Genomic DNA, 56,435 nt, shown 5'->3' with positions numbered 1-56,435 from the left:
GACCTATGCCGACGGTCGCAAGGCCTACGCCGACGGGGATCTCTCCAAGGAAGCGGGCAAGATGTTCAGCCATGTCACCGCCACCGGTTGCGGGGATGTAGTGCTGGCCCACGAGCTGGGCCACAACATGGGGCTCAACCACTCCCGTCTGCAGGATGGCACGGGCGGCACCTATCACTATGCGCTGGGCCACGGGGTAACAGGATCGTTCGTCACCGTGATGGCCTATCCCTCCAGCTTCGGGGTCTTCAGCCACGAGTACAAGTTCTCCAGCCCCGACCTGGTCTGCAAGGGCCAGCCCTGTGGCGTGGATCACCTTGATGCGGCCAATGGCGCCGACGCGGTGCGTGCCCTGAAGGTCACTACGCCGCAGATTGCCGCCTTCTATCCCACTATGGTGACGGAGGAAGTGCCGGATCTGGGCGAGCTGGAGCGCACCCTCGAGCAGCGTCGTCAGGAGCTGGAGACGGCACGGACCCACTACAGTGAGCAGCTGGCGGCCCAGACCGCCCTGAAGGAGCGGCAGGAGACGCTGCTGGCCAACTTCGAGCGTTACCAGCGCGAGCAGGCGGATCTCAACCAGCGCAGCAACAAGGCGATCAAGGAGAGCAACCGGCTGGTGCAGCAGTACAACAGCTACAACGGCCGTTACAGCCTCGCCGAGTACCAGAAGATCCGCGTCATCCAGAACGACCTGCTGGCGCAGATCAACCAGCTGCGCAGCGAGAGCAACGAGCTGATCCGCCAGTACAACGGGATCAGCCAGCGCTATAACGACGAGGTGAAGGAGTACAACGGCAGTTGGGATCGTTACAACCAGCTGATTGCGGCGGTAAAGAGTGCCGATGGCAAGGTGGAGGAAGCCCGCCGCGAGGTGGAGCTGGCCGAGCACAGATACCAGTTGGCACTGCTGCGCCAGCCGGCCGAGGTGCTGCCAGCCTGACAAGGCCTACCCGGGCTTGCCGGCCCGGGCGTGGTGATTGACACCGGGAGATCGAACCGCCCCGTGGGCAGTTCGATCTCTGGGGGAAGGGGCCTGCGGGCCCCTTCGTTGTCTGTGCTTGTCACACATTGCCACAAACTTTCCCCCTGCTGGCAAAGTCTTGTGACCTGATGGGTCTGTAATGAAACCATGGACAGGGAGACGAGGCCCTGTGGTATGCAAACCAAGGAGCATGTGATGACGGGCAAACAGATGCTGTGGGGATGGCCACTGCTGGCGGTGGCCATCTGGTGGCTTGGCTATGGGGGGGATGCCGGCAATTTCTGGCCCTGGCGCCATGAGATGTTGCTGCTGACCGGCCTGCTGGGGATGGGATACATGGCGATCTCGCTGGTGCTGGCGCTGCGCCTGCCGCAGCTGGAAGCCTGGTGTGGCGGGCTGGATCGGATGCTGCGGCTGCATCGTCACAGCGCCATTGCGGCGGCCCTGACCCTGACCGGCCACTGGTTGCTGGTGGAGGCCCCCAAGTGGGCGGTCTCGGCCGGCTGGTTGACGCGCCCCGCACGCCGTGGCGCGGGTGGTGGCAACGGTGGGGGCGTTTCCCTCCATGCGCTGGGCAATGAACTGGGAGAGTGGGGTTTTTATCTGCTGATCGCCCTGGTGGTAGTGAGCCTGCTGGCGCTGGTGAGCTACGGGCGTTTTCGCCTGATCCATCGGCTGGCGCCCCTCATCTATCTGGCGGGCTGGATCCACGGGCTCTGTCTGCTGCCCAACATTGGCTGGCTGAGCCCGCTCGGCATCGCCATCTGGCTGCCCGGCGGGGTGGCGGCCCTCGGTGCGTTTTACTCCCTGCTGGGACGGGTGGGGGCCAGCGATCGACATGCCGGCCGCCTGGTGGCCGTGCGGGAGCTGGCGGATCAGACCAGCGAGCTGACCATGGCCCTTGAGACACCACTCGCCCACTATCGCCCCGGCCAGTTCGCCTTCTTCGAATTCGATGCCAAAGAGGGGCCGCACCCCTTCACCCTGGTGCGGGTCTCGCCGGAGCGGCGCGAACTGGTGATCGCGGTGCGGGCGCTCGGGGATCATACCCGCGAGCTGTTAGCGGCGGCTCGGGTCGGGGATCCGGTACGGGTGACCGGCCCTTACGGCGCCTTCGTCGCCCCCCTTGGCCGCGGGCGGTCACTCTGGTTGGGGGCCGGGATCGGCATCACCCCCTTCGTCGCCTGGCTGGAGGCGATGGCGGCCCGTGGTGAGCGCGGCGAGGGGATCACCCTGATCCAGTGTGCCCCCGACAAGGCCGGCGCCGTCTATCGGGCGCGGATCGCCGAGCTGTGCCAGCGCACCGGGGTGCGTTATCAGTTGCATCTGGACAAGGAGGCGGGACGGCTGGATCTGGCGCGGGTCGCCGAAGGGGCGCCCGGCCAGGTCTGGTTCTGCGGCCCAGAGGGGATGGCAGACGCCCTGACCCGGCTGCTGCCGGACGGGCGTCTGCACCGCGAGTTATTTCGCTTTCGCTGACAACTGCTCGAGGGCAGCCTGTACCGCGGCCTCCAGCTGGGGGTCGCGCCCCGCCAGCATGTCGGTCGGGGTGAGGGGAACCTGGCGATCCGGGATCAGCTCCTGATTTTCGTAGAAACTGCCGTCGGGTTTGCGCAGCCCCAGGCTCGGGATGCCGTAACCGAGCCCCGGGATCAGGCGGGACTCATGGGCATAGACGGTGGTGCCGGTGCCGGGAACCGGCTCACCTATGATGGGGCCAATCTTGAGGGCGCGGTAATACTCGGGAAAGGCGGAACCTTCCGAGTAGCTGCCGGCATTGGCCAGCACCACCGAGGGTTTGGTCCACTGGCGGGTAGCGGCATCCGTCGCCCCCTTGCCAAGACGTGGCCAGTTGACCGCCATCCCCTTGGCGCGGCCGTTGCCGGTGAGAAACTCCACCAGGGTATTGGCAAGATAACCCCCCTTGTTGAAACGCACGTCGACGATCAGGGCCTCGCTGCCGCGCAGCCGCCCGAGCGCCTGTGCCACCAGCTCCTCGTAGACGGCGTTGCTCATCTCCGGCAGATAGACGTAGCCGACGCGCCCCTTGCTCAGGGTCGCCACCCGATCGCGCCGCTTGGCGACCCAGGCATCGAGTTGCAGGGCATACTCTTGCTGCAGATCGATGGCTGTCACCTCCACCTCGTCAGGCTCCTTCTGGCCCGCCTGCTGGAAGGTGAGGGCAAGCCGGGTCCCGGCCTGGTGGTTGAGCGCCTGATCGAGGGCGGCCAGATCCGGGATGGGGGTGTCGTTGATGGCGAGCAGGCGCGCACCGGCCCGGATATCGCTCTCCTGATCCAGCGGGCCGCCGGCCAGCAGGCTGGCCAGCATCACCCCCTGTTTACTCTCCTGCCAGTAGCCCCCCAGGCTGGCAGTGTCATCCGCCAGACGCGGGAAGGGGGCCGGGCCATAGCCCCAGGTGTGGGAGACGTTCAGCTCGCCGGCCAGCTCGGCCAGCAGATTGCCGAAGTCGCGGCCATTGCTGATGCCGGGCAGCAGGGCACGGTAGCTGGCGACATAGCCGTCCCAGTCCACCCCGTTCATGTCGTCGCGATAGAACTCCTCCCGAGTGAGCCGGGTGATCTGGTCGAAGGCGGCATTCATGCGGGCCTGCCAGCCGCTGTCCGATGGCAGGGCAAAGGGGGCGCTGATGGCTTCGCCAGATTCGAGCGCTACCTGGGTGACCTCTCCCTCCCGTACCAGGGTGGCGAGGGTGGCCTCCTTGTTGAGGCTGGCCAGGGCGGGACCGGGCTGTTCGGCAAACAGCTGGCGAGTCTCTCCCTTGCGCAGATCCAGGGTGTAGCCCTTGATCTCGCTCTGTTCGTCGGTGCCTGGCTCTTCCACCAGATAGGTCAGCTGATCATTGACCAGACGGCTGGCGAGCAAAGTGCCGGCGGGCAGCAGTTGCAGCGCCTCCCGATGGGCCAGGCGATCGGTCTCGAAGCCATAGCCCTCCTTGGGCGGATCCTGTTCGGCCAGGAAGTCGGCCTTGGCGGCGCGACTGCTGTAGATGCCGAGCAGGTTGTTGCCAAGAGGCTCGCCATCGGCCCCCAGGGCGCCGTACTTGGTCGATTGCCAGTAGAGGATGCCACCATCCTCGCTCCAGGCGGGGGCACTTTCCTGATAGCCGCTCAGGCTCACATTGACCGGCTTGGCCTTGGCATCGCCGGTGTCGATGACGGCGATCTCCTGCTGGGCCGAGTCGGGGCGCAGGGTGAGCGCCAGATGGCGGGAGTCGGGGGCGAAGGCGAGATCCACCTCGTGACGGGCGGGGTTGAAGCTGGCGGGCACCAGTTCGCGCTGCTTGTTGCTCGCCAGATCCAGCAGGTGGATGGCCTGGCCGTCCACCACGAAGGCGAGCTGCTTGCCATCGGGAGAGAGTACGGGCCGGCTGATCCCCTTGCCGGGAATGGCCAGCAGCAGGCTCTCTTGCAGGCTGCCCGGATCGCTGAAGAGGCGTTCCGGATCCGCCTTGCGCAGGCGATAGAGGGCGGCGGGCCCCTGCTGTTCGGAGAGATAGATAAGCGAGCGCTCCTTCTCGGCGTAGAGGGGGCTCGACTGCTCGCCGGGATCCCGGGTCAGCCGGCGTACCCGCTCCCGCTCCGGATCGACGGCAAACAGGTTGCCCTCGCTCACCAGGATCAGCTCCTTGCCCTCCTCGTTGACCAGCGCCTCGTCGGCATGAGTCAGGGACTGGCTCTGTTCATCCGGCGCCGTCGCCACCTGAGGCGCGATGGCCAGCTTGCGCGGCTGGGTGCTGCCGGCGTCGAGCCGGTAGAGCTCTCCCAGCCAGGACCAGACCAGATCGCCCCCGCGGGAAGCGCTGAGCCCCCGCACCGGATGGCCCTGGTAGTGGGTGAGCTGCTGCTCCTTGCCGCTGGCGAGATCCCGTTGCCAGACGTTGAAGTCCCCGCTGCGCTCGCTGAGATAGAAAAGGGTGTTCCCGTCGTCGCGCCAGACCGGATCGCTGGCGGCGATCCTGTCTTCGGTCAGCTGCCGGTGCTGCTTGCCGTCAAACAGCCAGAGGCGGGAGACGGCGAAGGATTGCTGGTGTTTGCGAAAGGGTTGATCCATGGTCGGCATCTGGTAGGCCAGTCGTTCCCCGTTGGGGCGGGCCAGGGTGGCCGGCAGCGGCAGATCGGCCTGCAGCTTGCCGCCAGTCACCTGCGTCCAGTAGAGGGCGCTACCCTGCATCCCTTCGGCCACGAAGTGGTCGGCCTTGGGATCCCAGGGGCGCTGGCTGCTCAGCAGCAGGCGCTTGCCATCCGGGCTGAAGGCCTGGGGCAGATCGGCGCGCGAGTCGCGGGTGAGGCGCACCATCTCCCCGCCGTTGACAGGCACCACAAAGACGTCTTCGTTGCCGTAGAGGTTGGCGGCAAAGGCGATCAGCTTGCCATCCGGCGACCAGATCGGTCGCTGGCTCAGGTAGTCACTGCCGGTCAGCGCAGTGGCAGGCCCCCCGTCAGCGCTGCCGACGAAGATGCGCCCCTGCCAGGTGAAGGCGAGTTGTTTGCCATCGGGGGAGAGGGCGGGCTCGCGTAGCCAGAGTGCCTCGGCGGCGAAGCTGGCCGGCAGCCAGAGCAGCAGGGGAGAGAGCAGCAGGGGGATGAAACGGTACGAAGAGCGCATGGCGGGGTCCTGTCGAAGAGTCCAGTCGCTATCTTCGCCGATCACCAGTGTGGGGGCTAGCTGGAATTGCACTCGTATCTTGTTGTTTTAATTATTAATTAATAAAAAATAAACAGGCAGCTCAAGGAAAGGCACAGCGGGGACGCAAGATATGTTTATCTGACATATTGAGTATTGATGGCGATCCAATATCATGGCGCTCGCTTGCCAGTTGGCTGGCGAGATTCAGATGATGAGATCAAACGCAAAAGCCCGCACCAGAGGCTTGCCGAGGGATGGAATGAGAGCCGTATTGCTGTGTCTGTTGGGGCTTTGGCCCGCATTGAGTTTTGCCACCCTGTCTGCCGACATGGTGGTAGTGAAGAAATCCACCTATAGCTTGACCCTGATGAAGGATGGCAAGGAGGTGAAACGCTACTGGATCGCCCTGGGGCCGGCCCCCATGGGACACAAGCAGCGGGAAGGGGATCAGCGCACACCGGAAGGGCGCTACACCCTGGACTACAAGAAGACCAACTCCGGCTTCTACAAGGCCATTCATATCAACTACCCGAACCTGCAGGACATCCAGCGCGCCAACGAGCTGGGGGTCAATCCGGGTGGTATGATCATGATCCACGGTCAGCGCAACAACGTGGGCAACGTGCGGGTGCAGCCCTCCAACTGGACCAATGGCTGCATCGCCATGCTGAACCACGATCTGGATGAGATCTGGGATGCCATCGAACCCGGTACGCCCATCGTCATCGAGCCCTGATTCGGGTAGAGACAGATAAAAATACAAAAACGGCAGACCCTGGGTCTGCCGTTTTTTATTGCCATTTTTTATTGAAAAACAGCCTTACTTCAACCGGTTGGCGTTGTTGAGCTGGGTCTTGATCAGCGCTTGCAGCACGGCCATCAGGGCGGCCCCCGTCATGCCGAACATCAGCACGCCATTGGCCGCCTCCAGCGGTCCCAGCATCTTCCACTGCTGCTGCATCACTATGTCGCCATAGCCGAGTGAGGTGAAGTTGACCCCGGAGTGGTAGACAGCCTCATAGATCTGCTCGAACTGACCGAGGCCGAGAAACAGCAGGCCCCAGATCATGATCTGGATGAAATTCCCCAGCATCAGCAGGACCATCACCACCAGCAGGGGGCCGACGCCACGGCCCAGCCAGCCCGGGGTGGGGTTGTTGTGGACCTGGTTGATATAAAAACGCACCGCCCGAAAGGTCAGGCTGGCTTGCAGGACAAGGCAGATCAGCATGGTAGGCAATCCCACCAGCAGGTTCATCAGCATCATGGGTGGCCCTCATGGTTGGTTGGATCAAACGGGATGGCGGTCCCGGGGATCGGGCCCGCCAGTAGTGACATCATCGTCATGGGTGAGGCTCCCTGGGGATCATCGCGATCCCGTTTCTGCGCCCCGCCCGCCAGCGCTCCAGCACCCAGATGGCGCCCCAGGCGTAACAGGAGACCAGGATGAACAGGGCGAGCCGGAACAGGGAGGCCTGCATCACGTCCTTGCCGTTGGCGCTGTCCTGGATTGCCGGCCCCAGCAGGATGATCACCGTCATCAGGGCGTTGCTCCAGAAGGAAGCGGGCAGACGGCTCGGCACTATCCGGAACAACCGGCGGCCGAGCCAGAGGCAGATCAGCATGACCCATAGCATCAGCATCCAGAGGCTGGGCAGCAGGGCCAGGCCGAACCATGCGAGAGCCGCGATCAGGGCGCCCATCAGGGTCGAGCCCACCAGCTCCTTGCCGGCGTTGCGCGCCTGGGTGGTGCAGGCCTGCTGGCTCAGCGCCACCGTCTTCATGATGGCGGCCAGATAGTGGGCCGGATCCTGCAGCGCCATCACCAGCACGGGCAGCACTATGATGACGGCGCGTAGCGCCACCCAGCCAGCATTGTCCGGACTGAGGTGTTCGGGTTTGGGGAGGGGGGCCCCCTCATCCGGAAACAGGTTGTGGGAGACCGAGCTGATGAAGGCGCCCAGTATGATGCCGATCGCCAGCGCCTGGATCACCACGAAGGCGAGGGCCTGGCTTGCCGTGCCTGCCACCGGGATCAGGGTGAGGGTGGCCACGAGCAGCAACAGCAGCGGGTTGCCGTTTTTCAGCCCCAGATAGAAGAGGCCGAACAGCAGCAGGGCGATCAGCAGCATGGCGCTGGTGCCATAGTGCTGGAGCAGGGGCACCATCAGCACGCCGGTGCCCATCAGCACCATGAGTGCGCCCCCTATCATCAACCCCTTCATGGTGGAGAGTGGCGGGCCCGGTTTGCACAGCAGCATGATCACCACCAGGCTGCTGAGGTGGGGCAGGGGCAGCGCCAGGCCATAGGTGATGAGGATGCACAGCCCCATGCCCAGGGTCAGCCTGAGGATTGCCTTGTCGGCCCTGTGCATCAGCCTCTTCCTCGCTGGTTCATGACGGGCACGCTCAATAGAGATAGGAGAGCAGGCTCATCAGCCTGATGAAGAGGGCTCCCAGGCCGTTCATCAGCCAGTTGTCGCCACTGTAGACCAGTACTTCGGCCTGGCCGCCGACCCGGATCCCCTGCAACCGTGACAGCTCTTCCTTGTCGAACTCGATGGCCACCGGGAAGCGCTGGGCCTGGCGCAGCCAGTCGCGGTTGTTCTGCACTGTGGGCAGGCTGCCCGCCGCCGTCTGGTTGCCGGCACTGACCCCGTTGCCCAGGCTGCGGATCCGCCCCTTGAACACCTGACCCGGCATCACATCCAGCACGATGGCGACCTCGTCGCCCGGGGCCAGATTGCCCAGGTTGTTCTCCGTCATGTCAGCGCTGATCCAGACGTCGTGGATGGCGATCAGGGTCATGGCGGGAGCCCCTGCCGAGACAAACTGGCCGACGTCGGTACGCAGATCCGTCACCAGCCCGCGAGAGGGGGCGAGTACTTTGGTGTGGGCGAGATCCAGCTCGGCCTTCTCGATGGCGGAGCGGGCACTCATCAGCTGGGAGTTCTTGTCACCGCTGTTGCCAGCGGCCTCCTTGGCCTGGATCAGGCTGGCCTCGGCCGCCTTGACCTGGCTCTGGGCCTGAACCCTGGTGGCGCGGGCGACTTCGAGGCGGCGCACCGAGATGGCGCCCGGATCCTCGGCATAGAGCCGCTCCTGGCGATTGGCATCCTGCTCGGCCTTGAGGCGGTTGGCCTTGGCGGCCTGGAGCGAGGCCTCGGCGGCGGTGACACCGGCCGAGGCGGCGTTGACCGAACGCAGCACCGAGTCGTAATCGGATCTGGCCCGTTGCAGCGCTATCTGGTACTGGCTCGGATCGATCTCGAACAGGGGCTGGCCCTGGGCCACGTCGTCATTGTTCTTCACCAGCACCTGTTGTACCTGGCCGGAGACCTGGGCGGCGATGGGGACCACGAAGGCCTGCACCCTGGCCTGTGAGCTGTAGGGAGTCAGGCGATCGGCGGCAAAATACCAGAGCAGGCTCAGGCCGATGAGGACGAGCAGCAGCTGGGTCGCGACGCGGCTCCCCTTGCCCGCAGGGGCTGGGGGAGCAGACGGAGTAGGTTGGGAAGGCTGGGGATCTTGGCTCATGGTCTTCTCGTCATCACATTAGGGGGCACGGGCGGCGGGCAGGGGATCGGTCAGCATGGGGCCCCAGTCGCTGCGTGATTGCATCTCCTGGCGGCTCTGCTCGTCGAGCAGGGGACGAGTGCGTCCTTGTTGCCAACCGCCTCCCATCGCCTTGTAGAGGGAGATAAGGCTGAGCATCACGTTGCCGCGGCTGCTGACCAGTCGCTCCTGCTGACTGAACAGGGCGCGTTGGGAATCGAGCACCCGCTGGAAGTCGGCCATGCCCTCACGGTAGCGGATATTGGCTATCTCGAGGGAGCGGCGGGCGGCCTGCTCCGTCTGCTCCAGCAGTACTATCTGCTCTTCGTTTTTGGCAAGGCCGATGGCGGCGTCGTCGATCTCGCGGGCCGCAGTCAGCAGGGTGTTCTGGTAGCTCTCCTTGAGCTGCTGGAAGCGCGCATCCTGCACCAGCACGGCATTGCTGAGCAGGCCATGGTCAAACACATTCCATTTGAAGCTTGGCCCTATTCCCCAATCCAGGGTGGTGCTGCTGCCGGAGAGTGAGGTGGCCGAGAGGCCGAGGGATCCCAGCAAGGTCAGGGAGGGGTAGAGCTCGGCCTCGCTGACGCCGATCAGGGCCGACTGGGCCGCCATCAGCCGCTCGGCACTGCGCACATCCGGGCGACGGCGGATCAGATCTGCCGGCAGCTCGCTGGCCAGCTGCAGGCTGGCGTGCGGGATTTTGCCAGTGTTGTCGCTCATCTCGGGCAGGGGGCCGGGGGCGCGAGCCAGCAGGGTGCTCAGGGCATTCTGGCTCTGCCGCAGACTGGCCTCCAGCGCCGGGATCCCGGAGAGGGTGCTCAGGTACTGGGTCTTGGCCTGCTGCACGTCCAGCTCGTCGCTGTTGCCGCTGCGAAACTGCTTCTGGGTGATCTCCAGACTGCGTTGTTGCAGGCGGGCGTTCTCCCGGGAGATCTGCAGCCGCGCCTCCAGGGTGCGGATGTTGACGTAGAGAGTGGCGACCTGGGCGGCCATCAGGACCTGGATATCGTCGTACTGGGCCAGGGTTGCAAAGTAGCTGGCATCGGCCGCTTCAATGCTGCGCTGGAATTTGCCCCAGAAATCGATCTCCCAGCCGAGGTTGGCCCCAAGGCTATAGCTCACGAAATCGGTGTTGGGGCCATCCCGCACCTGGCCGACCGGCATGGCGCTGCCGCTGACCTGCTGCAACTGGGGATAGCGACTGGCATCGGCGATGCCGAGCTGGGCCCTGGCCTCCAGGATGCGCAGGCCGGTGGCGCGTACGCTGTGGTTCTTGCTGAGCGCTTCCTGCACCAGGGCGTCGAGCACGGGATCCTGGAACTGGGTCCACCACTGGTCGTTGGTGTCGGCAAACGAGTTTCCCTTGACCTGGCCGAGGGAGCCCCCCTGCCAGGTGTCGGCGGCGCCTCCCTCGGGTTTGACATAGTCCGGCCCCAGGGTGGTACAGGCGCTCAGCAGCAGGCTGCCGAACAGGGCGACCCCGAGGGGCGCCCTGTGATGAAGGTGACGACTTGGCTTAGGGGGCATCTTGCGGCTCTGCGGCTTGGTTGTCGCCGCCCTGGGGGGCGAGATGGTGCCCGGCCACCCAGGACATGAAGACCTGATAGCCGATGGCGAGCAGGGTGGCACCGACAAACATGCCGAGGATGCCGCTCGATACCATGCCGCCCAGGGCGCCCAGCAAAATGATCGGCATGGGGGCGTCGACACCGCGTCCCAGCAGTATGGGCTTGAGCACGTTGTCAGCCAGGCCGGAGGCAACCAGCATCACGGTGTAGATGATGGCCGGCACGGTGGCGTAGTCGCCGCTGCTCCAGATGTAGATGACGGCGGGGATGAAGATCACTGCGGCCGGGATCTGGGCGATACCGAGGATCAGGGCAACCAGGGCGATGAGGCCGGGTGCCGGGATGCCGGCGATGGCGACCGAGAGACCCAGCAGGATGGCCTGGATAAAGGCGACCCCGATCACCCCCATGGCCACGGCGCGGATGGTCGCGGTGCAGAGGGTGGCGAACTCGTCACCCCGGGCATCGCCCATGACACGGGTGGAGATGGCCTTGGCACTCTGATGGCCCGGCATGCCGTAAGCCATGATGATGCCGGCGATGGCGAAGGAGAGGATGAACTGCAGTATGCCGGTCCCCATGCTGGCGACCATGCCGAGCGCCGTCTTGGCGATGTTGCCAATCTTGGGCTGCATGCTCTGGATAAAGGCGGGCAGATCGGTCGCCGCCATATGCCAGGCGGCATAGAGCTTGTCACCTATGACAGGCCAGCCCGCCACCGACTCCTTGGGCAGGGGGAGTTGCAGGGTGTTGTTCCTCATGTCGTGGATGAGGCTTGTGATGGTGTCGGCCAGCGAGCTGGTCAATATCGCCGTGGGCACCACGATCAGGGCTATGCCTCCCAGCACCAGCAGGGTCGCCGCCCGGCCCTGGCGATTGCCCAGTCGTGCCGCCAGACGCTGGTGAGCGGGATAGAGGGTCACTGCCAGGATCAGGGCCCACAGCATCAGGGTCAGGAAGGGAGAGAAGATCCCGTAGCAGATGATAACCAGGGCCAGGATCAGTCCCGCCTTGATAAGTACATCCAGCAACTTGTTAAACAAGCGGCGTTCCAGTTCCGGGTTGGTATCGTATTGCATAGCGGGCTCTCACGGTGAAAGTGAAGTCGGATTTATCTCATAGGGGGTTATTTTCAGCGGGGCATTTTTAAATTCACTAGCTGTCCCCAAGCTTAACCAGCTAACTATTTATAAAAACAAGGCAATTAAATGACATTGTGTATCAATGCATTACATGGCTGCTTTGGAGTGTCTCACATTTTGATGAATATCAAATATCCTCCTTTTATATACGCTAGTCATTATTTGAATATAGAGCCTGATGATTAATTAGAAAGTTTAATAAGTGGTGTTATTTATATTTTTCAGAATAAAGCTTTGCTCATTTATGGTTGTTAGCTGAGTTATCAGTATCTATTTCTGCGGCGCGTCTTGAAGGGCGTGGAAAATATTTTTTGCATCCTCCATGACAGAAATCATACCGGTTATGGGCAGGGGGCGCCGAGCAAGCACGACGTGCTGGCACTGACAGAGTCATCACTTGCGACAGAAGTTAGCGTTTCTGCGCGGCTATGGTAGCTTGCTGGTTTTGTTCGGTTGTGGAAAACAGATATGGACGTCAATCCTGCAGCGCTGTCTGGCGGTGCTTCTCGCCTGTCCCGAGTGCGCTGGTGGCAGGCGACACTCGATATTTTGCCCCTCTCCATCTCGGTCATCCCCTGGGGGATATTGTGCGGCGCCTTGGCGCTGCAGGTCGGGTTGAGCCCGCTGCAGGCCCAATGCATGTCGCTGCTGGTCTATGCCGGCGCGGCCCAGCTTTCGGCCACCACTTTGTTCGGGGCGGGCACGCCGCTGCTGCCCATCATGGGGTCAACGATTGTCATCACCTCCCAGCATCTGCTGTACGGCTTTACCTTTCGCCGTGACGTGCTGCCGCTCTCCCTGCGCTGGCGCGCGAGTCTCGCCTTCTTTCTGACCGACGAGATGTTCGCGGTGGCGCTCAAGGACAGGGAGCACAACGGGCGCTTCGACCCCGCCTATGCCCTGATCGCGGGTTTCGTCTTCTATCTGTTCTGGAATCTGGCGACCCTGCTCGGCATCGCCGCCGGCCAGTACATCGACGGTCTGGATCAGATGGGACTGGATTTCGCCATCGCGGCCACCTTTATCGCCATGACCATTCCCGCCATGAAGAACCTGCCCATGGTGGCGGCGACCCTGGTGAGCGGATCCATGGCGCTGCTCACCAAGCCGTTGTTGGCGGAGGTCTACATCATCGTCTCGGCCCTCTCCGGCATGGTGGTGGGATACGTGCTGCACCGGATGAGGAGATAAGCATGACCTGGCTGATGATAGGCCTGCTGGCCCTGATCACCTTCTGCAACCGCTTCGCCTTCTTCTCGCGCCTGACCCGCTATCAGCCCGGTGCCGAGATGGGGGCCTTCCTCAGCTTCTCGGCCCAGTCGGTGCTGACCGCCATCTGGCTGCCCATCGTCTTCAGTTACGAGCCGGGGCAGGGGATCTCCTGGGATCCCGACTATCTGGCCGCCACCCTGCTGGTGACGGTTCTGACCCTGCTACGGCTGCCGACCCTGGTGGTGGTCGTGGTCGGCATGGGGGGCTTCTTCCTGCTGCGCTGGCTGGGGGGCGTGGCAGTGCTGTTGTCCTGATGGCGAACGGGGCGTGATCCCGCATGGCGGATGTCATTTATTGACATCCGCCATGTTGCCAATGTCACTTCAAAAAAGGCCTTCAAAGGGTAAGGATATGGTGTCATCTGTATAGGAGCGCCCCATGTCTTTCACCCAAGCCTGCCAGCGTATCGTTCGCGATCCCCTGCTGTCACCGGCCCAGAAGAGCCACGCCCTGGCGCTGGCCGCCGAAAATGCCCTGCCCTATCCCGACCTGCCCGAGGCGGTAAGCGAGGCGATGGCGCAGGGGTTTATCTGCGACATGTTCGAAGGGCATGCTCCCTACAAACCGCGCTATGTGTTGCCCGATTATGAACGTTTCCTCCGTCAGGGTTCCGCCTGGCTGGAACTGGCACCGCCGCAGGATTTCGACGAGGCGCTTGATGCCCTGCGCATCCTTTATCACCATGTCCCCTCCGTCACCGGCATGCCGGTCTGGCTGGGGCGGCTCGATCACCTGCTGCTGCCTTTCGTCGGCGGGCTGGATGACGATGCGCTCTATCGCAAGCTGAAAGCATTCTGGATCTACCTGGATCGGGTGCTGCCGGATGCCTTCATGCACGTCAACATTGGCCCTGATGGCAACCGTCTCTGCCGCCTGATCCTGCGCATCGACGGCGAGCTCAAGCAGGTGGCGCCGAATCTGACCCTGTTCCACGATCCTGCCGTGACGCCGGATGCGCTGCTGTTGCAGGGGGTGAAGAATATCGCCAGTTGCAGCAAGCCCCACATCGCCAACTACCCGATCCACAGCGCGACCTTTGACGAGCGCGGCTTTGGCATCGTCAGTTGCTACAACGCCCTGCCGCTGGCCGGTGGCGCCAACACCCTGGTGCGCATTTCCCTCAAGCGGGTGGCCGAACAGGCGCAGGGGATCGACGATTTTCTCGGTTGCCTGCTACCCCACTACTGTCGCCTAGCCTCCCAGTTGATCACGGCGCGCGCCGCGTTTCTGCACCGTGAGTCCGGCTTCTTCGACAGCTTCCTGATCAAGGAGGGACTGCTGGAAGAGGCGCGCTTCGTCCCCATGTTTGGCATCTATGGCATGGCGGAGGCGGTCAATATCCTGATGGACAAGGAGAATCTGCCGGATCGCTACGGCCGTGAGGAGGAGGCGAACCAGCTCGGCTATCGCATCTCTGCCCAGCTCGCCCGTTACGTGCAGGAGGCGCCTCAGCCCCACGCCTGGCGCGGTCATGCGCTGCTTCACTCCCAGGGCGGTCTCAGCGTGGATGTGGGCGTGACCCCGGGAGTGCGCATTCCCTATGGTCAGGAGCCGGATCCCGCCAGCCATGTGCTGGCCCTGGCGCCCCATCACGGCTTCTACCACTCGGGGATCAGCGAGATCCTCACCCTGGAGCCCACCATTCGCCAGAATCCGCAGGCGTTGCTGCAGCTGTGCAAGGGGGCACTCGCCATCGGTATGCGGGAGTTCACCGCCAACGTGGCGGACAGCGATCTGGTGCGGGTGACCGGCTACATGATCCGCAAAAGCGATGTGGCCCGTTTTGCCGAAGAGGGCTCGCGGCTGCAGACCACCTGTCTCGGTGCCGAGGCGAGCGAGGTGACCGCCATCCGCCAGCGGGCGCCGCGGGTCATCGCCCATGAGGCGCTCGTCAGCGAACTGTGAATGGCGGCGACATGAAAGATAGCGCCAGGCAGTGCAGCGCCCGGGTCAGCCGGATGTTGCCCTTCTCCTGTGTCGACGGGCCGGGCAACCGCCTGGTGCTGTTTCTGCAGGGGTGCAATTTCAACTGCCCAAGTTGCCACAACCCCCACACCATAGGCTTGTGCGATCACTGCGGTGACTGCGTGCCAGGTTGCCCAAGCGGGGCCCTGACCCTGGATGAGGGCAGGGTGAGCTGGCAGGCGGCGCTTTGTACCGATTGCGATGCCTGTCTGGATATCTGCCCCCGTAGCGCCAGCCCCAAGACCAGCATCATGACGGTGGCCGAGGTGCTGTCCCTGCTGCGCCGCTACGGCCCATTGCTTACCGGCATTACCGTCTCCGGCGGCGAGGCGACGACCCAGCTCCCCTTCGTGATCGCCCTGTTCACCGCCATCAAGCAGGCGCAGGATCTGGCGCACCTGACCTGCCTGCTCGACAGCAATGGCTCCCTGGCGGAAACCGGCTGGCGGCGGCTGTTGCCCGTGCTCGATGGCGCCATGATCGATCTGAAGGGGTGGCGAGAGTCGGTACATCTATCCTTGACCGGCTATGGCCGCGAGCGGGTGCTGGCCTCGCTGCAACTGCTGGCGGAGGAGGGCAAGCTGGCCGAGCTGCGCCTGCTCCATGTGCCGGGGTGCAGCGATTTTCTCGATGGGCAGGGGGAGCTGGCGCCTGACCTGATCGCCTTCTTGCGGCGATTGGGATCTGTGCCCATCCGCCTCAACGGTTTTCGTCACCACGGGGTGCGCGGCGAGGCACGAAACTGGCCGCAGGCATCCCGCAGCGAACTGGTCTTGCTGGCCAATCGGCTAACCGGGATTGGTTTGGGGCCAGTCTCGTTGCCAGCCCTGATGAGTGAGTAGTTATCCGGTTCTGCCGGGCAGGATAAAGGCTGCAACTGTGATTTCTGTCTATTGGTCGGGGAGCCGGACGGCGGCTAGAATATCGGCCATTCTCCCTCAATGACAGATAATCATGAGTGAAAGCAAGGCGTTATATCGGGTTCAGTTCATTTGCCACAGCGAGCGCTATGAGGTGTATGTGCGCGAGGTCAATCAGGGGCAGCTGTTCGGCTTTATCGACATTGCGGATTTTGTCTGGGACACCCACTCGGCTCTCATCGTCGACCCCAGCCACGAGAAGCTCAAGAGCGAATTTGCCGATGTGCGCCACACCCTGATCCCCATGCACCAGGTGCTGCGCATCGATGAGGTGCAAAAACAGGGGGCTGCCCGCATCACCGAGCTTGGCAACAACGTCTCTCCCTTCCCCGGCCCCATCTATACCAAGCGTCCCTGATAGCCGGGGTCATGTTTCGCCCAGCCTGAATATGACTTGCCGCCCGCTCAGGGCGGCGAGAGATCCCGCCCCAGCGCCAGGATCCGTTGCCGGAACCAGTTGCGTGCCGAACTCTCTCCGGTCGGGCCGTACCACACCAGGCTGTGGCTCACCTTGCCGTAATCGAACGGGGCGGGACGCAGCGCCAGATCTGCCTGCTTTGCCATGTGGGCGGCCCAGCCGCCGACGGCGGTGAGGATCAGATCCGTCCCGGGCAGCAGGGCTGCCGCGCTGGAAAAATCCGGCATGGTGGCGCCAATTTGGCGCCTTACCTGCTGCTGGGCCAGGCTCTGCTCGAAGAAGGGATTGGCCAGTTCGCTGTCGCGAATGGCGATATGGCGCCAGCTCAGGTAGGCGTCGAGGTCCCAGTGTCGCGCCAGGGCCGGGTGATTTCGGCGCAGCAGGCAGACGAGCTTCTCTTCCCGCAGGGTTTCCCATACCAGCCCGGATTGGCGGGGCGGGGGCTGGCTCTGATCATGGGGCAGGATCACGAAATCGAGCTTGCCCGCGACCAGCGCCTCCAGCCCCTGTTCATCCTTGTTCCAGATCTCGGGAACCAGCCCGGGCACCTCCTGCATCAGCAGCCCCAGAATGGGGCCGACCGGCCAGGTCATCATGCTTTCCCGCATCCCCAGGCGCAGGGTGCCCTGCCACTGCAGAGGGTCGAAGGCGTTTTGCTGGGTCAGGCCGCTCAGCTCGCTCAGCAGCCGGTGCAGGGTAGGCGCCAGCCGTTCGGCGAAGGGGGTGAGCAGCAACTGGTTGCCCTGGCGGTAGAGCAGCTGGTCACCGAGCAATTCCCGCAACTGGTTGAGGGTTTTGCTGACGGTGGAAGGGGTGGTGCAGAGTCGCTCGGCGCAGCGGGTGACGCTCTGGCAGTCGAGCAGCAGGTGCAGGGTGACCAGATGGCGTCCTCCCAATCGGGACAGGGCGATCAGATCCATAAAGGCTCCTGAAAGAGGATGAAAGCGAAAAGAATCGACCAGCTGCCTACGGTACTGGCGAGCGCCAAGGTTGGGAAGTCAATTCGGGGTGACTGGATGGCGTACTCATGTTTGGGCGGGAGAGTGCAATCAGGTATCTGATGACTTCTGAAGTTGCATAAAGCGGGCAGGGGACAAGAAAAAGCCCCGCCAAAGCGGGGCTGACGGGATTAGCCCTTGAGCACGGCGGCCATGGCATCGGCCACGTAGTCGACGTTGCGGCTGTTGAGGCCGGCCACGCACATGCGACCGGAGCGCACCAGGTAGACGGCGAACTCCTCGCGCAGGTGGTCGACCTGCTCCGGCGTGAAGCCGGTGTAGCTGAACATGCCGCGCTGGTTGATGAAATAGCTGAAATCGCGGCCTGGCACCTTGGCGCTCAGCACTTCGTAGAGCTTCTGGCGCATCCCCTTGATGCGGGTGCGCATCTCGGTCACCTCATCCACCCACATGGCGTGCAGCTCGGGCTGGCTCATCACGGCCGCGGTGATCTGGCCGCCGTGGGTGGGTGGGCTGGAGTAGTTGCGGCGCACGGTGGCCTTCATCTGGCCCAGCACCCGGCTTGCCTCTTCGGCGTTCTGGCAGATGACCGACAGGCCGCCGCAGCGCTCGCCGTAGAAGGAGAGGTTCTTGGAAAACGAGTTGCTGACGAAGAAGCTGACACCGGCGGCGACCATGGCGCGAATGGCGTAGGCATCCTCCTCCAGGCCGTCGCCGAAGCCCTGATAGGCGATATCCATAAAGGGGATTAGCTTCTTCTCGACCACAAGGGTGATGACCCGATCCCACTGGGCGCGGGAGAGATCCACCCCGGTCGGGTTGTGGCAGCAGGGGTGCAGCAGCACGATGCTTTGCGGCGGCAGCTGGTTCAGACAGTCGATCATGGCGTCGAAACGGACGCCGCCGGTGGCCGCATCATAGTAGGGGTAGTCGTGCACCTTGATGCCGGCCCCCTCGAACATCGCCTTGTGGTTATCCCAGGTGGGGTCGCTCACCCACACCTCGGAGGTCGGGAAGTAGCGCTTGAGCAGATCGGCGCCGATCTTGAGGGCGCCAGAGCCACCTATGGTCTGGATGGTGGCGATCCGCCCCGCCTTGACCGCTTCATGATCGGCACCAAACAGCAGGTGCTGCACCGCGGTGCGGTAGTTGGCGGCACCCTCCATCGGCTGGTAGGGACGCGGCGCCGGTGCGGCGGCGCGCTGGGCCTCGGCCTGCTGCACCGACGGCAGCAGCGGGATGCGCCCCTGCTCGTCGTAATAGAGACCGATCCCGAGGTTCACCTTCTGCTCACGGGTGTCTTTGTGAAAGGTCTCGACCAGGGTCAGGATGGGGTCGCCAGCGTAGGCGTCGACGTGTTCAAACATGGGGGGTCCTTGCGAAATAAAATCCAGATGATGGCGATCAATGATCGGCGGTCATCATGGCGTAAAGCGGGCAAGGGCTCAAGCCCGGCGCACGTGGGGATGGCGGCTTCGGGCGATCATTTGCGGGCCGGTGGCTTCCCGATTACTTCAGGTAGGATCGCAGGACGCTGACTACCTGGTCGAGATCTTCCATGCGCTCGGCCGGAGTGGCTTCTGCGGCGCCAAGGTGCTCGCGCATATGGCCCTCCAGCACCTCCAGCATCAGGCCGTTGACGGCGCCGCGAATGGCCGCGATCTGCTGCAGGATGGCGGCGCAGTCGCTCTCCTGCTCCAGGGCATGTTCCAGTGCGCTGGCCTGGCCCTTGATGCGGCGAACCCGCGCCAGCAGCTTCTTCTTGCCGTGAATGGTGTGTGACATCAGGATCCCCTCGATCGATAAAACTATACTGGGGTATAGTATATGGCATGTCCCGCATCAGGAGAAATCCATGTCATCTCTCGCCTCGTCCCACTGCCATCAACCCGTCATTCACGAGGGGAATCCGCTCGCCGAACGCAAGACCCGCTGGGCCGTGCTGCTCACCGTCATCATGATGGTGGCCGAAATCGGTGGCGGCTGGTGGTTCAACTCCATGGCCCTGCTGGCCGACGGTTGGCACATGAGCTCCCACGCCCTGGCACTGGGGCTGTCGGTGTTGGCCTATCGGGCGGCGCGTCACTTCGCGCGGGATCACCGCTTCTGCTTCGGCACCTGGAAAATTGAGGTGCTGGGGGGCTTCACCAGCGCCCTGATGCTGGTGGGGGTGGCCCTGCTGATGTTGGTGGAGTCGGGGGAGCGGCTGCTCCACCCGAGCGAGATCCACTACCAGCAGGCGATCGCCATCGCCCTGCTGGGCCTGCTGGTCAACCTGGCCTGCGCCTGGCTGCTCAAGGACGACCACGGCCATCACCATCACGGCCATGATCACCACGGTCACGCCCATCATGGCCACGATCACCATGAACATCACGGTCATAGTGATCTGAACCTGCGCGCCGCCTATATCCATGTGCTGGCGGACGCTGCCACCTCGGTGCTGGCCATTCTGGCCCTGGTGGGGGGCATGTTGTGGGGAGCCGACTGGCTGGATCCCGTGATGGGCATAGTGGGGGCCGGTCTGGTGGGGGTTTGGGCGGTCGGGCTGCTGCGCCAGACCGGGCGGGTGCTGCTGGACGCCGAGATGGACGACCCCGTGGTGGCGGAGATCCGCGAAGTGATCGCAGAGCTGCCCGATACCGAGATCCGCGATCTCCACGTGTGGCGGGTGGGGCAGGCGCAGTATGCCTGTGTACTCTCCCTGCTGATGGCGGTGCCTCTGCCAGCCGGGCAGATCCGCGAGCGGCTCGCCATCCACGAAGAGCTGGTGCATGTGACCATAGAGGTCAACGGCCATTGAGCCTCAAGGGGGTCATCGACCCCCGCATCCCAACCGCGACCACTAGGTTGCGGGACTGGGGACGCGAGTGCGCCACCTCTTCCTCTCTCCTGATTTGTTGCTGGAAAGCCTCCTGTGGACGGAGGCTTGTTCGCCGCAGAGTGCTTCGCCCGCATTATTCATCCTGATTTAAATATGTGACTCCACACATCTGGTCGGCCTTGATTCCAGGGTGGGTAATATGCAGAATGCAAACGGCAATAGTTCTCACTCTAACTACCTCAAGGAATGGATGATGAAAATGAAGATGTTGGCACTGGCTTTTTCTGCGTTGGCGGCTCAATCGGCGTTTGCAGCAGGGGAAGTGAATGTCTACTCCAACCGCCAGGATGAGCTGATCAAGCCCATCATCCAGCAATTCGAGAAAGAGTCGGGCATCAAGGTCAATGTGGTGTTCGCCAAAGAGGGTCTGAACGAGCGTCTGGAGCGGGAAGGCAAGCTCTCCCCCGCGGATCTGATGCTGACCGTCGACATCAGCCGGCTGACCGATCTGGTGGACAAGGGCCTGGTGCAGCCGGTAGACAGCAAGATCCTGCAGGAGAACATCCCCTCCATCTATCGTGATCCGGAGAACCGCTGGTTCGCCCTGACCACTCGCGTGCGCGCCATCTATTCCAGCAAGGAGCGCCTCGGCAAGCTGGACACCATCAGCTACGAAGATCTGGCAAAACCTGAATTCAAAGGGAAAATTTGTACTCGCAGCGGCAAGCATGAGTACAATGTGGCCCTGGTCTCCTCCATGATCGCCCATCACGGCATGGCGGATGCAAAAACCTGGCTGGAAGGGGTCAAGGGCAACCTGGCTCGCAAGCCGCAGGGCAACGACCGGGATCAGGTCAAGGCGATCAAGGATGGCATCTGTGATGTCTCCCTGGGCAACAGCTACTACCTGGGCGCCATGCTGAAGGATCCGGCGCAGAAGTCCTGGGCCGATGCCGTCTATATCAACTTCCCTAACCAGGGGGATCGCGGTGCCCACGTCAACGTGAGCGGCGTGGCCATGACCAAGTATGCCAAGAACAAAGATGCTGCCCAGAAGCTGATGGAGTTCCTGGCCAGCGATACCGCCCAGCACATGTATGCTGACGTGAATGCCGAGTATCCGGTCAAGGCCGGGGTCGAGCCTTCCGCCATGGTCAAGTCCTGGGGTAGTTTCAAGTCTGACCCTATGCCGGTCAGCGATTACGCCAAGCACCGCAAGGACGCCTTGCAACTGCTGGATGAAGTGAAATTCGACTTGTAATCAGATGGGGCCAACGGCCCCATCAACATCTGTGGACACATGAAAAATTTTGGATGGATTACCGGCAGCTGGGCCACCGCCCTGCTGCTGGCTTTGCCGGTGCTTGCCCTCGTCTTCTCCGCCTTCTCGGCTGACGGAGATCTGTTTCGCCATCTCGCCGATACGGTGCTTCCCGCTTATCTTGGCAATACCCTGGGGCTGGTTATCGGGGTGGTGCTGCTCAGTCTGCTATTCGGCGTGCCCACCGCCTGGCTGGTGGCCATGTGTCAGGTGCCGGGGCGCCGTGCCCTGCAGTGGGCCTTGATGCTGCCCATGGCCATGCCCTCCTACATAGTGGCTTATGTCTACACGGATCTGCTCGACTACTCGGGCCCGTTGCAGGCGGGGCTGCGCACCCTGTTTGACTGGCAATCCCCCGCCGATTACTGGTTTCCGGCCATCCGCTCCCTCGGCGGCGCCGCCTGGGTGCTGGCGCTGGTGCTGTTTCCCTACGTTTATCTACTGACCCGCGCCTCCTTTCTGGAGCAGTCAGTCAGCCTCATTCACTCCAGCCGTCTGCTGGGCTGCACCCCCTGGCAGAGTTTTCGCCGCCTCAGCCTGCCGCTGGCGCGCCCGGCCATCATGGTGGCCGTATCGCTGGTGGCGATGGAGACCCTGGCCGATTTTGCCACCGTCCACTTCTTTGCCATCAACACCCTGACGACCGCTGTTTATGACACCTGGCTCGGCTACGGCAGTTTGGCCACCGCCGCCAAGCTCTCCTGCCTGATGCTGCTGGCGGTAGTGCTGCTGATCGCGATGGAACGTCGCTCTCGCCAGCGCCAGCAGGTGTTCCAGAAGTCCATGGGTCACGAACAGCCGTTGCGCTACCCGCTCAAGGGGGCGCGACGCTGGTTGGCTGCGCTCTGGTGCTGGGGGCTGGTGCTGGCCGGCTTCGGCCTGCCATTCGTCATCCTGCTGGATTATGGGGTGCGTTATTTCGAACTCTCCTGGACGCCGGAGTTTGTCCGCTTCGCCGGCAACAGCCTGCTTATCTCGGCGCTGACTGCCCTGCTTGCCATGGGGATCGCCCTGTTGCTCGGTTTCTTCCGTCGCCTCGACGGTGGAGTCAAAAGCCTGCTGCCCCTGCGCATCGCTGCCATGGGCTATGCCATGCCGGGCACAGTGCTCGCCATCGGCGTGCTGGTGCCGCTGACGGCCCTCGATTTTGGTATCAACGATCTGGCCGAGTGGCTCGGCCGTCAGGGCCCGGGCCTGCTGCTGACCGGTACCCTCACCGCCATCGTGTTCGGTTATCTGGTGCGCTTCGTGGCCATCGCCATCGGCTCGGTGGAGAGCAGCATGGGCAAGATCTCCCCCAGCCTCGACATGGCGGCCCGCTCCCTGGGACAGGGAGATGGCGGCATGCTGCGGCGGGTGCATCTGCCGCTGGTGCGTCGCGGCCTGTTTGCCGGTGCCATGCTGGTGTTCATCGAATCCATGAAGGAGCTGCCCGCCGCCCTGCTGCTGCGGCCGTTCAACTTCGATACCCTGGCGACCCATGTTTACCAGTTCGTGTCGGACGAGATGCTGGAACGAGGGGCACTCGGCGCCATCGTCATCGTGCTGGTGGGCCTGTTGCCGCTCATCTGGGTCAACCGCAGCCTGGATGGCCCGGGCCACTGACCCCGAAAACATGTTATAAACAGCGCCACCCCGCACTGGCGCGGATTGTCGACCGGCCACGGCCGGTTTGAGTCAAAAGCATATGAGGATGTAAGTCGTGTCTTGCCTGCAGGTTGAGAATGTCAGCTGCCGTTACAACGGTCGCAATGTGCTGGAACAGCTGTCCCTGACGGTGGCCGACAACGAGATCGTCTGCCTGCTGGGGGCGAGCGGTTGTGGCAAGACCACCTTGCTCAAGGCCATCGCCGGTCTGATGCCACTGGCAGAGGGGGCGATCCGCCTGGGCGACACCCTGCTGGACGGGCCGAGTGCGAGCGTGCCGCCCGAGGCGCGCAACATCGGCATGATCTTCCAGGATTACGCCCTCTTCCCCCATCTGACGGTGGCGGACAACGTTGGCTTCGGGCTGACCCGGCTCGATCGTTCGGCTCGCCAGCAGCAGGTGGAAGAGGCGCTGGCGCTGGTCAACCTGCAGGGGCTGGGGGATCGCTATCCGCACCAGCTTTCCGGTGGCCAGCAGCAGCGGGTCGCCATCGCCCGCGCCCTGGTGTGCAAACCCAGGCTGATGCTGCTGGATGAACCCTTCTCCAACATCGACACCCAGGTGAGGATGAAGCTGATCCTCGAGATCCGCGCCCTGCTCAAGCAGCAGGGGATCGGCGCCATCTTCGTCAGTCACAGCAAGGAGGAGGCGTTCGCCTTCGCCGATCGACTGGCGCTGTTCCGGGCCGGTCATATCGAGCAGGTGGGCCAGCCGGAGCAGCTCTACCGCCGCCCGCAGAACCGCTTCGTGGCGGAGTTTCTCGGTGGGGTCAACTATCTGGCCGCCGAAGTGGTGGACAGCCACTGCGTGCAGACCGCGCTCGGCGTGGTGTGCGGCACCGAGCCCCACGGTCGGGCGGTGGGCGAGCGGGTGCAGCTGATGCTCAGGCCCCAGCAACTGTCGCTGGAGGCTGCGGTCGGTGGCGAGCTGAAAGTGCTGGAACAGCAATTCCTCGGCCACCACTGCCGGGTGATATTGGACATCCAGGGGCAGCGGCTGGAGGCGAGCATAGGCGAACCCCTCGCCGGTGAGCGGGCGCGGGTCAACGTTGCCCCCCATGCGCTGGTGCTGTTTGATCCATTGCCGTGACAGACCTGATATCGTTGTGAAATCAAGGAACTGACCCGATAGCGGTTTATAATCGCGCCATGCCCATTGCCCATACAGGGGAGAGATACATGAAAGCCCAAGCCGGGATCTGTGCAGAGCCGAATCTGCATGCCCTCTATCTGATGTTCAATCGTACCGGTGATGCAGCCGAGCTGGTTGCCCGTCTGGCCAAGATGCCTGCCCTGTGGGAGGCCGTCGCCGCCGATTTTCCCGATGCCGGTTTCAGCGGTCTGGTCGCCATCGGCTCCGATGCCTGGGATGACCTCTATCCCGCTGCCCGTCCTCCCCAGTTCCGCGGCTTCATGGCCCAGTCCGCCAATGGTCAGGAGGCGCCCAATACCCCATTCGATCTCTTCGTCCAGCTGCGTGCCGATCGGGTCGATGTGCTGCATCACGCCGGTCAGCGCGTGATGGCGCTGCTGGCCGGGCTGGTGGAGCTTGCCGAAGAGGTGCGCGGTTTCCGCAATCTGGATTGTCGCGATCTGACCGGTTTCGTCGACGGCACCGAGAACCCGCAGGATGACCACCGCGCCGAAGTGGCGCTGATCGACGGTGGCGAATTTGCCGGTGGCTCCTACGTTCACGTTCAGCGCTGGGTACACGCCATGAGCGACTGGGAGAAGCTGGCCCTGAAGGATCAGGAAGACATCATCGGTCGCACCAAGGCCGACAACATCGAATACGAGTCGGCCGACAAGCCGCTGACCTCCCACATCAAGCGGGTCAACCTCAAGACTCCGAAGGGGGAGTCCATGGAGATCCTGCGCCAGAGCATGCCCTGGGGCACCATGACCGAGCAGGGGCTCTACTTCATCTCCTGCTGCCGCACACCGCTGCACTTCAACGCCATGCTGGCCAGCATGTACAAGGGGGAGGGCAGCCACTTCGACCATCTGCTGCGCTTCACCAGGGCGGTGACAGGGGCGGCCTTCTTCGCGCCATCGGTCGACTTTTTGCTGGCCCGGGGCCGTTAAGTCCGAGCTGGCAACAAACCCGAATCAGCAGAGAGTGCAGATAACAAAAATCCCGGCCTTGGCCGGGATTTTTCGTTCAGGTCGGGTCGTCAGGCCTGATTAAGGGGTCTGTTCGAACAGCTCGAGGGCGGAGAGATAGAGCTCTTCGATGTCGGTATCGCTGGTGGGGGTGATGAAGATGGTGTCATCACCGGCGATGGTGCCGAGGATCCCTTCTGCCTTGCCGAGGGAGTCGAGCAGACGAGCGATCAGCTGGGCCGCACCCGGACTGGTGTGGATCACCACCAGGGCGCCGTTGTGGTCGACGTCCAGCACCAGGTTCTTGAGCGGGCTGGAGGTGGTGGGCACGCCCAGTTCCACCGGCAGGCAGTAGACCATCTCCATCTTGGCATTGCGGGTGCGAACGGCGCCGAAGCGGCTTAGCATGCGCGATACCTTGGACTGGTTGATGTTCTCGAAGCCCAGCTCTTGCAGGGCGGTAACGATTTCTGCCTGGGAGCCGAATCGCTCTTCTTTCAGCAAGGCTTTAAAGGCCTTGGCCAGTTTTTCTTGCTTGTCGTTGTGTTTCATCTTGGTCTCACGAATGAGGAGGTGTAGCGGCCTGCGAGAGGGCAGGCGGCAGATACGAACAGCGCGGCCATTTTGCATTCATATGCCGATTTTTGCAAGGAAGCGGCGCTTGTTCTGCATATTGATTCAAAAATGGCTTGCGTGAGCCTTGATAAGGGGTAGAATTAGGACGAAATTTTGCAAATTTATTCAATTTGGTTGTATGGGTATTGAATTAGTCGGTATCGAAAAATCCTGGCACAAGGTGCCGGTGTTGCAACAGGTCAGTTTCCGGACCGCTCCCGGCGAGACCCTGGTATTACTGGGGCCGAGCGGCGCGGGCAAGAGTTCCCTGTTGCGTATGATGAATCTGCTGGATACGCCGGATGCCGGTGTGCTGCGCATTGGCGAGAGTGAATTTTCTTTCCCGAGCACTCTGTCTGCCGCCGACTTCAATCGCCAGTCACAACTGTTGCGGCGCAAGGTGGGCATGGTGTTCCAGCAGTACAATCTGTGGCCCCACCTCACGGTCATGGAGAATCTCATTGAGGCTCCGGTCAAGGTGCTCGGCATGAGCAAGGCGGCGGCCATCGAGAAGGGGGCCTATCTGCTGGCCCAGCTGCAACTGGCCGACAAGCGCGATGCCTGGCCGGCCCGTCTCTCCGGTGGTCAGCAGCAGCGGGTGGCCATCGCCCGCACCCTGATGATGGATCCGGAAGTCCTGCTGTTTGACGAGCCGACGGCGGCGCTCGATCCCGAGATCACCAAGGAGGTGGCCGAGATCATCCGCAACCTGAGCCAGACCGGCATTACCCAGGTGGTGGTGACCCACGAGGTGGAATTCGCTCGCAAGGTGGCCAGCCAGGTGATCTATCTGGAGAAGGGGCGCATCATAGAGTCAGGTAGCGCCGCCATTTTCCAATCTCCGCAAACCAGCCGGTTTGCCGAATTCTTGATGCATTGATATTGAGTCGATAAGGAAGCTGTCATGAAAAAGAGTCTGTTGCTGGTTGCCGCCATGGGGCTGTTGAGCACCCAGGTGCTGGCGCAAGAGATCAAGTTCGCTACCGAGGCCACCTATGCGCCGTTCGAATATCTGGACGAGAAGAACGAGTTCCAGGGGTTTGACATCGATCTGGCCCGCGCCATCTGTGCCCAGGCCAAGCTGGAGTGCAGCTTCCACAACCAGGCCTTCGACAGCCTGATCCCCAGCCTCAAGTTCCGCCGCTATGATGCCGCCATCGCCGCCATGGACGTGACCCCGGAGCGGGCCGCTCAGGTCGACTTCTCCGACATCTATTACGAGAACTCGGCGGTATTCGTGGCCAAGAAGGATGCCTTCAAGCAGCCGGAAGAGATGGTGGACAAGACGATCGGCGTGCAGAATGGCACCTCCCACCAGTCTTATCTGGTGGACAACTGGGTCGGCAAGGGGTTGCTCACCGTGCCTTACGCCAGCTATCAGAGCGCCTTCCTCGACATGATGAATGGCCGCACCGACGGGGTCTTTGCCGATACCGCAGTCGCTGCCGACTGGCTCAAGCAGCACAAGGACTACGCCGTGGTCGGTGAGCCTGTGACCGATGCCAAGTACTTCGGTACCGGCTTTGGCATCGCGGTGGCCAAGGGCAACCAGGAGCTGCTGACCAAGCTGAACAAGGGGCTGGCCGACATCAAGGCCAACGGCACCTATCAGAAGATCTTCGACAAGTACTTCGCCCAGTAAGCCATGTTGAGCCTGTTGTTGGACGCAGCCTGGATGACCCTCGGGCTGGCCTTGGCATCACTGGTCGGGGGTATGGTGCTGGCGCTGGCGTTCAGCGCCGCCGAGCTCAGCAAGCTCCGTTGGCTGGTGTGGCCGGTGGCCACGCTCACCACCCTGATACGCGGTCTGCCCGAGCTGCTGGTGGTGCTCTTCATCTACTTCGGCTCGACCCAGGTGCTGTTTCTCATCACAGGTGAGTATGTGGAGTTCAGCCCGTTCGCCTGTGGCGTGCTGGCGCTCTCTCTGCTGTTCGCCAGCTACGCGACCCAGACCCTGCGGGCGGCACTCAATGCGGTGCCCGCCGGGCAGCGGCTGGCGGCGCTGGCGCTGGGCCTTGGCAAGGGCCACATCTTCTTTCGCATCGTGCTGCCCCAGGCCTGGCGCCACGCCCTGCCGGGGCTGGGCAACCAGTGGCTGGTGCTGCTGAAAGACACGGCCCTGGTCTCCCTCATCGGGGTCAACGAGATGATGCGCCAAGCCCAGATGGCGTCGGCCAGCACCTATCAACCCTTCACCTGGTATGCTGCCGCCGCACTCATCTACCTGGCCATCAGCCTGGTGAGCGAATACGGCCTTGGCCTCGCGGCCCGTTATACCCGCCGCTACGGAGGCTAATCGATGCAAGAGTATCTCGTCACCCTGCTGGGGGGGCTGCTGACCACCCTGGAGCTGACCCTGTTCAGCCTGCTGCTCGGTATCACGCTGGCGCTGCTGATGACCTGGGTGCTGGAGCGGCGCATCCCGCTTGCGACCCAGTTGGTGCAGTTGTGGGTGCTGATCTTCACCGGCACGCCGTTGCTCATCCAGATCTTCCTCATCTACTACGGGCCCGGCCAGTTCGAGTGGCTTAAACAGAGTCCGCTCTGGCCATTGCTCAAGCAGCCCTGGTTTTGTGCCGTGCTGGCACTCGGCCTGAACACGGCTGCCTATTCGACCCGCTTGTTCAAGGGGGCACTCGACGCCATTCCGGCTGGTGAGGTGGAGGCGTGCCGCGCGCTGGGGTTTTCGGCGGGGCAGACCCTGTGGATGAAGGTGCGTCATGCGGCGCGGCGACTGGTGCCCGCCTACTCCAACGAGGTGATCCTGGTGCTCAAGGGCAGTTCGCTGGCCAGTACCATCACCATCATGGACATCATGGGGCTGGCCCAGCGTCTCAATGCCCAGACCTATGACACCCTGGCGGTGTTCGGCGTCGCGGGTGCCCTCTACCTGACCATGAACGGATTGTTAACAATTGGTTTTCGCTGGTGTGAACGGCGAGCCCTCGCCTTCCAGAGCTGAAACCAGTCAATCTACCTCTTTGTGGTGAGGGGTGATGCAGGAAATCTGTGCTTCCCCTCCAATTTTTCGCATTTTTCCCCATTTTTATTCGCCGCCTGTCTTCTGGTTCACATAACCCGTTATTGCAACTGTTATCAGATTGTTTTTTATGGGGGGATCCATTAAGGTTGGGCGCACAACAACAAACAACCTTAAACCTACGCTTAAACATGGAGTTGATCATGAAAGTTGCCGTTCTGGGTGCCGCTGGTGGCATCGGTCAAGCCCTCGCTCTGCTGTTGAAAAATCGTCTGCCTGCCGGTTCCGAACTGAGCCTGTATGACATCGCTCCCGTGACCCCGGGTGTTGCCGTTGATCTGAGCCACATCCCCACCGACGTGGCCATCAAGGGCTTCTGCGGTGAAGACCCGACTCCCGCCCTGGCCGGTGCCGACGTGGTGCTGATCTCTGCCGGTGTGGCGCGCAAGCCGGGGATGGATCGCTCCGATCTGTTCAACATCAACGCCGGTATCGTCAAGAATCTGGTAGAGAAGTGTGCGGCGACCTGCCCGAAAGCCCTGATCGGCATCATCACCAACCCGGTCAACACTACCGTCGCCATCGCCGCCGAAGTGCTGAAAAAAGCCGGTGTCTATGACAAGCGTCGCCTGTTCGGTGTCACCACTCTGGACGTGATCCGTGCCGAGACCTTCGTGGCCGCCGCCAAGGGCCTGAATGTCGACAACGTGCGTGTCAACGTGATCGGTGGCCACAGTGGTGTGACCATTCTGCCGCTGCTTTCCCAGGTTGAAGGGGCTTCCTTCACTGCCGAGGAAGTGGCTGCCATGACCAAGCGTATCCAGAATGCCGGTACCGAAGTGGTAGAAGCCAAGGCGGGTGGCGGCTCCGCAACCCTCTCCATGGGCCAGGCTGCCTGCCGTTTCGGTCTGTCGCTCATCAAGGGTCTGAAGGGCGAAGCCAACGTCATCGAGTGCGCCTATGTAGAAGGCAACGGCGAGCACGCTACCTTCTTCGCCCAGCCGGTGCTGCTCGGCAAGAACGGTGTCGAGACTGTGCTGGACTACGGCAAGCTGAGTGCCTTCGAGCAGGAAGCGATGGAAGGCATGCTGGCTACCCTGAAAGCCGATATCCAGCTGGGTGTCGACTTCGTCAAATAAGCGGTTCATCCTCGCGCAAAGGGAGCTTCGGCTCCCTTTTGTTTTATTGGGCAAGGTGACAGGCTAAGGGGAGCGGGATTTTGGCCGATAACAGAGAGCAGCAGGAGATCCCTATGATGAAACCCCTTACGCTTCTTGTTCTGAGCATTCTGTTTACCTCGCCCTTGTACGGCGCCGAGGCGGTGTCGGCTGCTGCGCCAAGCGAGACGCCTGCTGTTGCTGCCGTGGCCCCTGCTGCGAGTGCCGCCGCGCCTGTTCCCTCCGCCGCGACCCCGAGTGCTCCCGTGTTGTTGCCGGCAGAACCCCTGCCGCCTGCGCCAACAAGCAGTGCTGCACCTACTTCAGCGGCCGCCCCCTTGCCACAGGCGACGCCGGCTCCGGCTCCTGTCGTGACGCCACTGTTGGTTGGCGAGTTGCAGGCGGTACCTCTCTATCGCCAGGACGAGCTGCTCAACTGGATTGAACAGGGGCGCCATCTCAAACAGGTCAAACAGGACCGCTGTCAGTTGACCCAGGATATCGAGGCGCGGGCCTCGGTGATGAAGATCCCGGCCTATCAGTTCCTGTGGGGCGATATGCTGGCCTGGGGAGTTTGCACCAAGTCCAATGCCGAGCTCGGGGTGCAATATATGTGGGAGGCAGCCAATCAGGGACTGGCGCCTGCGCTGGAACAGCTGGGTCGCTACTACTGGAAGGGGACGCTGGTGCAAAAGGATCTGGTGCGTGCCGAAACCCTGATGCGCGAGGCGGCCAGCCAGGGTTTTCTGCGGGCCAGGATCGAGTGGGTCGAGATGCTGCTGCAGGGGATGGGTAGTCCGCTTGACTACGAGGATGCCTACCGTTGGTTGCACGGCTCAGTGATAGGCGACAAGGCATTGCACCAGAAGGCGGCGAGCCTGCTGAAGCAGCTTGGCAACCGCATGCCCGCCAACGTGGTGGCTCGGGCCAAGGCCATGCACTGAAAAAATGACCCACGGATCTGCATCCGTGGGTTGGGAGTGGGAGGTTACCGTGCCGTGACCGGCTGGCTCCTCGTCAGGAGAAAGTGTTTAACCCGCCTTACAGATCCTTATGGGGACCAAACACTTCGTAGTGCAGCTGTCCGGCAGGAATGCCCGCCGCGAGCAGCTGATCCTTGATGGATTGCATGAAGCCAAGCGGCCCGCAGAAGTAGTAGTGGGCATCGGGCGCGAGCAGCTCTGCCACCTGAGCCAGATCCATAGTTCCCCGGAAGTCATAATCTTTCCCCTGCTGATCCTGAGCCATCGGCTCCCGGTACCAGACCCGGCTCTGCAGCCTGTCATGCTGCGCGCACTTGTGCCGGATATCCTCCCTGAAGGCGTGCAGATCCCCTCGTTCGCAGGCGTGCAGCCAGCTGATGCTGGCGCCATGGTCTCTGGCCAGCAGATGGTTGAGCATGCTCAGCATGGGAGTGAGGCCCACTCCGCCGGAGATCAGCACCACCGGGGTCGCCTTGTCAGCCTGCAGGAAGAAGTCGCCGGCCGGTGGCATGACGTCGATACTGTCACCGACGTGCAGATGGTCATGCAGCAGGTTGGAGACTTGTCCCTCTGGCTCGCGCTTGACGCTGATGCGGTACTCCCGGCCGTTGGAGGCATCGGAGAGGGAGTACTGGCGGATCTCCTGATACTCGAGCTGGGGGTGAGCCAGCTTGATACTGAGGTATTGCCCCGGTTTGAAGTTCAGCACGGGTTGACCATCCGCCGGAGCCAGCACGAAGGAGGTGATGAGCGCGCTCTCGGCCCGCTTCTCCTTGATAATGAAGGGGCGGGTTCCCTGCCAGCCACCGGCCTGGGCCGCCTTCTCCTGATAGATCTCCCGCTCCCGGCCGATGAAGATGTCGGCCAGTACCCCGTAGGCCTTGCCCCAGGCATCCAGAACCTCGTCAGTGATCGCACTTCCGCCCAATTCTTTGAGCGTGGCCAAGAGATGACTACCCACAATGTGATATTGTTCGGGCTGGATCAGGAACCCCGTGTGCTTATGAGCGATGCGCTCGACCGCACCGGCCAGGGCACCCAGATTGTCGATATTCTTCGCATAGGCGGCCACGGCATTGAACAGTGCCAGCGGTTGGCCGCCACTGCGCTGATGGGCCAGATTGAAGATATCTTTCAATTCCGGGTTATGACTGAACATGCGCTGATAGAAGTGTTGAGTCAGCGCCGGACCTGCCGATTCGAGCAAAGGGATGGTGCTTTTGATGACGGCAACGGTCGTTTGGTCTAGCATAGGGAACCTCTTTCTAATTGAACATATAAAATGTCATTTAATAAATGGCATCCTAGATGTTTATTTGATTTGGATCAACACTTCACTTTTCGCATTGCGCTAATCAGGCTTTATGAGACTAACCAGTTATACAGATTTTGGATTGAGAGCCCTGCTTTATCTGGCCACCCTGCCGGAGGGAGAGCTCTCAAGTGTTGCCAAGGTATCGGCCTTGTACGGCGTGTCACGCAACCACATGGTGAAGGTGGTCAACCAGCTGGTGAAGCTGGGGTATCTGCAATCCCAGCGCGGCAAGAACGGTGGCATTCGCATGGCCTGTGATCCTGCGACCGTCAACATTGGCCAGGTGATCCGGGCGCTGGAGGGAAATCTCGACGGTATCGACTGCAACTCGCCAGCCTGCCACATCGTCTCGGTCTGCCTGTTGAAGAGTGCCCTGAAGGAGGCGATGGATGCCTTCCTGGCGGTGATGGACAGCTACACACTGCAGGATCTGCTGGCCAACCGTGACGAGTTGCAGAAGGTGTTCGGAGAGCTGATCCCGACCCTGGTGCTGGAGCCCGAGGAAGAGGGCGAATAATCACTAAAAAGGGCTGCCAGAGGCAGCCCTTTTTCAATCTTCGTCGTGGGTGTCCGGACGATAGGATGCCGGCATGATCCGCGCCATCTTGACCATGTTGTTCTCCACTTCCAGGATCTCGATGGGATAGCCCGCCAGCCGGATACCGATGTTGGGCTGGGGGATCTCCTCCAGGTATTCGAGGATCAGGCCGTTGAGGGTCCGCGGACCGTCGATGGGCAGCTGCCAGTTCATCTCCTTGTTCAGCTCGCGCACGTTGGCCGAGCCCTCCACCAGGAAGGTGCCATCCGGCTGGGGGTGGATCTCGTCGCTGGGTGCCGGGGTCATGGAGGTGGTGAAGTCACCCACAATCTCTTCCAGGATGTCGTCCAGGGTGATCAGACCCTGGATATCGCCATATTCATCGACGATAAGGCCGATCCGCTCCTTGTTGCGCTGGAACTTGGCCAGCTGCACGTTGAGGGGCGTCCCTTCCGGAATGAAATAGATCTCGTCCACTTCCCGCAGCAGGCTCGACTTGTTGAACTGATCCTTGGCCATCAGGCGCAGGGCGTCGCGAGCGTGCAGGAAGCCCACCACGTCGTCGATGTTGTCGCGATAGAGCAGGATCTTGGTATGGGCGCAGTGGGCCAGCTGGCGCAATATGGTCTTCCAGTCGTCGTTGATGTCGATGGCGTAGATATCATTTCTGGGCACCATGATGTCCTCGACCAGCATCTTGTCGAGATCCAGGATGCTGAGCAGCATCTCCTGGTGGCGCTGGGGGATCAGGTTGCCCGCCTCGTTGACGATAGTGCGCAGCTCCTCGGTATTGAGGGAGTCATCCTTGTTCGGATTGATCTTCAGCATCTTGAGCAGACCGCTGGTGATGCCGTTGATCATCCAGACGAAGGGCGAGAGGGGCACCATCAATCCCTTGAGCACCCAGGAGGCGGGATAGGCGATCTTCTCCGGGAACATGGCCGCCAGGGTCTTGGGGGTGACCTCGCCGAAGACCAGTACCACCAGGGTCAGGCCGAAGGTGGCGACGGCTACCCCGAGATCGCCAAACAGGCGGATACAGACGATGGTGGCGATGGCGGAGGCGAGAATATTGACCAGGTTGTTGCCGATCAGGATCAGCCCCAGCAGGCGATCGGGTCGGGACAGCAGTTGCTCGACGCGGCGTGCTGCCTTGTGTTTGGTCTGTGCCAGATGCCGCAGCTTGTAGCGGTTGATGGACATCAGACCGGTTTCGGAACTGGAGAAGAAGGCGGATAGAAGGATCAAGAAAACGAGAACAATCAGCAATGTGCTCGTTGAGATGCTGTCCAAGAAGGGCTCCTGTGGATGGTGTCGCTAAAGGGGAAAACGGGTCAGCTCAACAGCACTTCTTTGACGAAGCGGCTGCCGAAGTAGGCCAGGGTCAGGATGACGCTGCCAATCAGGCTCAGGGTGATCACCTTGCGGCCGCGCCAGCCATAGGTGTGATGGCCCCACAGCAGCAGTACATAGACGCACCAGGCCAGGATGGAGAGCACGGCCTTGTGGGACTTGCCTTGGGCGAACATATCCTCAAGGAAGAAGAGGCCGGAGGCGATGGAAAGAGTGAGCAGCAACACACCCGCAGAGATGAGCTGGAACAGGCGCTTCTCGACCGTCATCAGGGGCGGCATGGCCGGCAGCTGGCTGATTTTTCTCGATTTCAGCTGCTTGTCCAGACAGGCGAGCTGCAGTGCAAACAGGCAGGCGATCATCAATACCGAATAGGCCATCAGGGCGAGGCCGATGTGCAGCAACAGCTGGGGATGGGCCTCCAGATGGGTGATGTAGCGACCGGGAATGAGGGCGCTGGCGGCCAGCAGCAGGGCCGAGAAGCTGTAGACCACCGGCAGCAGGATCCAGCCGTTGAAGCGGCGGGTGACGCAGGTCATGAAGCAGCTGATGATGAGACTGACCAGCGAGGCCACGTTGAGCATGCTCAGGTTCTGGCCGGAACTCAGTAGCACTTCCGAGCCGAGAGCGCTAGCGTGAGTCATCAGGGCCAGTCCGATGCAGGCGAACAGGGGGCGCTGTCCCACCGGCTTGGCGCTCAGTAACAGATGCAGGGAGGCGACGATGGCCAGCAGATAGAACGCCAGGGCCAGAACAGAGATCACGATCATAACCAGGTCGTTGTTGCACAAGCATTTAGGGATATAAGAGGGGCAGTATACCTTGCACAAGATATGCTCGCCAGTTGTGCTGCCGCCGATCTGCCCATATATAAGGAGGAAGGCGCTTACTGCGACAGTGCGGTGAATAATCGTTCTCGCGCCAGCTCTGGGTTATAATGCCCCCCATTTGTTACGCCAAGAACCGGAATGCGTCATGTTTGAGAATTTGACAGAACGACTCTCGCGCACCTTGCGCAATGTCAGTGGCCGTGGTCGCCTGACCGAAGAGAACATCAAGGATACCCTGCGCGAAGTCCGCATGGCGCTGCTCGAGGCGGACGTCGCCCTGCCGGTGGTGCGTGATTTCGTCGCCCGTGTCAAGGAGCGGGCGGTTGGCCAGGAAGTGGCCAAGTCCCTGAGTCCGGGCCAGGCCTTCATCAAGATTGTCCACGGCGAACTGGTCACCGTGATGGGGGAGGCCAACGAACAGCTCAACCTGGCTGCCCAGCCACCGGCCATCATCCTGATGGCGGGTCTGCAGGGTGCCGGTAAGACCACCACGGTTGGCAAACTGGCCAAGCTGCTCAAGGAACGCAACAAGAAGAAGGTGCTGGTAGTCAGTGCCGACGTCTACCGTCCCGCGGCCATCAAGCAGCTGGAAACACTGGCCGGCGACATCGGCGTCGACTTCTTCCCGAGCGATGCCAGCCAGAAGCCGGTCGATATCGCCAACGCGGCCATCGATCAGGCGCGCAAGAAGTTCTATGACGTGGTGATCGTCGATACTGCCGGTCGTCTGCACGTCGATGGCGAGATGATGGAGGAGATCAAGCACCTCCACGCCACCATCAAGCCGGTAGAGACCCTGTTCGTGGTCGACGCCATGACAGGTCAGGATGCCGCCAACACCGCCAAGGCGTTCAACGAGGCGCTGCCGCTGACTGGCGTGATCCTCACCAAGGCGGACGGTGACGCCCGTGGTGGTGCCGCCCTGTCGGTTCGCCACATCACCGGCAAGCCGGTCAAGTTCATCGGTATGGGTGAGAAGACCGATGCGCTGGAGCCGTTCCACCCGGATCGTCTCGCCTCCCGCATCCTCGGCATGGGCGATGTGCTGTCACTCATCGAAGAGGTGGAGCGCAACGTCGACAAGGAGAAGGCTGCCAAGCTGGCCAGCAAGGTCAAGAGCGGCAAAGGCTTCGATCTGGAAGACTTCCGCGAGCAACTGGCCCAGATGCGCAACATGGGCGGCATGATGGGGATGCTCGACAAGCTGCCCGGCATGTCCGGCCTGCCGGACAACGTCAAGGATCAGATGGATGACAAGCTCACCGTGCGCATGGAGGCCATCATCAGCTCCATGACGCCGAAGGAGCGTGCCCATCCCGATCTCATCAAGGGCTCCCGCAAGCGCCGTATCGCCGCGGGCTCCGGCATGCAGGTGCAGGACGTGAACAAGCTGCTCAAGCAGTTCACCGAGATGCAGCGCATGATGAAGAAGATGTCCGGCAAGGGCGGCATGCGCAAGATGATGAGCCAGATGAAGAATATGATGCCCCCCGGCTTTGGTGGCGGTCGCGGCCCGTTCTGATCATCCATGCCGTATTGAGAGAGGGTCTGCCAGCAGCAGGCCCTTTTCATTACTGCCCTGCGCAAAAAATGGCTGGCTTGGTTGCAATTATTACGAATCCAAGTAGAATTATGCGGCTTATTTTAAGCTAGGGTCCGCGTGTTTGCGGGCCTTGTTCATTAGATGTTAATGAGGACGATATGGTAACCATTCGTTTACAACGTGGTGGCGCGAAAAAGCGTCCGTTCTACCAGGTAGTAGTTGCTGACAGCCGTAACGCCCGCGACGGTCGTTTCATCGAGCGCGTTGGTTTCTTCAACCCGGTTGCTTCTGGTAACGCTGAAAAGCTGAACCTGGACCTGGCTCGTATCGAGCATTGGGTTGCTACTGGTGCCGCTGTTTCTGAGCGCGTTGCCAAGCTGATCAAAGACGCTGCCAAAGCTGCTTAATCAGCCAGACGGTAAGGAGTTAAGGTGGAAAAACCTGTAGTTCTGGGCACCCTGGGTACCGTTTACGGCATCAAGGGTTGGCTTAAAGTGAACTCCTTCACCGATGTTGCCGAAGCGATTTTCGATTACAACCCCTGGCTGATCAATCAGAACGGGGCGTGGCGTGAAATTCGGGTTTCGTCCTGGAAACGTCACAACAAGGGTCTGATCTGCAAACTCGATGGTATCGACGTGCGCGAGGAAGCCCTGGCATTGACCAACGTTGAGATTGGCGTACCCGCCGATCTGTTGCCTGCGTTGCCCGAGGGCGAGTTCTACTGGCGTGACCTGATTGGTTGCTCCGTAGTGACCACCAAGGGATACGACATGGGCAAGGTGACCGAATTGATGGAAACCGGCTCCAACGATGTGTTGGTGGTTGAGGCCAATGTAAAAGATGCCTTTGGTGCAAAGGAGCGGTTGATTCCGTTCCTGGAAGAGCAGGTGATCAAGAATATTGATCTGACTGCTCGAACAATCGAAGTTGATTGGGATCCTGGTTTCTAGTTTCCCGCGGTAACACGAGTGCCGGAGGTTTCTTATGTGGATTGGGGTGATTAGCCTCTTCCCTGAAATGTTCCGAGCCATTACCGAGCACGGGGTAACGGGTCGGGCCGTCAAGAGTGGCCTGCTGCAGATTGAGTGCTGGAACCCCCGGGACTTTACCCACGACAAGCACCGTACGGTCGATGATCGTCCTTATGGTGGTGGGCCCGGCATGTTAATGATGGTTCAGCCGCTGCGTGACGCAATTCATGCAGCCAAGCAAGCGGCGGGAGACGGGGCGAAAGTCATCTATCTCTCTCCTCAGGGACGCAAGCTGACTCAAGCGGGCGTAACCGAGTTGGCGACGAATCAGAAACTGATTCTGGTTGCCGGTCGATACGAAGGTATCGATGAACGCGTGATACAAACCGAAGTCGACGAAGAGTGGTCTATCGGGGATTACGTGTTAAGTGGTGGCGAGTTGCCTGCCATGACCCTGATCGATGCGGTTTCGCGTCTGGTCCCTGGGGTTTTGGGTGATCAGGCCAGTGCCGAGCAGGACTCCTTTACGGATGGCTTGCTGGATCATCCCCACTATACTCGGCCGGAGGTGTTGGATGGGCTGGCGGTGCCCGAGGCGCTGACAAGCGGCAATCACGAAGTGATTCGACGCTGGCGTCTCAAGCAATCGCTCGGACGAACCTGGCAAAGAAGGCCGGAACTTATTAACAACCTAGCTCTGACTGACGAGCAAGAATCACTTCTTGCCGAGTATGTCCGCGAAGTGCGTGACAGCGTTAAGTAGAGTTTTCAGTTTATCCTAGGTAAGGAAAGACAATGAGCAAGATTATTCAGCAGCTTGAACAAGAGCAAATGCGTACCGACATCCCGGCTTTTGCCCAGGGCGACACCGTACGTGTTCAAGTTCGTGTTAAAGAAGGTGGTAAAGAGCGTCTGCAGGCTTTCGAAGGCATCGTGATTGCCAAGCGTAACCGCGGTCTGCACTCTGCTTTCACCGTTCGCAAGATCTCCAACGGCGAAGGTGTTGAGCGTGTATTCCAGACTCACTCTCCGCTGATCCACAGTGTAGAACTGAAGCGTCGTGGTGATGTTCGCCGCGCCAAACTGTACTACCTGCGCAACCTGTCCGGTAAAGCTGCTCGTATCAAAGAGAAGCTCAACTAATTCGATTCGAATTGGTGTCGATATGTCGGCGAAAGCTCGACAGGTAGTGAAAAGGCTCGCCAATGGCGAGCCTTTTTTGTATCTGCTAGCGGGGGAGCCTTACTGATTCACCCGTACCACGGAGTTATCCCGCCCGAAGGGGCCTGGCACATAGCCATCGGCCTCCCAGTCGTTGTCATAGAGGGTCTCTCCCTCTGGGGTGATGAGCTGGTAGCAATATTCGAAATAACCGGGCCCGTCGGTGGGCAGGTTGAGGGTGGTCTTGAACTCGCCGCTCTTCATCTTTTTCAGATCGACCGGCTGCCACTGGGTGAATTCGCCCAGCAGGCGAACCTGCTCGGCGCCGGCGGCCGCCTCTTTCTCCACGGCAAAGGTGACTTTGACTTCGGGTTTTGATTTGAGGAATTGCTTGATGAGTGGCATGACGCCTCCTTGTCAGTGAGTACAAAAAATAGATGCTGCCTATTTTTATACCAGCTTATGACAAGGATGTTGATACAGCAGGTCAAACCGGCAGGGCGAAATGGCGTTGCAGCAGGCCGTGGGTAAAGTTGATCTTGAGATAGAAGCCCCGTGGCAGCGTCATGATGGGCTGACCATCACGGCCGATGGCCCGGGTCAGCGCCTTGTTGTTGGCCGCCTTGGGTCGTAGTTGCATCACCTGGCCGTGGCGAGCACTGATCTGCTCCACTTCTCCCAGCACTATCATGTCCATCAGCTCTTCCCAATCCTGACGCAGCAGTCGATCCTCCTCTTCGTTCGGGCTCCACATCAGCGGCATACCGACTCTGCGCTCCCCGATGGGGATCTCCCTGCTACCTTCCACCGGGATCCAGAGTACCCGTGACAATTTGTTGCGCACGTTCGATTCCTCCCAGCGCTGGCCGGTGACACCGATCAACGGGGCAACGCAGACGAAGGTGGTTTCCAGCGGTTTGCCCTGAGGATCGATGGGGATCGTCTTGAGCTCGATCCCGAGATCCGGGAAGTCCTGCTCCGGCTTGCTGCCGGCACTGGCACCCAGCTGCCATTCTATCAGCTGGCCGACCCAACCCTTGTCCCGGCGCAGATCCCCGGGAACGGCTATGCCCGCCTGTGCAGCCAGCTGGGCCAGCGTGAGACCTGCCATGGCATAGGCACGGGCCAGCAACTCCTGCTCGGATTGGGGATTGGTCGGCATACTTGGTTCCATCTTGTTCGCTCTCTCCTCGCCAGCCTGGATCCAGAGAAGGATCGCTGTTTTTATAGCCGATCCTGCATGGAGACGGGCAAATGGGGATAATTTGGCTGTTATCAGCACATCTCAATGATTTTAAAGGGTTTTGGTTATTTTATCGAGGCCAGTAAAGAGTGGCTTTTTAGCTTGAAACAGTTGTCCAAGGGTTTGTGCCTGATGTTGCACACAGTTATCCACAGAAATCTTGGATAAGTGAATGTAACTGGGAAGAGTCGCCGAGATGTTACAAAAAAATGTGAATGCCGCCCCATTTTTACAGGGGAAAGCGGGCAGATAGTGTGCCACTCCTGTGGATAATTTGGCCGTGGTGGATCTTTGAACAGTTGGACTTGTTCACAATCCATGGCGTGGATCCTGCGGGGTCGCCATCGAGGATCCAGAAGCGCTATTTTACATTTAACTATATGTATAATAATGTTTTTACTTGTTGGCTACGGGATGGGGATATACCGTTGGCATTTTTACTCATCATCAAAAAGTACTGTATATACCCGTTTACTAACAGCTTTATGCACAGTCTGGGTGGGCAACTTGCCATCGCAGATCCTGCGATTTGTTTATAAGTATGTTTGAAATTGAAAGTTATTCATGAAACGGGGGATTCACTCCTTGTTTGCTGCCACGGGGTGAATGTGGAACAATCTCTTTATAGATTCAGCCTTTATAAGGTGATCACGTGATTGATGGCGACGGATTTCGTCCCAATGTCGGTATCGTGATCTGTAACCGTGACGGACAAGTATTGTGGGCTAAGCGCTATGGGCAGCACTCCTGGCAGTTCCCGCAGGGGGGGGTTGATGATGGTGAATCGCCGGAACAGGCCATGTATCGAGAGCTATATGAGGAGATTGGCCTCAAGCCCGAAGATGTGACCATATTGGCCACCAGTCGTAACTGGCTAAAGTATCGTTTACCCAAGCGTCTCGTCCGTTGGGACAGTTCACCGGTCTGTATTGGCCAAAAACAAAAATGGTTCCTGTTGCAGCTGAATTCGGGCAGGGAGTCCCGGATCCAGTTTGGCTGTCATGGCCATCCCGAATTCGATGATTGGCGCTGGGTCAGCTTCTGGTACCCGGTGCGCCAGGTTGTCTCGTTCAAACGGGAGGTTTATCGTCGGGTCATGAAGGAATTTGCCCCGCTGGCGATGCCGGTCGCGGCAACCCAGGTCAACAAGAAGGATGGGCGGCGCCATCGCGCACGCTAAGGAGCACAGATTAGTTGTTAACGGAACTGAGACGTATCGTCGAGAGCATGGCCGAGGCCAATACCCTCGAGCAAGCCCTGCAGGCCCTGGTCAGCCAGACCCGGCATGCCATGAAGGTGGACTGCTGCTCCGTCTATGTCTCGGAACCCGACATGCGCCGCTACCGGTTGGCGGCCACCGATGGTCTGGCCCCCTCTGCCGTTGGCAAGGTCACTCTGCCCTTCGAGCAGGGCATCGTCGGTCTGGTGGGTCAGCGTGAAGAGCTGATAAACCTGGCCGATGCCCCCGCGCACCCCAGCTTCAAGTTTCTGCCCGATGTGGCCGAGGAGGCGTTTCGCTCCTTCCTCGGCGCCCCCATCATGCATCAGCGCCAGGTGGTCGGCATCCTGGTAGCGCAGCAGAAAGAGAGTCGCCGTTTCGATGAGGGGGAAGAGTCCTTCATGGTCACCCTGGCGGCCCAGCTGGCGGCGCGCATCGCCCAGGCACAGGCCAAGGGGTGGCTGCAGAAGACCGACTGGAGCAAGCCCCTGCGCGGCATCGCCGGGGCCAGCGGCATCGCCATGGCCAAGGCCTGGGTGTGGCGGCCCCGCAAGGCGCTCAACTCCATCACCCCGCGTAAGGATGAGGAGCACGGCAAGCAGCTGGCTCGGCTGGAAGAGGCGGTGGAGGAGGTGCGCCACGATCTGGAGAGCCTGGCGCTGCGCTTTCGCGAGAGCTACAGCCAGGACTCGGTGGCGATCTTCGATATCTACCTGCACCTGCTGAACGATCCCGGCTACATCAAGCCGATCCGCAACAAGGTGAGCAAGGAGCACTGGACGGCGGTCTCGGCGGTCAAGATCATCAGCGATCGTCTGATCGAGCAGTTCAAGGGGATGAAGGATCCCTATCTGCAGGAGCGCGCCGCCGATGTGAAGGATATCGCCTTGCGCCTCATCAGCCGACTGGTGCAAAACGAACCGGAACATATCTCCATCGGTGAACCCGTGGTGCTGGTCGCCGATGAGGTGACCGCCACCATACTGGCCGAAGTCCCGCGCGAGTTTCTGAGCGGCGTGGTCTCCCTCAAGGGGGGCACCAACTCCCACGCCGCCATCCTGGCTCGCGCCATGGGGGTGGCGGCCATCATGGGGGTGGATCTGCCGCTTGGCGACATCGGTGGTCGCATGCTGGTGGTCGATGGCTACAGCGGCGATCTCTTCATCGAGCCCAACCAGGTGATCCTCACCGAGTATCGCCAGCTGCTCAATGAGGAGCGGGCCCTCGACACCCTGGTGCGCAGCGTCGACAACCAGCCGTCGGAAACCGCCGATGGCACCCCCGTCTCCCTGCTGCTCAACGCCGGCCTCAGCGCCGATACCGAGATAGCCCTCAATCATCTGGCAGACGGGGTCGGTCTCTATCGCACCGAGATCCCCTTCATGCTGCAGGACAGCTTCCCGTCCGAATGGGAGCAAACCGCCCGCTATCGCGGCATCCTGGAGACTTACCGTAATCGCCCCGTCTGCATGCGGACTCTGGACGTAGGGGGCGACAAGCAGCTGCCCTATTTCCCCATCGTCGAGGAGAACCCCTTCCTTGGCTGGCGAGGGATCCGGCTCACCCTGGATCACCCCGAGCTGTTCCTGGTGCAGCTCAAGGCGATGCTGCGGGCCAGCGAAGGGCTCGACAATCTGGCCATCATGCTGCCGATGATCAGCAGCGTGAACGAGATCAAGGCCTCCCGCCGCCTGCTGGATCAGGCCTGGCGGGAAGTGTCGGAAGAGGCAGCCGGCCGGGGAGCCGAGATCCGCTACCCCAGTCTCGGGGTGATGATAGAGGTGCCCTCCGCCCTCTATATCCTGCCGGAGATGGCCCCCCTCATCGACTTCTGGTCGGTGGGCAGCAATGACCTGACCCAGTACCTGCTGGCGGTGGATCGCAACAACGCCCGGGTTGCCAGCATCTATGACGCCTTCCATCCGGCGGTGATCCGCGCCCTGCAACTGCTGTCCGATGCCTCTCGCCGCTACCACAAGCCGGTCTCGGTCTGTGGCGAACTGGCCGGGGATCCGGTCGGCGTGCTCCTGCTGCTGGCCATGGGTTATCGCCGCTTCAGCATGAACACCCACAACATCGCCCGAATCAAGTACGTGCTGCGCCAGTCCCGGCTGGATGAGTTGACCACGCTGCTGGCGGACGGCCTCAAGCACGACAATCCCCACATGCTGCGCGGCCTGTTTGCCCGCTATCTGGAAGAGCATGGGCTGGGCGGCTTGCTGCGGGCTGGCCACAAGGTCAAGTTGCCCGATTGATATTCAGTCTTGTTCCCGCTGGCAATTGATCGGAGAATGCGGCTTTTCTTATGACTGGGGCCGCTTATGCAGCACGACGGATATTGGGTTTTCTCGCAGATTGATCCCGTAGCATTCAGTTTGGGACCACTATCGGTACGCTGGTATGGTCTCATGTACCTGTTCGGCTTCGCGTTTGCCATGTGGTTGGCGGGGCGCCGCGCCGCCCAGCCGGGCAGTGGCTGGACCCGTGACGAGGTCTCCGATCTGCTGTTTTACGGTTTTCTCGGGGTGATCCTGGGTGGCCGAGTCGGCTATGTCCTGTTCTACAACTTCGATCTCTTCCTCGCGGATCCGACCTACCTGTTCAAGATCTGGACCGGTGGCATGTCGTTCCACGGTGGCCTCATCGGCGTCATCACCGCCATGATCTGGTTTGCCCACAAGACCAGGCGCCACTTCTTCACCGTGGCCGATTTCGTGGCGCCGCTCATTCCGTTTGGTCTCGGGGTCGGCCGCATCGGCAACTTCCTCAACGGCGAGCTGTGGGGCCGGATCACCGATGTGCCCTGGGCCATCATCTTCCCGGAGGCGGGTCCGGAGCCGCGCCATCCGTCCCAGCTCTACCAGTTCGCCCTGGAAGGGGTGGTGCTGTTCATCATCCTCAACCTGTTCTGGCGCAAGCATCCGCCGCGCGGAGCCATCTCCGGCATGTTCCTGCTGTTCTACGGCCTGTTCCGCTTCCTGGTGGAGTTTGTGCGCCAGCCGGACAGCCAGCTGGGTCTCTACTTCAACGAGATCAGCATGGGCCAGATCCTGTCCACCCCGATGATCCTCATCGGAGCCCTGATGATTTGGGCCGCCTACAAGCGCCCGCAGTTGTTTGGTAATGCCGTGAAGGAGGCAAAATAATGAGAGCGTATCTCGACCTGATGCAGAAGATCCTGGATGAGGGCACCGTCAAGTCCGACCGTACCGGCACCGGCACCGTCTCCCTGTTCGGCCATCAGATGCGCTTCAACCTGGCCGAAGGCTTCCCGCTGGTGACCACCAAGAAGTGCCACCTGCGCTCCATCATTCACGAGCTGCTCTGGTTCCTCAATGGCGACACCAATACCGCCTATCTGAAAGAAAATGGCGTCAGTATCTGGGACGAGTGGGCCGACGAGAACGGCGATCTGGGCCCGGTTTATGGCGCCCAGTGGCGCTCCTGGCCGACCGCCGACGGCGGCGTGGTGGATCAGATCCAGAAGGCGGTGGATGACATCAAGCACAATCCGGATTCCCGTCGCATCATCGTCTCTGCCTGGAACGTGGGCGAGCTGGACAAGATGGCGCTGGCTCCCTGCCACGCCTTCTTCCAGTTCTATGTGGCGGACGGCAAACTCTCCTGCCAGCTCTACCAGCGCAGTTGCGATGTCTTCCTCGGCCTGCCGTTCAACATCGCCAGCTACGCCCTGCTGACCCACATGATGGCCCAGCAGTGTGGTCTGGAAGTGGGCGACTTCGTCTGGACCGGCGGCGACGTGCACCTCTACTCCAACCACATGGAGCAGACCGCGCTGCAGCTCACCCGCGAGCCGCGCCCGCTGCCGACCCTGGTGATCAAGCGCAAGCCGGACTCCATCTTCGACTACCAGTTCGAGGACTTCGAGATCCAGGGTTACGATCCCCATCCTGGTATCAAGGCGCCCGTCGCCATCTGATCCCGGCCCGAGCCTTGTCGATGCCAGTCAGTGAATGCTGACTGGCATTTTTCTTTGGTCGGACGGCCCTCTTTGCTCCGTTTAGGCGCGCTTTTCCTGCTTATGGTGGAATGAGGCCCCGGCCTCAATGGGTGTGGCCGTTGTTTTCCGGCTCGGGCTTGTGCTGCCAGATGGCCCCCAGCAGCAGCTTGAGCAGCAGCCCGGGCGGGTTGTCCAGCAGCTTGCCCGACTCCAGCAACAGCTGGCCATCGGCGCGAAAGCCGAGGCTGGCATCTATGCTCTCATCCTCCGTGACCACCTGGATCAGCCCATGCAGGGCGCCCCGCTCTCCCGGTTGGCAATGCAGGCGCAGCTCGCGGGGCTCTCCCAGCAGGGTGAAGGCGCGACTCAGGGGAGGGGAATCTTCATAGTCCGGCCAGCTGAAGAACTGGTACTGCTCGGCGAGCGTGCCCGCCTGCTGGCAAAACTGGTCGAACAGCTGGGCAATGGCCTGGTACTCCTGATCAAGCTGTCTGGCTTGTTCCTCAATCCTTTTCATCCCTTGCTCCTTGTATATCCACTTGATCGGAAATGGTTTTTCTGACCCTGTGACAGGCATTTTCTAGATATGGAGCCAAATGCCGGAAAGGTCTGTGAGCCGGATCCAAGTTTCAGTTTGAAAACGTTATCTTGTTGAAACTGGTCGGTTTTTTTGCCCACCCGCTCACATTTGAAACGATTGTCGCTGATTAATATGGCACCACCTGGCAACGACCGGGTGCTCGACTATCGAGACTAACTACAGCGGGAATTATAAAAATCATGGATATGAAAAAGACCAAGGTGGCGCTGGCAACAGCCTCACTGCTCGTGCTTTTGTCTGGCTGTAATGACAACGGCTCTACCACCCCTGATGTGCCTACCAACCCCGAGATCCCTACCAACCCGGATGTGACCGTCCCTCCCGGCACCGAGGACGGGCCTGTCGCCCGTCTGCCCAAGGTGCAGGCCCCCGCCGAATTGCTGATGGCGGGTGACAATCAGGCGGTCATCGCCCTGGTGGATACCCAGACCAGTGCCGCCCGCGGGGTGGATGGCCCCTTCGCCAGTCATAGTCTTCATCTCTGGAACAACGAAGCGTGTTCCGCCACTGCCGATAGCGGTCTGAATGGCGGTTGGGATGACAAGAGCAATACGCCGACGGCGGCCGACAGCTTTGGCCCTGCCTGGGTGATCCCGCTGGCCAAGGTGGAAGGGTGCATCAACTTTATCGCCCGCAACGGCGATCTGGCCAACCTGACCGGCAGCGACATGAAGGTGGTCTTCAGCGATCATCCGGATCGCACCGTGGCCATCGTCGCCGGCAAGAACGAGATCTTCGACAGCCGGGCCGAGGCCTTCACCGCCGCCTTCGGCGTGGCGGGCGCCAGTGCCCACCTGATCGACGGCAACACCCTGATCTGGCAGGGGGGCAAGGACAAACCCCATGTCCGCCTCTACTACACCGACTCCGGCACCATCAAGGCCAACGCGGAAGGGGTGTTCGACTTCCCCTACATCACCCTTACCCCGACCAGCCTGACTGCCGAGCAGCAGGCCAAGTATCCGCATCTCAAGGATGCCGCCGCCTTCGCCTTGCCTTCGGCTGCGGATCTCAAGCCGCTGCTCAAGGGTGAGCTGGTGGCCATCGGCACCGACGCCGACGGCATTCTGCAGGGGGCGACCCTGGTGCAGAGCGCCGGCGCCCTCGATGCCCTCTACAGCGAGGCGGCCACCAAGCTGACCTATGGCGCCGTGGTGGAGGGGGGCAATGTCACCTTCCGGCTGTGGGCGCCGACCGCCAGAATGGTCAAGCTGGCGTTGTTTGACGAGCAGCACAAGTCGCTCGGCGAGCGCGCCATGATCCTGGACGAAGCCAGCGGCAGCTGGAGCGTACAGGGCGGCAGCGAGCTGGTAGGCAAGTTCTACCGTTACGACATCCAGGTCTATCACCCGGTCAGCCGCAAGCTGGAATCCTATCAGGTGACCGACCCCTACTCCCTGAGCCTGGCGATGAACTCCGAGTTCAGCCAGGTGGTGGATCTCGACGATCCGGCCCTCAAGCCGGCCGGCTGGGACGAGCTAAAGGCTCCCCACCGCCAGCGGAACCCGGCTGACATCATCATCTACGAGGCCCATGTCCGCGATCTGACCGGCAACGACGACTCCACCCCGGCCGAGCACCGCGGCAAGTTTCTCGGCCTGGCCGAGAGCGATACGGTACCGGTCAGGCACCTGCAATCCCTGGCGCAGAGCGGCGTCAGCCACCTGCACCTGCTGCCGGTGTTCGACATCGCGACCATCAACGAGGACCCGGCCAAGGTGGCCAATATCGGCGATGACTTCAGCAAGCTGTGCCAGGTCAACCCCGAGGTGCAGAATTCAGCCTTTGGCGCTTACTGTGGCGGCGGCCAGACCATCGCCTCCGTGCTGGAAACCCTGGATCCGCGTGGCGAACAGGCACAGTCGCTCTACGGCTATCTGCGCGGCGTCGACTCCTTCAACTGGGGTTATGATCCTTATCACTACACGGCGCCGGAAGGCTCCTATGCCACCAACGCCGAGGGCAGCCAGCGCATCTTGGAGTTTCGCGAAATGGTCAAGGCCATCAAGCAGAACATCGGCATGAACGTGGTGATGGACGTGGTCTACAACCACACCAACGAGGCAGGCCTGGGGCCCAAGTCGGTGCTCGACAAGATAGTGCCCTGGTACTATCAGCGCCTCAATCCGGAGACCGGCTCGGTCGAGAACTCCACCTGCTGCTCCAACACGGCGCCGGAACACGCCATGTTCGCCAAGCTGGTGGATGACTCCCTGGTGACCTGGGCTCGCGACTACAAGATCGATGCCTTCCGCTTCGACCTGATGGGCCATCACCCGAAAGATCAGATAGTGCAGGCGCTGGCGGCGGTGAAGAAGGTCAACCCCGAGATCTACTTCTACGGCGAGGGGTGGAACTTCGGTGAGGTGCAGGATGACAAGCGCTTCGTGCAGGCGACCCAGAAGCACCTGGCCGGGACCGGCATCGGATCCTTCTCGGATCGGTTGCGGGATGCGGTGCGCGGCGGCAGTCCGTTCGACGGTGGCGATACCATTCGCAAGACCCAGGGCTTTGGCAATGGCGCCTTTGTGGATCCCAACGAGCTGGATGGCGTCGAGCTGGCCACCGCTTTGCATCAGGCCGATCTGGTGCGTCTCGGCATGGCCGGCAACCTCAAGGAGTTCGTGCTGACCGACAAGGACGGCATCCCGATGAAGGGGGCCGAGATCGATTACAACGGTCAGCCTGCCGGCTATGCCCAGGATCCGACCGAGATCCAGAACTATGTCTCCAAGCATGACAACCAGACCCTGTTCGACAACCTGATCTACAAGGCGCCGGCGGGAGCCGATCTGGTGCGGATGCAGGGGGTATCGTTGGCTACCGCCATGCTGGGGCAGGGCATTCCCTTCACCCACGCCGGCGTCGAGTTGCTGCGCTCCAAGTCCATGGAGCGGGACAGCTACGACTCGGGGGACTGGTACAACCGGGTCGATTACACCCTGGCTGACAACAACTTTGACAAGGGATTGCCGCGCAAGGATAAGGATGGCGACAACTATCCGCTGATCGATCAGGTGCTCGGTCAGCATGCCAAGCCGAGCGGTGCCGATATGGCGACCATGGTGGGCTTCTACCAGGAGCTGGCCAGGCTGCGTCAATCTTCTCGTCTGCTGCGTCTGGGCAGTGGGGCCGAAGTGATCAAGCGGGTTGATTTTCGCAATACCGGACCGGATCAGGTGCCCGGCCTCATCGTGATGACGGTGGATGACGGCATGGCCGCCGGTGCGGATCTGGATCCGGCCATCGACGGTCTGGTGGTGATGATCAACGCCACCAACCAGAGCCGGAGCATCGGTGATTTCCGCGACGGGGCGGATCAGCCCATCGATCTCGCCGGTCTGGTGCTGAGCCCGGCTCACGACAGCAGTGACAGCATAGCCCGCGGAGCCGCGGTGTCCGGTGGCCAGTTGACGCTGGGTGCCTGGTCTGCCGCCGTGTTCGTCAAGCCCCAGAGCGGGGCCCAGGGCACGGGGCTGCCAGTCGGCAAGAAGACGGACCTCAGTACGCTGCCACCCTTTGGCATGACCAATGTCTTCGTGCGTGGCTTCCTCGGCCAGTGGGATCCCGTCAACCAGCTGACCTTCAGTGGCAACTATGTGTATGAGTTGACCATGCCGGTTGCCGAGGCGCAACTGGGTGAGACGACCCTGAAGATTGCGGATGCCAGCTGGGGAGCGCTCAATTACGGCAAGTGTGAGGCCACCGATGTGCTGGCGACGGCGGCACCGCTTACCCTGTGCAAGGGAGGGGATGATATCGGCATGACGCTGGACAAGGCGGGCAGCTACCGGTTTGTCCTGAATGCCATGGACAAGGAGCATCCGACCCTGAGCGTCAGCGTGACCGAGTCCGCGGGGTAAGCAGACCCATAGAGCCCGGGGGATGGCTCGGCGTCCCCGGGTTGAATTCCACCTCGCCAAGGGTGGGATAATCCCGAGAGAGTAAGCAAAGCGCGACTGCCGACCGGCAGGCGCGCTTTTTCTATGTCGTCGTCCGATAAATGGGCAAAGAAAAGCCGCCCTGTCGGGGGCGGCTTGTGGATGTGGCGATTAATGCCTTGACGGGATCAGCGCTTGCGCAGCAGACGCAGGGCGTTGGCGGTGACCAGCGCGGTGGCGCCAGTGTCGGCCAGCACCGCGATCCAGAGCCCGGTGATGCCGAGCAGGCTGGTGACCAGGAAGATGGCCTTGAGCCCGAGCGACAGGGCGATATTCTGGTGGATGATGGCCAGCGCCGCACGGGAGAGGCGGATCATGGCGGCGATGCCACCGAGCTGGTTGTGAGTCAGCGCGGCGTCGGCGGTCTCCAGCGCCACGTCGGTACCGCCCCCCATGGCGATGCCGATGCTGGCGCGCTTCATGGCGGGAGCATCGTTGATGCCATCTCCTATCATGGCGACCTTCTGTCGGGTGGCCTGCTTGGCTATTTCCTGCACCTTGTCTTCCGGCAGCAGACCGGCGCGCCAGTCCATGCCGAGCTCGCCGGCAATGGCCTCGGCGGCGCGCGGGTTGTCCCCGGTCAACATGATACCCTGCAGCCCCAGTACCCTGAGCTCCTGCAGCGCCGCCGCCGCATCCGGCCTGATCTGATCCCGCAGGGCCAGCAGGGCAACCGGTGTGGCCGCATCGTCACGGGTCTGGCAGAGCACCACCACCGTCTTGCCTTGCTGCTCCAGCGTGGCGATCCTTTCGTTCTGCTCGCGGCTCAGGGTGGCCACCCGGCTCGGTGCCAGCAGTTGCCAGAGGGTGCCGTCGATGCGCCCTTCAACCCCCATGCCTGGCAGAGCGCGCAGGTCCCGGGCTGCAGCCAGGGTCAGCGCCTGTTCACTGGCCGCCGTCACCACGGCCTTGGCCAGCGGGTGATGGGACCCCTGTTCGATAGCCGCCGCCAGCGCCAGCAGCTCGCTCTCGGCCTGGCCATTGAGGCTCACCAGCTCGGTCAGTTGCGGCTTGCCCAGGGTCAGGGTGCCGGTCTTGTCGAAGGAGACGGTATCGATATGGGCCAGCCGCTCCAGCGCTGCTCCACCCTTGATCAGAGCCCCTTGCCGGGTCGCGGCCGCCAGGGCAGAGGTGACTGCCGCCGGGGTAGAGATCACCAGGGCGCAGGGGCAACCGATGAGCAGCAGCGCCAGCCCGCGATAGACCCACTCGTCCCAGGGCTGGCCATAGGCGAGGGGAGGGATGATCACCACCAGCAGGGCGACCAGCATGATGGCCGGGGTGTACCAGCGGCTGAAGCGGTCGATGAAGCGCTCGATGGGGGCGCGCTGGCTCTCTGCCTCTTCGATGAGGTGCAGAATGCGGTCGATGGCGTTGTTGCCCGGTTCCGAAACCACCTCGAGACGCACCACTCGATCTGCCGCCAGACTACCGGCGGGCACTTTTTCCCCCTTGCTGCGCTCTACCGGAATGGATTCCCCGGTCAGGGCGCTTTCGTCGAAGGTGCCAAGGTCGTCGAGCAATCTGGCATCCGCGGGCAAACGGGCTCCGGGAGAAATTTCGATGATGTCGCCGGGGCGAAGATCTTCGGCCGCCACCTCTTCCCGGATCTCACCTTGTGGCTGACCCTGTAAACCGGTGCGGATGCGCACCGCCTTGTCAGGCACCAGCGCCATCAGGGCTGTGACCCCCGCACGGGCGCGGGCTGCGGCGTAGGACTCCAGGTGCTCGCCCAGCATAAACAACAGCAGCACCATGGCGGCTTCGGCGGTTTCGCCGAGGAACAGGGCGCCAACGGCGGCGACCGTCATCAGGGTCTCGATGGCAAAGGGGGAGCCGCTCCTGGTCAGTGACCAGGCCTTGCGGGAGATGGGCCACAGGCCCCACAGGGTGGCCAGGGTAAAGAGGGGCTGACCGAATTCGTCCGGCAGCAGGGCCGCCACCAGCATCAGGCTGGCCAGCGACAGGGGTTGCCAATATTTGCCGAGCAGGATCATCAGGGGGCTGCGGCTCTTCTCCTCTTGCTGCCTGGCCTGGGTGGCATCCCTGAGCTGGAAACCGGCGGCCAGCACGGCGGCGGTGACGGGATCGGGGGAGAGGCCGGGGGCCAGATCCACCACCAGTTTTTCGGTGGCAAAGAGTACGCGGGCCTGCTGCACCCCCTCGACCCGGCCGACGGCTGTCTCTATCTTGCGGGCACAGCTGGGGCAGTCCATCCCCAGTACCTGCCAGCTGTGGCGCTGACTGTTGCCAGCGGGGGCCGCCAGCGGCTCGCCCGCGTCGGTAGCCTCGCCGTGTTCATGATGCTCATGGTCATGATCATGGGATGAGGGCTGGCTACAGCAACCCTGGCCGTGACAACTCCCTTGAGGAGGTTCGGCCTCTTCCGGTGACTCGCCGGTCGGGTGCGTCTGATGCTCGTGGGCGGTCTTGCCGGAGCAACTGCTGGCCGGCGCCACGTTGTCGCAGCAGTGGCTGTCGTGCCTATGTTCAGATTGGCCAGTAGTCGCCTTGCTGACGGCCTTGATGGGAGAGGTAGCATGCTGATAGCTGCAGCAGGATTTGCTCATACAGGGTTCCTCTTGGCGGGAGCTCGCCCCTGCGGGCTCCTTGATGACTGGATTCAGTGTAAACCTTGGTGTTATGTCCAAGGTCAATCCCCCTTTATTCTTCAGTCAGTTTCTGGCGGCAGTTTGCCGGCCCGGTGTCGAGGGCGAGAGTTCCCGATATCCCTGATGTTGGCGGGTGTTTGTCGGGCCCTCGCCCGCCTATACTGGCGATCCGGATAGTTACAACACCCATAAAGGACATAACACATGAGCCGTTCAGTCACTCTGCAAGGCAACCCCGTCTCCGTCGCCGGTCACTTCCCGGTTGCCGGTGAGCAGGCCAAGCCCTTCTCCCTGGTGGCCAAGGATCTCTCCGATGTGACCCTGGCGAACTTCGCCGGTCAGCGCAAGATCCTGAACATCTTCCCGAGCGTTGACACCCCGACCTGTGCCACCTCGGTACGCAAGTTCAACGAGCAGGCCAGCGCCCTGGACAATACCGTGGTGCTCTGCATCTCCGCCGATCTGCCGTTCGCCCAGTCCCGCTTCTGCGGCGCCGAAGGGTTGGACAAGGTGGTAACCCTCTCCACCCTGCGTGGTGCCGCCTTTATGGAAGATTACGGCGTGGCCTTCTCCTCCGGCCCGCTGGTGGGGCTGACTGCCCGCGCCATCGTGGTGCTGGATGCGAACAACAAGGTGCTGCACAGCGAGCTGGTGGCCGAAGTCGCCGACGAGCCGAACTACGCTGCCGCCCTGGCCGCCCTGTAATTCAGCGTTCGTTCTGATGGCCCGACGGCCAGCCCTGTCTGCCGACAGGGCTGGCCGTTATTTTTATGGTCGGCTGCGGCGCCAGGGCGCCTGCACGGCGACCTTTCTTTTACTTCTCCCTTTGCGCTGGCTAGACTTCGCCTCCCACTTCTTCAACGACGTAGCGCCATGACTTTTCGCGAACTTGCCCTTCATCCTGCTCTGCTGGCCGCCCTGCCTGAACAGCTGCACACCCCGACCCGCATTCAGCAACTGACCATTCCGGCGGCGCTGGCGGGACGGGATCTGCTGGCGCTGGCCCGTACCGGCAGCGGCAAGACCCTGGCGTTCGGTCTGCCGCTGTTGCAGCGGCTGGACCCAGCCGCCCGCCAGGTGCAGGGGTTGGTGCTGGTGCCGACTCGCGAGCTGGCCGCCCAGGTGAACGTTGCGCTGGCAGGGGTTGCCGGGGCGCTGGGCGTGCGCATGGTGACTCTGTGCGGCGGGGTGGCGCAGGAGCTGCAACAGAACGAACTGACAGCAGGGCCACAACTGCTGGTGGCGACGCCGGGGCGGCTGCGGGATCTGCTTAACCAGCAGCTGTTGGCGCTCGACGAGCTACGCAGCCTGGTGCTGGACGAGGCGGATCGCCTGCTGGAGATGGGTTTTTGGCCCGATATCCGGATGATCCTGGGGTTGACTCCTGCCACCCGCCAGACCCTGCTCTTCTCTGCCACCCTGCCTGCCGAGCTGGACGGGCTGGCCAGCGGCCTGCTGACGGATCCGCTGCGAGTCGAGGCGGATCCGCTCAACAGCGTGGCGAGCGATATCGAGGAGCGGCTCTATCTGGTCAACAAGAGCAGCAAGGTACCGGCGCTCATCAAGCTGCTCGGGGAGGAGGCGTGGCCTCAGGTGCTGGTGTTTATCAGCGCGCGGGACGATGCGGACGGGGTTGCCCGCAAGCTTGCCAAGGCGGGCATCGCGGTGGCTGCCCTCCATGGCGAGAAGGAGCAGGCGCAGCGAGAACAGGCGCTGGCAGATTTCAAGGCAGGCAAGGTTCGGGTGCTGGTGGCCACCGATCTGATGGCGCGCGGCATCCATGTGGAGGCTCTGCCCGTGGTGATCAACCTGGATCTGCCCGCCAGCACCCCCGTCTATGTGCATCGCATCGGCCGCACCGCCCGGGCCGGGCGCAGCGGTCTGGCCATCTCGCTCACCTGCCACGGCGAGGCCGAAACCCTGGCCGCGATCCGAACCCTCACCGGGCGCGAGCTGCCACTGGCCGAGCTCGGCGATTTCCCGGTGACCGACAAGCCCGCGAGCGGCGAGGGCAAGCGGGCACCGCGGGACAAGCAGGCCAATCGCCGTACCCAGGCCAAGCGCAGCATCAAGCAGTTCAGGGGCAAGCCCCCGCGCGGCTGAGGTTCAGCGGGCCAGCGGGTAGGTAAACAGGGCCAGGTGGGCGAAGTTCAGTAGAAAGTGGACGACGATGGCGACGCTCAGACGCCCGCTGAAATGGAACGCCAGCCCGTAACAGGCCCCCGCCAGGGCGGCAAACAGTACCAGCAGTGGGCCACCGGCCAGGTGCGCCGCCCCGAACAGCAGGCTGGCCACCAGAATGCCCAGCCAGAGCCGGCCGCGCCGGGCGATCTCCTGCTGGATCACGCCGCGAAACAGCGCCTCTTCCGCTACGCAGGTGAACAGCAGATTGTTGAAGGCAAACAGCCACCACCAGTGAGGCAGTCCCACCTCGGGCCTCAGCGCTCCCAGCTGCCAGGCGCAGATCAGCAGCGCCGCCAGCGGCAACAGCAGCAGGGCGAGCGCGCGCCAGCGGATAGTGCCGCCCGGACCCAGCAAACCGGGCCAGGCCAGCAGCAGGCCAAAGAAGACCAGCGGCTTGTCCAGATTGAGATACATGTTGAATGGCACGCTGTCCGGCCCGGCCAGCACCTGATCCAGCACCTTGAGATTGTGAAAGCCTGGGATGAGGTGCAGCATCAGGGCGATGGCCCACAACAGCACCAGCCCTTGTGCACCACTTCGCCAGGGGGTGGGCAGAGTCGGGGTGTGCCAGGCCAGCAGCAATCCTGCCAGGCTTGCCAGCAGGGCGACGGGGGTGATGCGTTCCAGCCAGAGCGCCAGCAGCAGGGAGATGCCGAGCAGGATCAGGCCGGGCAAGCGTTGGCGGGCGAGACAGAGCAGCACGGCCAGCGCCAGCGCAGCCCAGATGAGGGAATCGGGTAGGGGCAAAATTGAATCTCCTTGGCAGCGGAAGGCCACACCTTAACAACGGTGGATCCCGTGACACAAGGCTCAATAAGTTGGTCGGATCCCCACCCGTCACGGCCGCGCCAACATAAAAAAAGCCGGAGCATGGGCTCCGGCTTTTGGCATTCAGGGACGTATCAACGGCCGGATTCGGCGATCACGCGGGCGATGATGTCGGCACGAGCGTTGGCGTCCAGCTCGCCCAGGGCGATGAGGCCGGCCTTGAAGATCACGTTCTTCGGCAGGCTCACGTCATCCAGGGTGGTGATGGCTTCGACGTGCAGACCGTTCAGGCGGCTGGCATCGCGCGGGCTCAGGTTGACCTGGGTGTTGAGCACCTGTTTGCCCTTCTTCTTGGGCTGGGCGGGTTTCTTCGGTTGATCCAGCTCGTCTTCCGGCAGTTCGTCATCAAAATCGTAAATAGACATAGTCAATCCTGTTGGTTAGGCAGAGGGCATGCTTGCCCGAAATAGGGTGATCAGCCCATATCCTCGTTGCGGATAAAGGCGCGCCAGGAGACCAGCACCTGGGCAAAATCTTCCAGCCCGCACATGGCCAGCTGTTCATCATCGTAGTAGGCGAGATCGTCGAGATCCTCGTCCAGCTCGATATTGAGGGCGTTGGCTTTCACCTCGGCCTCTTCGTGGGTCAGCAGCAGGGAGTAGTCGCCGCCAAGCAGCCGGTACTCGGTGCGGGTGCGGTTGGAGAGCTGATCGATGATGGCAAACAGTTCGTCAATCTTCTCTTCATCCTTGCCCACTTCGTCGATCAGCCACTGACCGATGGCCTCGTGGCCCATGGAGAACCGGGCGCGATAGCCACCGAACGGATCGCGGCGAAATTCATAATCCATAGCAGAGTCCATATCTCGGAGGGATGGGCCGGCCCGGGCAGAGGTGAAAGCACCAAATTCCTGCTCCATGGCGGGGCACACATCGGGTAAAGTGGCCTATTCTAGCGATCCCCCTCTCGCTTGTCTTGATGATGTGGCATCTTTGCCTTCCCGCTGCGGGTTGGAGGGCCACCCGTCGTCCCTTGTCCGGAGATGTTATGCAGCTAAATGACACACTCGCGCAGCAGATTGTCAGTCGGGCGATGAAGATCCTGTCGTTCTCGGTCAACGTGATG

Annotated in this window: 53 protein-coding genes (2 of these 53 cut by a window edge); 33 read left to right on the top strand and 20 right to left on the bottom strand. The window is 61.8% G+C overall.

Going from position 1 to position 56,435, the window contains the following annotated elements; all coding sequences use genetic code 11:
• Together I6L37_RS01665 and I6L37_RS01660 are read left to right on the top strand one after the other, a co-directional pair.
• Nucleotides 1-943, top strand: the 3' portion of a protein-coding gene (locus I6L37_RS01665) for a zinc-dependent metalloprotease (RefSeq protein ID WP_216993113.1). It extends 401 nt beyond the left edge of the window; 943 of the gene's 1,344 nt are visible here — the last part of the coding sequence; its start codon lies off the left edge, out of view; it ends in the stop codon at nt 941-943.
• 237 nt (nt 944-1,180) lie between these two features.
• Nucleotides 1,181-2,464, top strand: coding sequence for a ferric reductase-like transmembrane domain-containing protein (locus tag I6L37_RS01660; RefSeq protein WP_216993112.1), 1,284 nt, complete (start codon nt 1,181-1,183; stop codon nt 2,462-2,464).
• On the opposite strand, the gene I6L37_RS01655 is transcribed toward I6L37_RS01660, so the two are convergent.
• Entirely contained in the window at nt 2,447-5,614 is a 3,168-nt protein-coding gene (locus tag I6L37_RS01655; RefSeq protein ID WP_216993111.1) for a S41 family peptidase, read from the bottom strand. The two genes, I6L37_RS01660 and I6L37_RS01655, sit on opposite strands and share 18 nt — an antisense overlap.
• Before the next feature lie 280 nt (nt 5,615-5,894).
• Between I6L37_RS01655 and I6L37_RS01650 the strand changes: the two genes are divergently transcribed.
• Nucleotides 5,895-6,371 (top strand): murein L,D-transpeptidase family protein, encoded by a 477-nt coding sequence (locus I6L37_RS01650; protein ID WP_026457107.1) that lies wholly within the window; start codon nt 5,895-5,897, stop codon nt 6,369-6,371.
• A gap of 84 nt (nt 6,372-6,455) precedes the next feature.
• On the opposite strand, the gene I6L37_RS01645 is transcribed toward I6L37_RS01650, so the two are convergent.
• The 5 genes from I6L37_RS01645 to I6L37_RS01625 form a co-directional block, all read right to left on the bottom strand.
• The gene (locus tag I6L37_RS01645) at nt 6,456-6,902 is read right to left on the bottom strand and encodes a two pore domain potassium channel family protein (RefSeq protein WP_201941939.1); all 447 of its coding nucleotides are present in this window, start codon (nt 6,900-6,902) and stop codon (nt 6,456-6,458) included.
• 76 nt (nt 6,903-6,978) lie between these two features.
• Nucleotides 6,979-8,010, bottom strand: coding sequence for a DUF2955 domain-containing protein (locus I6L37_RS01640; RefSeq protein ID WP_216993110.1), 1,032 nt, complete (start codon nt 8,008-8,010; stop codon nt 6,979-6,981).
• 34 nt (nt 8,011-8,044) lie between these two features.
• Entirely contained in the window at nt 8,045-9,172 is a 1,128-nt protein-coding gene (locus I6L37_RS01635; RefSeq protein WP_216993109.1) for an HlyD family secretion protein, read from the bottom strand.
• 18 nt (nt 9,173-9,190) lie between these two features.
• Nucleotides 9,191-10,720, bottom strand: a complete 1,530-nt coding sequence (locus I6L37_RS01630; protein WP_216993108.1) for an efflux transporter outer membrane subunit — start codon at nt 10,718-10,720, stop codon at nt 9,191-9,193.
• Nucleotides 10,710-11,840: an AI-2E family transporter gene (locus tag I6L37_RS01625; protein ID WP_216993107.1), complete on the bottom strand. Its 1,131-nt coding sequence runs from the start codon at nt 11,838-11,840 to the stop codon at nt 10,710-10,712. The genes I6L37_RS01630 and I6L37_RS01625 overlap by 11 nt, the downstream gene beginning before the upstream one ends.
• A 531-nt stretch (nt 11,841-12,371) precedes the next feature.
• On the opposite strand from I6L37_RS01625, the gene I6L37_RS01620 reads away from it, so the two are divergent.
• The 5 genes from I6L37_RS01620 (at nt 12,372) to I6L37_RS01600 (ending at nt 16,418) form a co-directional block, all read left to right on the top strand.
• A complete protein-coding gene (locus tag I6L37_RS01620) occupies nt 12,372-13,094 on the top strand; it encodes an AzlC family ABC transporter permease (protein ID WP_042070478.1) in 723 nt (240 codons plus the stop codon).
• A 2-nt stretch (nt 13,095-13,096) separates the two neighbouring features.
• Nucleotides 13,097-13,429, top strand: coding sequence for an AzlD domain-containing protein (locus tag I6L37_RS01615; protein ID WP_042070476.1), 333 nt, complete (start codon nt 13,097-13,099; stop codon nt 13,427-13,429).
• Between the two features lie 124 nt (nt 13,430-13,553).
• Nucleotides 13,554-15,080: a YjjI family glycine radical enzyme gene (locus I6L37_RS01610; protein ID WP_216993106.1), complete on the top strand. Its 1,527-nt coding sequence runs from the start codon at nt 13,554-13,556 to the stop codon at nt 15,078-15,080.
• Nucleotides 15,081-15,091: 11 nt separating this feature from the next.
• Entirely contained in the window at nt 15,092-15,982 is an 891-nt protein-coding gene (locus tag I6L37_RS01605) for a YjjW family glycine radical enzyme activase (RefSeq protein ID WP_216993105.1), read from the top strand.
• A gap of 112 nt (nt 15,983-16,094) precedes the next feature.
• The gene (locus I6L37_RS01600) at nt 16,095-16,418 is read left to right on the top strand and encodes a DUF1820 family protein (RefSeq protein ID WP_026456223.1); all 324 of its coding nucleotides are present in this window, start codon (nt 16,095-16,097) and stop codon (nt 16,416-16,418) included.
• 47 nt (nt 16,419-16,465) lie between these two features.
• Here I6L37_RS01600 and I6L37_RS01595 read toward each other — a convergent pair whose 3' ends face one another.
• The 3 genes from I6L37_RS01595 to I6L37_RS01585 form a co-directional block, all read right to left on the bottom strand.
• Nucleotides 16,466-17,398, bottom strand: coding sequence for a LysR family transcriptional regulator (locus I6L37_RS01595; protein WP_216993104.1), 933 nt, complete (start codon nt 17,396-17,398; stop codon nt 16,466-16,468).
• Nucleotides 17,399-17,607: 209 nt separating this feature from the next.
• The gene (locus tag I6L37_RS01590) at nt 17,608-18,804 is read right to left on the bottom strand and encodes an amino acid aminotransferase (RefSeq protein ID WP_216993103.1); all 1,197 of its coding nucleotides are present in this window, start codon (nt 18,802-18,804) and stop codon (nt 17,608-17,610) included.
• 142 nt (nt 18,805-18,946) lie between these two features.
• Entirely contained in the window at nt 18,947-19,222 is a 276-nt protein-coding gene (locus I6L37_RS01585; RefSeq protein ID WP_216993102.1) for a metal/formaldehyde-sensitive transcriptional repressor, read from the bottom strand.
• Between the two features lie 70 nt (nt 19,223-19,292).
• On the opposite strand from I6L37_RS01585, the gene dmeF reads away from it, so the two are divergent.
• From dmeF to I6L37_RS01560, 5 genes are all read left to right on the top strand, one after another.
• The gene (gene dmeF, locus I6L37_RS01580; protein WP_216993101.1) at nt 19,293-20,240 is read left to right on the top strand and encodes a CDF family Co(II)/Ni(II) efflux transporter DmeF; all 948 of its coding nucleotides are present in this window, start codon (nt 19,293-19,295) and stop codon (nt 20,238-20,240) included.
• 274 nt (nt 20,241-20,514) lie between these two features.
• Nucleotides 20,515-21,522, top strand: coding sequence for a Fe(3+) ABC transporter substrate-binding protein (locus I6L37_RS01575; RefSeq protein ID WP_216994107.1), 1,008 nt, complete (start codon nt 20,515-20,517; stop codon nt 21,520-21,522).
• Between the two features lie 39 nt (nt 21,523-21,561).
• Nucleotides 21,562-23,187, top strand: a complete 1,626-nt coding sequence (locus I6L37_RS01570; protein ID WP_216993100.1) for an iron ABC transporter permease — start codon at nt 21,562-21,564, stop codon at nt 23,185-23,187.
• 97 nt (nt 23,188-23,284) lie between these two features.
• On the top strand, nt 23,285-24,319 hold the full coding sequence (locus tag I6L37_RS01565) for an ABC transporter ATP-binding protein (protein WP_201941900.1): 1,035 nt from the start codon (nt 23,285-23,287) through the stop codon (nt 24,317-24,319).
• Nucleotides 24,320-24,408: 89 nt separating this feature from the next.
• Complete coding sequence (locus tag I6L37_RS01560) at nt 24,409-25,314, top strand: Dyp-type peroxidase (RefSeq protein ID WP_201941896.1); 906 nt, start codon at nt 24,409-24,411, stop codon at nt 25,312-25,314.
• A 99-nt stretch (nt 25,315-25,413) separates the two neighbouring features.
• Here I6L37_RS01560 and argR read toward each other — a convergent pair whose 3' ends face one another.
• Nucleotides 25,414-25,884, bottom strand: coding sequence for a transcriptional regulator ArgR (gene argR, locus I6L37_RS01555; protein WP_005340378.1), 471 nt, complete (start codon nt 25,882-25,884; stop codon nt 25,414-25,416).
• Between the two features lie 202 nt (nt 25,885-26,086).
• Between argR and I6L37_RS01550 the strand changes: the two genes are divergently transcribed.
• From I6L37_RS01550 to I6L37_RS01525, 6 genes are all read left to right on the top strand, one after another.
• Nucleotides 26,087-26,827, top strand: coding sequence for an ATP-binding cassette domain-containing protein (locus I6L37_RS01550; protein WP_042070463.1), 741 nt, complete (start codon nt 26,087-26,089; stop codon nt 26,825-26,827).
• Nucleotides 26,828-26,851: 24 nt separating this feature from the next.
• Nucleotides 26,852-27,589, top strand: coding sequence for a transporter substrate-binding domain-containing protein (locus tag I6L37_RS01545; RefSeq protein ID WP_042070462.1), 738 nt, complete (start codon nt 26,852-26,854; stop codon nt 27,587-27,589).
• Between the two features lie 3 nt (nt 27,590-27,592).
• Nucleotides 27,593-28,243 carry an arginine ABC transporter permease ArtQ gene (gene artQ / locus I6L37_RS01540; RefSeq protein ID WP_042070460.1) on the top strand — a complete coding sequence of 217 codons (651 nt, stop codon included), beginning with the start codon at nt 27,593-27,595 and terminating at the stop codon, nt 28,241-28,243.
• 3 nt (nt 28,244-28,246) lie between these two features.
• Entirely contained in the window at nt 28,247-28,909 is a 663-nt protein-coding gene (gene artM, locus I6L37_RS01535; RefSeq protein WP_042026678.1) for an arginine ABC transporter permease ArtM, read from the top strand.
• 221 nt (nt 28,910-29,130) lie between these two features.
• Complete coding sequence (mdh, locus tag I6L37_RS01530; protein ID WP_042070459.1) at nt 29,131-30,066, top strand: malate dehydrogenase; 936 nt, start codon at nt 29,131-29,133, stop codon at nt 30,064-30,066.
• A 413-nt stretch (nt 30,067-30,479) separates the two neighbouring features.
• Nucleotides 30,480-31,028 (top strand): tetratricopeptide repeat protein, encoded by a 549-nt coding sequence (locus I6L37_RS01525; protein WP_224212266.1) that lies wholly within the window; start codon nt 30,480-30,482, stop codon nt 31,026-31,028.
• Nucleotides 31,029-31,125: 97 nt separating this feature from the next.
• Here the strand turns inward: I6L37_RS01525 and hmpA are convergent, their stop codons facing one another.
• Entirely contained in the window at nt 31,126-32,319 is a 1,194-nt protein-coding gene (hmpA, locus tag I6L37_RS01520; RefSeq protein WP_042070456.1) for an NO-inducible flavohemoprotein, read from the bottom strand.
• 112 nt (nt 32,320-32,431) lie between these two features.
• Between hmpA and I6L37_RS01515 the strand changes: the two genes are divergently transcribed.
• Nucleotides 32,432-32,899: an Rrf2 family transcriptional regulator gene (locus I6L37_RS01515; RefSeq protein WP_026456667.1), complete on the top strand. Its 468-nt coding sequence runs from the start codon at nt 32,432-32,434 to the stop codon at nt 32,897-32,899.
• 33 nt (nt 32,900-32,932) lie between these two features.
• Here the strand turns inward: I6L37_RS01515 and I6L37_RS01510 are convergent, their stop codons facing one another.
• Nucleotides 32,933-34,213, bottom strand: a complete 1,281-nt coding sequence (locus tag I6L37_RS01510) for an HlyC/CorC family transporter (protein ID WP_042070453.1) — start codon at nt 34,211-34,213, stop codon at nt 32,933-32,935.
• A gap of 41 nt (nt 34,214-34,254) precedes the next feature.
• Nucleotides 34,255-35,043 (bottom strand): inner membrane protein YpjD, encoded by a 789-nt coding sequence (gene ccsA / locus I6L37_RS01505; protein WP_042026762.1) that lies wholly within the window; start codon nt 35,041-35,043, stop codon nt 34,255-34,257.
• A gap of 205 nt (nt 35,044-35,248) precedes the next feature.
• Between ccsA and ffh the strand changes: the two genes are divergently transcribed.
• The 5 genes from ffh to rplS all read left to right on the top strand — a co-directional run bounded on the left by ffh (nt 35,249) and on the right by rplS (nt 38,763).
• Nucleotides 35,249-36,625 carry a signal recognition particle protein gene (gene ffh, locus I6L37_RS01500; protein WP_216993099.1) on the top strand — a complete coding sequence of 459 codons (1,377 nt, stop codon included), beginning with the start codon at nt 35,249-35,251 and terminating at the stop codon, nt 36,623-36,625.
• Between the two features lie 179 nt (nt 36,626-36,804).
• The gene (gene rpsP / locus I6L37_RS01495; RefSeq protein WP_042026671.1) at nt 36,805-37,053 is read left to right on the top strand and encodes a 30S ribosomal protein S16; all 249 of its coding nucleotides are present in this window, start codon (nt 36,805-36,807) and stop codon (nt 37,051-37,053) included.
• Nucleotides 37,054-37,077: 24 nt separating this feature from the next.
• Nucleotides 37,078-37,599, top strand: a complete 522-nt coding sequence (gene rimM / locus I6L37_RS01490; protein WP_042026670.1) for a ribosome maturation factor RimM — start codon at nt 37,078-37,080, stop codon at nt 37,597-37,599.
• Between the two features lie 34 nt (nt 37,600-37,633).
• Nucleotides 37,634-38,383 carry a tRNA (guanosine(37)-N1)-methyltransferase TrmD gene (gene trmD, locus I6L37_RS01485; RefSeq protein WP_005308699.1) on the top strand — a complete coding sequence of 250 codons (750 nt, stop codon included), beginning with the start codon at nt 37,634-37,636 and terminating at the stop codon, nt 38,381-38,383.
• 32 nt (nt 38,384-38,415) lie between these two features.
• Nucleotides 38,416-38,763, top strand: coding sequence for a 50S ribosomal protein L19 (rplS, locus tag I6L37_RS01480; protein WP_005308701.1), 348 nt, complete (start codon nt 38,416-38,418; stop codon nt 38,761-38,763).
• Between the two features lie 99 nt (nt 38,764-38,862).
• On the opposite strand, the gene I6L37_RS01475 is transcribed toward rplS, so the two are convergent.
• Complete coding sequence (locus I6L37_RS01475; RefSeq protein ID WP_042070451.1) at nt 38,863-39,186, bottom strand: isoamylase early set domain-containing protein; 324 nt, start codon at nt 39,184-39,186, stop codon at nt 38,863-38,865.
• Between the two features lie 82 nt (nt 39,187-39,268).
• Nucleotides 39,269-39,943 carry a DNA mismatch repair endonuclease MutH gene (mutH, locus tag I6L37_RS01470; protein WP_216993098.1) on the bottom strand — a complete coding sequence of 225 codons (675 nt, stop codon included), beginning with the start codon at nt 39,941-39,943 and terminating at the stop codon, nt 39,269-39,271.
• A gap of 733 nt (nt 39,944-40,676) precedes the next feature.
• Between mutH and rppH the strand changes: the two genes are divergently transcribed.
• The 4 genes from rppH to thyA all read left to right on the top strand — a co-directional run bounded on the left by rppH (nt 40,677) and on the right by thyA (nt 45,183).
• Complete coding sequence (rppH, locus tag I6L37_RS01465; protein WP_042070448.1) at nt 40,677-41,204, top strand: RNA pyrophosphohydrolase; 528 nt, start codon at nt 40,677-40,679, stop codon at nt 41,202-41,204.
• A 14-nt stretch (nt 41,205-41,218) separates the two neighbouring features.
• Nucleotides 41,219-43,498, top strand: coding sequence for a phosphoenolpyruvate--protein phosphotransferase (ptsP, locus tag I6L37_RS01460; protein ID WP_042070447.1), 2,280 nt, complete (start codon nt 41,219-41,221; stop codon nt 43,496-43,498).
• Nucleotides 43,499-43,564: 66 nt separating this feature from the next.
• Entirely contained in the window at nt 43,565-44,389 is an 825-nt protein-coding gene (lgt, locus tag I6L37_RS01455; RefSeq protein ID WP_026457733.1) for a prolipoprotein diacylglyceryl transferase, read from the top strand.
• Complete coding sequence (gene thyA, locus I6L37_RS01450) at nt 44,389-45,183, top strand: thymidylate synthase (protein ID WP_026457734.1); 795 nt, start codon at nt 44,389-44,391, stop codon at nt 45,181-45,183. Before lgt ends, thyA begins: the two co-directional genes overlap by 1 nt.
• Nucleotides 45,184-45,307: 124 nt before the next feature.
• Here thyA and I6L37_RS01445 read toward each other — a convergent pair whose 3' ends face one another.
• Nucleotides 45,308-45,721 carry a hypothetical protein gene (locus I6L37_RS01445; RefSeq protein WP_201941893.1) on the bottom strand — a complete coding sequence of 138 codons (414 nt, stop codon included), beginning with the start codon at nt 45,719-45,721 and terminating at the stop codon, nt 45,308-45,310.
• 263 nt (nt 45,722-45,984) lie between these two features.
• Here I6L37_RS01445 and pulA point away from each other — a divergent pair, with 263 nt between their 5' ends.
• Nucleotides 45,985-49,668: a pullulanase-type alpha-1,6-glucosidase gene (gene pulA, locus I6L37_RS01440; RefSeq protein WP_254203533.1), complete on the top strand. Its 3,684-nt coding sequence runs from the start codon at nt 45,985-45,987 to the stop codon at nt 49,666-49,668.
• Between the two features lie 206 nt (nt 49,669-49,874).
• Here the strand turns inward: pulA and I6L37_RS01435 are convergent, their stop codons facing one another.
• Nucleotides 49,875-52,316, bottom strand: coding sequence for a zinc/cadmium/mercury/lead-transporting ATPase (locus I6L37_RS01435; protein ID WP_216993096.1), 2,442 nt, complete (start codon nt 52,314-52,316; stop codon nt 49,875-49,877).
• Between the two features lie 246 nt (nt 52,317-52,562).
• Here I6L37_RS01435 and tpx point away from each other — a divergent pair, with 246 nt between their 5' ends.
• Both tpx and I6L37_RS01425 read left to right on the top strand, forming a co-directional pair.
• Nucleotides 52,563-53,063: a thiol peroxidase gene (tpx, locus tag I6L37_RS01430; protein ID WP_216993095.1), complete on the top strand. Its 501-nt coding sequence runs from the start codon at nt 52,563-52,565 to the stop codon at nt 53,061-53,063.
• Between the two features lie 168 nt (nt 53,064-53,231).
• The gene (locus I6L37_RS01425) at nt 53,232-54,461 is read left to right on the top strand and encodes a DEAD/DEAH box helicase (RefSeq protein WP_216993094.1); all 1,230 of its coding nucleotides are present in this window, start codon (nt 53,232-53,234) and stop codon (nt 54,459-54,461) included.
• Nucleotides 54,462-54,464: 3 nt separating this feature from the next.
• Here the strand turns inward: I6L37_RS01425 and I6L37_RS01420 are convergent, their stop codons facing one another.
• From I6L37_RS01420 to I6L37_RS01410, 3 genes are all read right to left on the bottom strand, one after another.
• Complete coding sequence (locus I6L37_RS01420) at nt 54,465-55,292, bottom strand: CPBP family intramembrane glutamic endopeptidase (RefSeq protein ID WP_216994106.1); 828 nt, start codon at nt 55,290-55,292, stop codon at nt 54,465-54,467.
• 152 nt (nt 55,293-55,444) lie between these two features.
• Nucleotides 55,445-55,735 carry a hypothetical protein gene (locus I6L37_RS01415; RefSeq protein ID WP_026457862.1) on the bottom strand — a complete coding sequence of 97 codons (291 nt, stop codon included), beginning with the start codon at nt 55,733-55,735 and terminating at the stop codon, nt 55,445-55,447.
• 50 nt (nt 55,736-55,785) lie between these two features.
• Complete coding sequence (locus tag I6L37_RS01410) at nt 55,786-56,160, bottom strand: YacL family protein (protein WP_026457863.1); 375 nt, start codon at nt 56,158-56,160, stop codon at nt 55,786-55,788.
• A 197-nt stretch (nt 56,161-56,357) separates the two neighbouring features.
• On the opposite strand from I6L37_RS01410, the gene I6L37_RS01405 reads away from it, so the two are divergent.
• Nucleotides 56,358-56,435 carry the beginning of a sugar diacid recognition domain-containing protein gene (locus tag I6L37_RS01405; protein WP_026457864.1) on the top strand. It continues 1,038 nt past the right edge of the window, so 78 of the gene's 1,116 nt are visible here — the first part of the coding sequence; the start codon lies at nt 56,358-56,360; its stop codon lies beyond the right edge, outside the window.

Origin of the sequence: Aeromonas sp. FDAARGOS 1407, assembly GCF_019048725.1 — a bacterium.
In the GTDB taxonomy this organism is placed as follows: Bacteria; Pseudomonadota; Gammaproteobacteria; order Enterobacterales; family Aeromonadaceae; genus Aeromonas; species Aeromonas enteropelogenes.
The sequence above is the reverse complement of the archived record's forward strand: the minus strand, read 5'-3'. Positions and strand labels throughout refer to the sequence as shown.

Bases quoted from the DNA above. Each gene is read 5' to 3' on its own strand.
- I6L37_RS01605 (WP_216993105.1), top strand. From the start codon at position 15,092: ATGAAAGATAGCGCCAGGCAGTGCAGCGCCCGGGTCAGCCGGATGTTG.
- I6L37_RS01570 (WP_216993100.1), top strand. From the start codon at position 21,562: ATGAAAAATTTTGGATGGATTACCGGCAGCTGGGCCACCGCCCTGCTG.
- hmpA (WP_042070456.1), bottom strand. From the start codon at position 32,319: ATGCTAGACCAAACGACCGTTGCCGTCATCAAAAGCACCATCCCTTTG.
- dmeF (WP_216993101.1), top strand. From the start codon at position 19,293: ATGTCATCTCTCGCCTCGTCCCACTGCCATCAACCCGTCATTCACGAG.
- artQ (WP_042070460.1), top strand. From the start codon at position 27,593: ATGTTGAGCCTGTTGTTGGACGCAGCCTGGATGACCCTCGGGCTGGCC.
- ffh (WP_216993099.1), top strand. From the start codon at position 35,249: ATGTTTGAGAATTTGACAGAACGACTCTCGCGCACCTTGCGCAATGTC.
- trmD (WP_005308699.1), top strand. From the start codon at position 37,634: ATGTGGATTGGGGTGATTAGCCTCTTCCCTGAAATGTTCCGAGCCATT.
- I6L37_RS01615 (WP_042070476.1), top strand. From the start codon at position 13,097: ATGACCTGGCTGATGATAGGCCTGCTGGCCCTGATCACCTTCTGCAAC.
- I6L37_RS01415 (WP_026457862.1), bottom strand. From the start codon at position 55,735: ATGTCTATTTACGATTTTGATGACGAACTGCCGGAAGACGAGCTGGAT.
- I6L37_RS01610 (WP_216993106.1), top strand. From the start codon at position 13,554: ATGTCTTTCACCCAAGCCTGCCAGCGTATCGTTCGCGATCCCCTGCTG.
- I6L37_RS01595 (WP_216993104.1), bottom strand. From the start codon at position 17,398: ATGGATCTGATCGCCCTGTCCCGATTGGGAGGACGCCATCTGGTCACC.
- I6L37_RS01645 (WP_201941939.1), bottom strand. From the start codon at position 6,902: ATGATGCTGATGAACCTGCTGGTGGGATTGCCTACCATGCTGATCTGC.
- thyA (WP_026457734.1), top strand. From the start codon at position 44,389: ATGAGAGCGTATCTCGACCTGATGCAGAAGATCCTGGATGAGGGCACC.
- I6L37_RS01585 (WP_216993102.1), bottom strand. From the start codon at position 19,222: ATGTCACACACCATTCACGGCAAGAAGAAGCTGCTGGCGCGGGTTCGC.
- I6L37_RS01630 (WP_216993108.1), bottom strand. From the start codon at position 10,720: ATGCCCCCTAAGCCAAGTCGTCACCTTCATCACAGGGCGCCCCTCGGG.
- rpsP (WP_042026671.1), top strand. From the start codon at position 36,805: ATGGTAACCATTCGTTTACAACGTGGTGGCGCGAAAAAGCGTCCGTTC.
- I6L37_RS01445 (WP_201941893.1), bottom strand. From the start codon at position 45,721: ATGAAAAGGATTGAGGAACAAGCCAGACAGCTTGATCAGGAGTACCAG.
- I6L37_RS01655 (WP_216993111.1), bottom strand. From the start codon at position 5,614: ATGCGCTCTTCGTACCGTTTCATCCCCCTGCTGCTCTCTCCCCTGCTG.
- I6L37_RS01600 (WP_026456223.1), top strand. From the start codon at position 16,095: ATGAGTGAAAGCAAGGCGTTATATCGGGTTCAGTTCATTTGCCACAGC.
- ccsA (WP_042026762.1), bottom strand. From the start codon at position 35,043: ATGATCGTGATCTCTGTTCTGGCCCTGGCGTTCTATCTGCTGGCCATC.
- I6L37_RS01635 (WP_216993109.1), bottom strand. From the start codon at position 9,172: ATGAGCCAAGATCCCCAGCCTTCCCAACCTACTCCGTCTGCTCCCCCA.
- tpx (WP_216993095.1), top strand. From the start codon at position 52,563: ATGAGCCGTTCAGTCACTCTGCAAGGCAACCCCGTCTCCGTCGCCGGT.
- pulA (WP_254203533.1), top strand. From the start codon at position 45,985: ATGGATATGAAAAAGACCAAGGTGGCGCTGGCAACAGCCTCACTGCTC.
- I6L37_RS01475 (WP_042070451.1), bottom strand. From the start codon at position 39,186: ATGCCACTCATCAAGCAATTCCTCAAATCAAAACCCGAAGTCAAAGTC.
- I6L37_RS01660 (WP_216993112.1), top strand. From the start codon at position 1,181: ATGACGGGCAAACAGATGCTGTGGGGATGGCCACTGCTGGCGGTGGCC.
- I6L37_RS01575 (WP_216994107.1), top strand. From the start codon at position 20,515: ATGAAAATGAAGATGTTGGCACTGGCTTTTTCTGCGTTGGCGGCTCAA.
- argR (WP_005340378.1), bottom strand. From the start codon at position 25,884: ATGAAACACAACGACAAGCAAGAAAAACTGGCCAAGGCCTTTAAAGCC.
- mdh (WP_042070459.1), top strand. From the start codon at position 29,131: ATGAAAGTTGCCGTTCTGGGTGCCGCTGGTGGCATCGGTCAAGCCCTC.
- mutH (WP_216993098.1), bottom strand. From the start codon at position 39,943: ATGCCGACCAATCCCCAATCCGAGCAGGAGTTGCTGGCCCGTGCCTAT.
- I6L37_RS01640 (WP_216993110.1), bottom strand. From the start codon at position 8,010: ATGCACAGGGCCGACAAGGCAATCCTCAGGCTGACCCTGGGCATGGGG.
- I6L37_RS01620 (WP_042070478.1), top strand. From the start codon at position 12,372: ATGGACGTCAATCCTGCAGCGCTGTCTGGCGGTGCTTCTCGCCTGTCC.
- lgt (WP_026457733.1), top strand. From the start codon at position 43,565: ATGCAGCACGACGGATATTGGGTTTTCTCGCAGATTGATCCCGTAGCA.
- I6L37_RS01650 (WP_026457107.1), top strand. From the start codon at position 5,895: ATGAGAGCCGTATTGCTGTGTCTGTTGGGGCTTTGGCCCGCATTGAGT.
- rplS (WP_005308701.1), top strand. From the start codon at position 38,416: ATGAGCAAGATTATTCAGCAGCTTGAACAAGAGCAAATGCGTACCGAC.
- I6L37_RS01425 (WP_216993094.1), top strand. From the start codon at position 53,232: ATGACTTTTCGCGAACTTGCCCTTCATCCTGCTCTGCTGGCCGCCCTG.
- I6L37_RS01515 (WP_026456667.1), top strand. From the start codon at position 32,432: ATGAGACTAACCAGTTATACAGATTTTGGATTGAGAGCCCTGCTTTAT.
- I6L37_RS01545 (WP_042070462.1), top strand. From the start codon at position 26,852: ATGAAAAAGAGTCTGTTGCTGGTTGCCGCCATGGGGCTGTTGAGCACC.
- I6L37_RS01560 (WP_201941896.1), top strand. From the start codon at position 24,409: ATGAAAGCCCAAGCCGGGATCTGTGCAGAGCCGAATCTGCATGCCCTC.
- artM (WP_042026678.1), top strand. From the start codon at position 28,247: ATGCAAGAGTATCTCGTCACCCTGCTGGGGGGGCTGCTGACCACCCTG.
- I6L37_RS01590 (WP_216993103.1), bottom strand. From the start codon at position 18,804: ATGTTTGAACACGTCGACGCCTACGCTGGCGACCCCATCCTGACCCTG.
- I6L37_RS01550 (WP_042070463.1), top strand. From the start codon at position 26,087: ATGGGTATTGAATTAGTCGGTATCGAAAAATCCTGGCACAAGGTGCCG.
- I6L37_RS01625 (WP_216993107.1), bottom strand. From the start codon at position 11,840: ATGCAATACGATACCAACCCGGAACTGGAACGCCGCTTGTTTAACAAG.
- I6L37_RS01435 (WP_216993096.1), bottom strand. From the start codon at position 52,316: ATGAGCAAATCCTGCTGCAGCTATCAGCATGCTACCTCTCCCATCAAG.
- I6L37_RS01410 (WP_026457863.1), bottom strand. From the start codon at position 56,160: ATGGATTATGAATTTCGCCGCGATCCGTTCGGTGGCTATCGCGCCCGG.